Consider the following 46,732-nt stretch of genomic DNA (forward strand, 5'->3'; position numbering starts at 1 on the left):
ATCCCTATCCCATCATGGTGCGCGAGTTCCAGGCCGTGGTGGGGCGCGAGGCTCGGGAGCAGATCCTCGCGCACGAAGGCCGCTTGCCTTACGCCTGCATTGCCTGTGTGGGCGGCGGCTCCAATGCCATTGGACTGTTTTCCGGGTTCATGGATGATGCGGAGGTCCGGCTCATCGGCGTCGAGCCTGCGGGCCGCGGCCTGGAGTACGGGCAGCATGCGGCGACTCTGTGTTTGGGCGAGCCGGGCACCATGCATGGATTCCATTCCTACATGCTGAAGGACGCAGCGGGGGCGCCTGCGGAGGTGTACTCCATCTCTGCCGGCCTGGATTACCCCAGCGTGGGGCCGGAACACGCCTTCCTCAAGGATTCGGGGCGAGCGCAGTACGTGTATGCCAGCGATCAGGAAGCCGTGGACGCCTTTTTCCTGCTCTCGCGTTTGGAGGGGATCATCCCTGCCCTGGAGTCCTCCCACGCCCTTGCCCATGCCGTGGCCCTGGCGCCGACTCTGCCTGGGGACGCGGCCTTGGTGGTCAATCTGTCGGGGCGCGGCGACAAGGATGTGGAGCAGGTGGAGCGCTTGGTGCGCCAGGGAGAACTCCGCATTCCATCCCTGTGAGCCAATAAAAAACCCCGACGGTCGGAGAGGGCCGGCCGTCGGGGAAGCTTTGGTGCGGGGGTGTTAGTTGTCTTCAGGCCGCAGGATGGTCTTGTCCAGCAGGATGACCACGCCGATGAGGGCGGCCACGAAAAGCAGAAAGGAAAAGAAGCCAAAGCCGCCGCTTTTGGCCTCGTGCCCTGCTTCAGGGGCGTGGGCGTCTTGGGTCGGCGTTGCATGGGCGGCTGCCATGGTCTGGGGCGCTTCGGCGTCGTGTCCGGCGGCGTTTTCCGTGTGTTGGACGGGAGCTGTAGGCATGGTTTCTTTCTGATGCGGAGCAGCAGCGTGCTCCTGGGTGTCCGCCGCGTGCGCGTCACCACCGCCATGGGGATCCGCAGGCACGGCAGCGAGCAGTGCCGCCTGGTTGGGGTGTTCTCCCAAAAAGCGCACCTGCCCCGAAGTGATGTCATAGATGGCGCCTACCACCGCGGTTTTCCCCTGGGCCGCGCGCTTGGCGATGGCTGGGCTGCGTTTGAAGATATCCTCGATAGTCTGCCACACATTGGCCTCGATGACCGCGTCGATGAGGGCGTTTCCTTCCAGTTCCGGATGGGCATGGCGGGTGGCTTCCAGGGCAGGGATGATGTTGTCTACCAACTGCGGGATGGAGCCGTGCACTTCCGCCCCCGTGGTCACTGCGGTGACCGCGCCACAATGGGTGTGGCCCAGGACGACGAGCACCGGGGTGCCCAGGTGGTCCACGCCGTATTCCATGGAGCCGATCTCATCGGTGTCCGCCACGTTGCCTGCAACCTTGATGGTGAAAATGTCCCCAATGCCCTGATCGAACACGATCTCCACAGGTACTCGGGAATCCGAGCAGGCAAGGACCGTGGCAAAGGGTTTTTGCCCGAGGGTCGAGGTGACCAGGCGGCGGGCGGTATCCAGGTTGGGATGGAGGCTGCGGCCCTCCTGAAAACGGGCATTGCCTTCCTGAAGACGCTGCAGGGCCATGGCCGGGGAACTTCCTTCGCCGTCGGCGGTCGCCCAGAGAGATGCGGGCATGGCGAGCAGCACAATGGCCAGCAGGAGCGCAGAGAAACGGTGCATAGACTCTCCTTGAATGGGTGGGATTTGTGAAAAAGGTGGCATGCCCCTACTCGAGATGGTCCTCTTTTTCAAGAGAGGCCCAGGCAGCGCAGAGCGCTTCTTTGTAGGCTTCGATGGCGTCCCGGTGGTGATGCGCCCAGACTTCTGCCCCGCACTCCGTGCAGGTGATGCGAGCGGTCGCTCAGGGGCCGGAGATGCGGGCGCGGCCATGACATACAGGGCAGGGGAGGAATATGGATTCCATGTGGGCATGGATAGTCCCCTTGGTCCGCATTGCCAAGCTTGCTTGGCGGGGAGCGGTCTTTTATGGAAGGACCGCAAACGGTAAGGGGGTGCGGTATGGCTCGGTGGCCCTGTGGGATTTTGGCAATGGTGCTGATCACCACAAATGGTTGGTGCGCGATGCTCCGGTTCCCGGTGAGCGCCAATGCTACGCTTCCAGCGTCTTCCGTGCCCTCGGCCTCCTCGGTACAGGAAGAACGGTCTGCATTGGTTCCGGAGCGAGTCTCTCCTGCGCCTGCCATGCCCCCGGCATCGCTTGCTGCCCCCACCGAGACTGTTGACTCTGGGCCTGTTCAGCCGCTTGCCCCGCCGGCCCGTTCCCTCCCTCCTGCTTCGCTTGCGCCCGAAAAACCGCTTCCCCTTCAGGAGGCAGCGGCGCCTGGAGTCTCCAACGCCACGCCCCTTGGCGCCGCGCTGCATGAGGAGAAAGCTCCGTCTGCCAATGGCACGGTCTCTGCGGAAAAACCTTCCCGCAAACCGCTTCCGTCTTCGCCCTCGGTGGTTTCGCCCGCGTCACCCCAGGCTCTGTATGACGCCGCCATGGAGGCCTACCTGGCCAGGCGTTACGCTGCGGCGCGAACGACCTGGAAGCACTTGCTTGCCCGGTACGGCGCTTCTTCGCTGGCGCCCAACGCCCGGTACTGGATTGGTGAAACCTGGTACGCCCAAGGCCGGCTCATGCAGGCCATTTGGGCGTGGGAAGAGGTGCTGCGCCTGCATCCACGCCACGCCAAGGCGTCGGATGCGCTGTTCAAGATCGCCCTTTCCTGGCATCGTATGGGCAAGACGCAGGCGGCCCGGGCTTTGTGGCGGCGGGTGATGGCGGAATACCCGGGGACGTCGGCTGCGCAGCTCGCCCGGCAGCGGCTGGCGGGGTCGTGATGGATGAGATTACGGCGTCTTTGGCCCTGCGTCACACCCGCGGGCTTGGAGCGCGCACGTGGAAGCGGCTCGTGACCGCGTACGGGACGGCCCAGGCTGCGGCCGAGGATTGGCGGCATTGGGCGGAGCGCCGGTTGGCCTCCGCAGCGGTGGCGCAGTCCTTTGGTGCGGCCGCTTGGCGCGAGGCGGTTCAGGCGGAGATGCAGGCCGCACGGCGTCTTTCGGCCCGCATCGTCCCGTGGAGCGACGCAGCCTATCCTCCGCTTTTGCGTGCGATCGCCGATCCGCCCATCCTGCTGTACGTCCAAGGGCGCCCCGAATTGCTTTCGGGGCCATGTGTCGCCGTGGTGGGCTCCCGGCGTCCCTCGCGCTATGGGACCGACGTGGCCCACGCCATTTCTCGGGACCTGGCGCGCGCCGGGGTGTGCGTGGTGTCGGGACTGGCAGTGGGCATCGACCGGGCGGCGCACCAGGGGGCGTTGCCTGAGGTCGGCAGCTCGTGCGCCGTGCTCGGCACCGGCATGGATTTGGTGTACCCTGCGGGGCATCGGGAGTTGTGGCAGCGTCTGGCTCAAGACGGGGTGCTGGTCACGGAGTTCGCCCCAGGCACGCGACCGGAGGGCCGGAATTTTCCGTACCGCAATCGTATCATCAGCGGCATGAGCCTTGGCGTGGTGGTGATCGAGGCGGCGCTGAGAAGCGGCACTGCGGTTACAGCGGCGTTGGCCCTTACCCAGGGGCGTGAGGTGTTCGTCGTTCCTGGGCCGGTGACGGCGGACACGTTTCACGGCTCCCACCAACTGCTTCGCGACGGCGCCACCTTGGTGCAAAGCGGGGCGGACGTGCTCCGTGAGTTGACAGAACCGCTGCGCCGGTACGCCGGGGATCCTCCTGTCCGTACTCCAGAGCCTGAAGCAGTTCCTCTTTCTCCTGCGCCGCCTTCTGCGCCTCCGCCCCCCGCGTTTCCTTCCGAAGATGCCCGCGCGGTGTGGCAATGCCTGCATCCTGAAGAGGCCCGGCATGTGGATGCCGTGGCCCAAACCTTGGGTTGGGATGCGGGGCGGGTGAGCGCGGCGCTCCTTCTTTTGGAGATGGAAGGCCTTGTGCGCCAAACTCCGGGCATGTACTATACGGCATTGCGGGGTTGATGGAGGAACTATGCGTAAAATTGCTCTCGATGCCGCCGAAGAGGGCATGGTCTTGGCAAAGCCCGTAACCCGGGACAATGGCATGGTGCTTGTGGCTGCGGGGACGGCCGTGACCGCGGCGCTCCTTGATCGGCTGCGGCGCATGGGCATTGACCGGATCGTGGTGGAAGGCGACGAGCCTGGAGCCGCGCCGCTGGACGCCGCCGTCCGCTTGGCGCGCCTCGATCACCTCTTTCGGGGATTTCAGGACAATGTGTTCATGATGAAGATCAAGGCCATGGTCGCCCGCCGCATCGCCCGCAAGGCTCAGGCCGCTGCCGCGCAAGGAGGAGAAGATGCCGGAAACGGATCTGCGCACGGAGTATAAAGGCCGCATCCTGGCGGTGAAAGACCTGCCTTCGCTTCCCTCGGTGCTGGAAGAGGTGAACGCCTTGGTGGAGAATCCGCACTCGTCCACCGAGCAGATCAGCAAAGTCATTGCCAAGGACCAGGTGCTTTCGGCCAAGGTCCTCAAGATGGTCAACTCGCCGATATATGGCTTTCCGGGGCGCATCGGCTCCATCCAGCATGCCCTGGTGCTTTTGGGCTTCAATGTCATTCGCGGTATCATCATCAGCACCACTGTCTTCGACGCCATGAATACCGCCATGGTAGGGCTTTGGGAGCATAGCCAAGGCTGCGCCCTCGCCAGCTCCACCATTGCCCGCGCTCTTGGGTGCAAGGATCCGGAAGAATACGCTGTTGCAGGACTCTTGCACGATATCGGCAAGGTAGTGGTTGCCGTGCAAATGCCCGAGGCCAAGGCGGAGATCGATGCTGCAGTGAAAGATCACGACATGCGCTACATCGATGCCGAAAAACATATTTTGGGATTTTCCCATGACCGGGTCAATCTCTGGCTCTGCAATCATTGGAGCTTGCCGCCGAGCCTCAAGGAGGGACTTGCGTACCACCACAAGCCCATGAGCGCCTCTTTGTATCCCAAGACTGCACAAATCGTTCACTTGGCAGACTTTTTCACCCGGCTCTACGAAGTGGGAAGCGGCGGCGACGATCAAGTGAGCGCCGTAGATCCTCAGGTGCTGCGGGCTTTGGGCGTTACTGCGGCCTTGTGGGAAAGTATCCTTGATGACGTGGAGGCGGCCTTTGCCGATCTCTAGCTCATGACGCGGTCACGGCACTTTTTTCTTTTGAGTGCAGAAGAGGCCTTGGTTCAGCTCGTCCTCGGCGCATGGTCGGAAGACCAAGTGCGTTGGACGGTCTTTGCGCGCGGCCGTGCGGCCTTGGAGGAATTGTTGACCGCGCCCCCCGACTTGGTGCTCGTCGATGAACATTTGCCGGATATGTCCGGACTGGAGTTGGTGCAGCTCATCAAAAATGAAAACGTATATCGCCAGATTCCGGTGGTGGTGGCCTTTCGTGGGGTCGAGAGCCTTGTGGGGCGGGATATTGCGGCCTTGGAGGCGGACGATTTTCTCGTGCAGCCTTTGGGGGCGGAGGAGACCCGCGCCCGGATCCTTCTGGCCTATAGTCGCGCCGCCCGGGAGTTGGATGCCAACCCCCTGACCAAGTTGCCGGGCAATACCTCTATCATCCACCGCATTCAGGACCTTATCGACCGCCGGGAAGACTTCGCCCTGGCGTACGTGGATCTCGATTATTTCAAGGCATTCAACGACAAGTATGGCTTTGCCCGGGGGGATGAAGTGCTGCTCATGGCTGCCCGAGTGCTGGTGAATTCGGTGCGTGGGTTGGTGCGAGGGCCGCATTTCGTGGGGCACGTGGGGGGAGACGACTTCGTCTTCATCGTGCCCGAGGCCGATGTGGAAGGGGTGTGTCAGCGGATCATCGCTCATTTCGACGCCATTGTGCCGTCGTTCTATGATCCCGACGACCGGGAGCGGGGCGCCATCTTGTCGGTGGACCGCCAGGGGAGGCCGCAGGAGTTTCCCATCATGGCCGTGAGTATTGCCGTGGTCTTCAACCGCGCAGGGCGCCTCAAGCACTTTGGCGAGGCATCGGCGAGGGCCATGGAACTCAAAAAAATGGCCAAGAAAGATCCCAAGAGCAGCTATGTCCTGGATCAGCGCTCCTGAACCGGTGCAGCGGTTCTTCCAATCCCTCGCCGCCCGGGGGCTGCGGCAGGCGACTTTGGATGCGTATGCCACGGATCTTCAGGATTTCGAGACCTTCCTCGGCCGCGTTGGAGGTTCGCTGGCACAGCCGCACACGCTGACCCGAGAGCAGGTGCTCGCGTACGTGGCGGACCTGCACCGCCGCAAACTCGCCAAGACCACCGTGGCCCGTCGGCTTTCCGCCCTGCGCGCGGTGTTTCGTTTCTGGCTGCGGCACGGAATGGTGCTGCAGGACCCTGCCCGAGGGGTCCGCAACCCCAAGCAGCCCCGGCGTCGGCCCCGCGCCCTCAATGTGGACGAAACCATCGCCGTTTTGGATGCCGTGGCATCGGACGCCTCCCCGCAGGCGCTGCGGGACGCGGCGCTCCTGGAGCTCTTGTACGGCTCCGGACTGCGGGTCAGCGAGGCAGTGGGTCTTGAGGCCCCACAGGTGGATCTGGCCCAGGGCATGGTGCGGGTGACCGGCAAGGGCGGCAAAGAACGCTTGGTGCCCTTATCGGATGCCTCCCGTCGCCGGCTTGCTGCCCTTTTGGCCGGGCGGCGTCGGGGACCGGTGTTCGTCCACGAAGACGGCACGCCGCTCACCCGTGCGCAAGCCTATCGCATTGTGCGGGCCGCCGCAGAGCGCGCCGGCGTTCTGAAACCCGTCAGCCCGCACAGCCTACGTCACGCCTTCGCCACGCATCTGTTGGCTTCTGGCGCCGACGTGCGCGGGGTGCAAGAACTCTTGGGGCACGCCCGCATCAGCACCACCCAGCGCTATACCCACGTGGAGCTGGGCCACGCCCTGCAGGTCTACGACCGCTGCCATCCCCGGGCGCAAAAGGCGCACGAGTCCGGGGGCGCAGGACATGAGCCGTCCCAAAGCGATCCCGAAGATTACGACTCGTCGGTGTAGGCGGTGAAATGGGCCAGAGGGATGGTGATGTCCTGGAGGAGCACCCACAGGGCGATCATCTGGCGCAAAGAATGGTCTGCTTGGGCAAGGGTCTTGGGATCTGCGCCGTTGTCCGAGAGTTCGCCGATGGCGAGCAGCATGTCCCGCACGAGGGTACAGTCGGCCGCCATCTCCCGCACGAAGTCTTCGTAGGTGTCTGGTTGCTCGTCCGCGAGCTGATCGAGCATGCTCAGGGCGCGGGACAGGTGAAAGAGCGAGATGTCGGCAAATTCAGCCATAGGCATCCTTGTTGGGGCGATGGGAAGCAACCGGGGATTATACTAATTCCAATTTTCGTGAATCCGCATCATTGGTTTAGAGCCCGAGTTGGGCCAGGAGGTCGTCCACGGCGCTCTGATTGGTTCCTGCTTGCGGTCCTTTGAGTTCCGAGGCCTTGGCCTTGGACGCCTGCCGGATTTCTTCTACGGGCTTGTCCGGGTTTTCCTCCAGGGCCTTCATGGACAGACCGGCATCCACATACAGGTCAAAGACGATACGCTGCACTTCATCCAGGGCATGGACGATGCGCTTGATGCGTTGGCCGGTGAGGTCCTGAAAGCTCAGCGCGGTCATGATCTCCATGAGATCGGTGTCGAGCCCTTGGAGATAGGATTCGATCTCTGCTGCTCCTTGAATGCTGGCAGCTTTTTCACGAACGCGGGCAACGGCATCCATGTGTTTTTCCACGATGCTCATGATTTGTTCGGTGGCTTTTTCCGTGGTGTCTACAATGGCATCAAGCTGTTGAGATGTCTCGGAGAAAATATTTTGCGCATCCTCTCCGTTGATTTTCCCTGCAGATGTCGCTGAGTGGATTTCTTTATAGATGGATCCCAGCCCGGAATGAAGATCTTGAGTAATGGTTTTATAGAATTCACTCTCCGTGAGGGCCTTGGTGAGGGCGCGGTGGATTTCTTCGCTCAAGGTCTGGGCGATGACGTTGCGGATGGTTTCTTCCGCCCGATCGGCAATGTGTTCGACGATGGAATCGGCAATGGATGCGCTCATGCTCCCTCCGTGGTTGTCTGGCGTTGGGCCCGCAAGCTTTGGCGTTGTTCTTGAAAGACGAATTGGATGATTTTTTCCCGTTCGGATTCACGGATGTCGGTGAACTCCACGGCCCATAAGGCGGTGTCATCCAGCTGATCACGGCGGACGATGGTCCCCAAGGTGCCGGCCAGCTGCAAGGGAAAGGCGTTCAAGACCACAACGATTTCCACCTGCATCCCTATGGCAAAGGCGTGAGGCGAGCTCATACGTAATCCTGCGCCGCTGATGTCGTGCACGAGCACAGGGATGGGAAAGTCGTCCGCCAGTGAACGCTCGTTGAGTAGGTTGAGGATGGCGGTGAGTTTTTCGTCCATGGCCCGCAGGGTATGGACGATGGCCTCGGGCAGGCCCGGATCCAGACGTGCGGGCAGGCCCACGGCGCAGGCGGCGCATCCGGAAAAGAGCGGCTTGGTCTGCCCAGGCGGCAGGATGCGCGCGTGTCCTTTGCGGGCGGTTTCGATGCGGGCGTAGGTACGGTTGGGATGGCTCATGGGGTCACCAGGTCGTCAGGGTCGATGAGGACCTGCATGGCGTGCACCGGGCACACCAGGGTGCATTGGTTGCATGCGGTGCATTTGTCGCGGTCGAACTCTACGCGGCGGGTCTCCAGGTCGAGATGCAGGGCCTTGGACGGGCACATGGCTGTACACATGCCGCAATGCATGCAGGATTCTTCATTGCGGGTGATCTGGTTGGCCACCGGTGTCACCCGAATGCCATGCTCTTGGAGATAGGAAATGCCTTGCGTATAGTTTTCCCGTGTCCCCGCGAGCTCCAGGATCATGTGTCCCTCCTGGCGTGGATTGATGGACGCCTGGAGGATATTGAAGGTCAGGTCGAAGCGTTTGGCCAGATGGTACATCATGGGGCGGCCCGAGGTCTCTGGGGAAAAACGGAGGCTCACGATGCGGCTGACTTCATGGGTGGTCATAATACACCTCTATTTCCCGGAGAGGACGTCTTGGGCGCGCTTGGCTTCCGGGGTGTTGGGATACTTCTTGACGAGATCTTGCAGTACGAGCTTGCCCGCTTGCGTCTTTTTGAGCTTGAGAAAGGCCATGCCTTGCTTGAGCATGGCGGCGCGCAGCTTGGTGGAGTTGGGATATTTTTCGATGACTTCCTGGTAGGCGAGTACGGCCTTGGCGAACTCACCCATTTGGAAGTAGCTTTCCCCCTGCCAGAAGAGGGCGTTGGGGACGAGGGGATCCTTGGGGTTGGTTTGGACGAAATTCGCCCAGAGCTGCTGGGCCTTGGCGTAGTCCCGAGCGTAGAAGGCGTCGAGCCCCTGTTGGTAGAGCGCCGCGCCTGCCCCTTCGGCGGACGTTGCGGGCGCAGAGGTGGTGGACGGCGGCGTTTGGGTCGGGGGCAGCGGGGCAGGCCGCCCTTCTTGGGCGGTGGATTCTTGCGGTGTGGCCTGCGTCGGGGCGCCGATGCGCGTCCCCGTGAGTTCTATCCCCATCTGGCTGGCCAGGGTTTGCACCTGCTTTTCCAACTGGGCGATGCGGGCGTCGAGTTCCGCCGGAGAAAGCCCTGGGGCCATGCTGCCTTGACGTTGGAGGGAGTCCATCTGGCCGGAAAGGGTCGCCACCTGGCGGCGTAGGGATTCCACTTCCGCCCAAGTATTGGCCTGTGCTGGGGCGACGTTGGCCTCCATATGCTGGACGCGCGTTTCCAATTTTTGCCGTGCTTGCTGTTCGGCGTAGAGCTCCGAACGCAGGCGTGAGTAATCCGCAGTCCCCACACAGGCGGAAGTGGCGAGCAAGAGCAATCCCGGCCAAAAGTAGAGGCGCGTGTTCATAGGCGGTTTCCTTCGGTTAGGGTTTGCGGGCGCGTTTTCGTCCCGAGAGGATATAGCCAATGCCCCCGAAGACCGGCAAGATGATCTGGGCCACGAGCCAGGCCATTTTTTCCGTACTGGAAGGAAAGTCGTGGCGGTAGATGTGGGCGATGGCCCAGAGGTTGGGAAGGATGGGGACAAGGAGCAGGGGAATGGCGTAGATGAGTTTATCTGCTGGAATTTCCGCGATCCACATGATGCCTCCGAGTGGTGCAAATCCATATACCTATTGCGACACCGATGAGGGCCGTCAGGGCACGCGCATACCCCAGGTTCGCAAAAGTCGTTTCGTGGAAGGGCAGGAGCCCTGCCTGGATACTTCCCCAGGTGGTGAGGAAAATCCCTGCGGCCAGGCCAGAGCGGCTTCTGAGGCGCTCGCGCAGAGCACACAGTAGGGCAAAAAGGGCGATGGCCGCCAGTGCGAAGTAGACCGGCGTCGGGTGCAGGGGGGTGAAGAGCGGCCCTGCGGCCTCAGGATGGGTGAGGCGGATGCCCCAAGGCAAGGCGGTTGCTGGTCCGAAACCGCAGCCGGCAAAGAGACAGCCCATGCGGCCTATGGCCTCGCCCAGGGCCGCGGCTGGGGCCAGGGCGTCGAGCCAGGGCCAGAGGTCTGGATGCCGGTGTCCGATGGCGGCAAGGAGGCACGCCCCGCTCATCAGGGCCCCTCCGGCGTAGAGGAGTCCTCCGCGCCACAAAAACAGGATCTCTTCGGGATGTTCCCAAAAAAAGGCCGGGTGCAGTAGGACGTACCCCATACGGCCACCCACGGTTGCGCCAAAGATCGCAGCCAAAAGGAGCAAGGGGATGCGGCCTGCATCAAGGCCGCGCAGACGAGCTTCATGCGCGGCCCAGCCTGCAGCCCCAAGGAAGCCCGCCGCCAGAAAGACACCGTAGGCGTACAGGGTATACGGGCCTATGTGGAAGAGGACTGGGTACATGGGCTTTGCCATTGGGCGATAAGCAACAGGCCCACGCCCACACAAATGGCGCTATCGGCCACGTTGAAGGCGGGCCAGTGCCAGTCGCCCACGTAAACGTCGAGAAAATCCACCACCGCGCCGAAACGGAGGCGATCAATGAGGTTGCCTATGGCGCCTCCGAGGATCGCCCCGAGGCCGAGCGGATAGAGCCAGCCACGGTTGTCCTTGCTGCGGGCGAGCACCCCTAAAAACACTATCGCGGCCAACGTGATGAGGACGAAGAGGGGCTGTTGCCAAGAGACGTCCCACCGGTTGAGGAATCCAAAGGCCGCGCCCCGGTTTTGGCTGTGCACGATCTGGAAAAAGCCGGGAACAAGGCGCGGGCCGACACCCCAAAGGGGAATCGATGCCTGGACCCACGCCTTGGTGAGCTGATCGAGCAGGGTCACGCCCGTGGCAACCCCGAGGATCCATGGCAGCCGGTGGGGAAGTCTCATGCCGAGATGCCTCGAAGCACGGCGGTGCACCGCGGACAGGTATCCGGAGAGCCCGCGTCCTGCCCGACCGCTTCGTGGAAGATCCAGCAGCGGGCGCACTTGCGCCCGTGCGCTGGCGCCACATGAATCCAGGCACCCTCGAGATCCTCGCAGGCCACCGCATCCTGTGGGGCTGGGGAGGTGTGGAGGCTCAGCTGGCTCACGATGCACAGTTCCTGGAGATTGACACCGCCCTTCGCCATCTGGTCCGCCAGCTGGGCCGAGACGAAGACCTCCACACGGGATTCCAGGGAATGTCCGATCTCCTTGGCTTGGCGTTTGGCCTCCAGGGCCTTGGCGACTCCGGCGCGCAGCGCCATGAGGGTTTCCCAGAGTTTCTGCTCCTCGGCCGAGAGCTTGGGGTCCATGAGGAAGTCTTGGCGCAAGGCAAAGATGGTGGGCACATTGGGGCGCTGGGCCTGCGGCAGATGGAGCAGGACTTCCTCCGCCGTGAAGCTTAAAATCGGCGCCATGTCCGTCACCATGGTCATGAGAATGGACCAGAGCGCGGTTTGGGCCGAGCGGCGTTTGGGGCTGTCTTTGGCCTCAGCGTAGAGACGGTCCTTGAGGATGTCGAGGTAGAAGGAGCTTAAGTCCGTGACGCACAGGTTGTGCAACTGGTGGTAGATGCGGTGGAATTCGAAATCCGCGTAGGCCGCTTGCATGGCCGCGTGGCGTTTTTGCGCCAAATGCAGGGCGTAGCGGTCCACAGGTTCCATGGCGCTGGTGGGCACCGTGTGTGTCTGGGGGTCGAAGTCGTGGAGTACGCCAAGGATGAAGCGGCACGTATTGCGGATCTTGCGGTAGGCGTCCACCAGGCGTGAGAGGATTTCGTCGGAGATGCGCATGTCTTCCTGGTAGTTTTCGGACGCCACCCACAGCCGCAGGATCTCGGCGCCGAACTTCTGGATGATCTCTTGCGGCGCCACCACATTGCCAATGGATTTGGACATCTTGCGTCCCTGGCCGTCCACCACGAAGCCGTGGGTGAGCACGGCCCGGTAGGGCGCGGTGTCGCGGGTGCCCATGCTGGCGAGGAGCGAGGAGTGGAACCAGCCGCGGTGCTGGTCCGTGCCTTCCAGATAGAGGTCGGCGGGGAAACCGCATTCGGGCCGGCCTTCGAGCACCGCAGCGAAGCTGGTCCCGGAATCGAACCAGACGTCGAGGATATCGTCTTCTTTGACCCAACGACTGCCCTGGCAATGGGGACAGGTGAGTCCTTGGGGCGCCAGTTCCTCCACCGGGGTCTCAAACCACAGGTCCGCGCCGGTGGGATGCTGGGCGAAGCGCTCGGCGATGCCCTCGGCCCAGAGCGGATCCATGTAGGCTTCGCCACAGTCCTGGCACAAGAGCGCGATGATGGGCACGCCCCAAAGGCGCTGGCGGGAAATACACCAATCCGGCCGCGAGGCGATCATGTTGTGGATGCGCTCCCTGCCCCAGGCGGGGATCCAGCGCACGGCGGAGTCGATGGCCCGCAGCGCCTTGCCGCGCAAGTCTGCGTGTTCCATGCTGATGAACCACTGGGTGGTGGCGCGGAAGATGACGGGCTTTTTGCAGCGCCAGCAGTGGGGATACGAGTGGGTGATACGCTCCTCGGCCAGGAGATGGCCGCGCTCCCGCAGCACTTCGATCACCTGGGGATTGGCCGCAAAGACGTGGGTGCCTCCAAAGAGCTCGACGCTGGGCAAAAAGCGCGCTTCGTCGTCCAAGGGAGAGAGGATGTCGAGGCCGTAGCGCAGGCCGGTCTCGTAGTCCTCGCGGCCGTGCCCCGGGGCGGTGTGCACGCAGCCGGTGCCGGTATCCAGGGTGACGTAGTCGGCAAGCACGACGGGCGAGGGCCGGTCGTAGAAGGGGTGGCGGGCGACGAGACCTTCCAGGGCCGCGCCGTCGATTTCCGCGAGGATGCGCGGGGCCTCCCAGCCAAAGCGGCAGGCGCAGTCTTCCAGTAAATCCTTGGCGAGGACGTAGACGCTGGCGCCTGCGTGCACTGCGGCGTAGGTTGCCTCCGGGTGGACCGCCACCGCCAGATTGTCGGGGATGGTCCAGGGAGTGGTGGTCCAGATGACGATAAAGGCCGGAAGTCCTGCCGCCGCAGGGATACGGCGCGCCAATTCCGGCAGCGGAAAGCGGACGTAGATGGACGGCGAGGTGTGGTCCCCGTACTCCACCTCCGCCTCGGCCAGGGCGGTTTGGCAGGAGCCGCACCAATAGATGGGCTTTTTGGCGCGGACCACGGAGCCGCGGGCGGCGAAGCGGGCCAACTCACGGGCAGTGGCGGCTTCATAGTCCGGGGTCATGGTGAGGTAGGGCTTGTCCCACAGGCCGAAGACCCCAAGGCGGCGGAATTCCTCTCGTTGGATATCCAGGTAGCGGAGCGCGTACGCCCGGCAGCGGCGGCGGATTTCCATGGCCGGCAGGGAGGATTTCTCCGCCCCCAGTTCCTGCTCCACCTTGAGTTCGATGGGCAGGCCATGACAGTCCCATCCCGGGACGTACTGGGCCTGAAACCCGTTCATGTTGCGGTGTTTGACGATGATGTCCTTGAGGATTTTATTCATGGCCGTGCCCAGGTGGATGTGGCCGTTGGCATAGGGCGGGCCGTCGTGAAGGACGTAGGTGGGTCGGCCGTCGCTGGCCGCGACCATGGCCGCGTAGGCATTGGTCTCCTGCCAGCGGGCGAGGATCTTGGGCTCGTTGTGCACCAGGTTGGCCTTCATGGGGAAGGTGGTGGTGGGAAGATTGAGGGTCGATTTGTAGTCGTTCATGGGGGGGCTCCCAAAGAGCATAGATGTGGAAAGAAGCAAGAAATTTGCGGAAAGGACGGGGTGAAGTCAAGGCCGCAAGCTCCGAACATCTAACATGCGAGGATGGTTTTCTTTTCTGCCAGCTTTACTTTTTTTCCTCTCGTAATTAAGTATGCCTTCTTACCTATCTGTGTGAGGAGGCCAGCCATGGAAGCACAAGACCTGGAATACTTCCGCCGGCTTTTGACCGGGATGCTTGACGACATCCAGCGGCAAGGCGAGGCGACTCTTGAGGATATGTCGGAAAATGCAGAATACTATGCCGATCCTGCGGACCGGGCGTCTCTGGAGTCGGATCGGACGTTCATGCTGCGCTTGCGTGATCGGGATCGGAAGCTCGTCAAGAAGATCCGCGAAGCCCTGTCGCGCATTGAGGATGGGACGTTTGGTATTTGTGAGATGTGCGGCGAGGAGATCGCCATCGCCCGGCTCAAGGCCCGGCCGGTGACCACGCTGTGCATCGAATGCAAGAGTCGTCAGGAAGAAGAAGAGCGCCTGCGCGGCGATTAGCGGGCGAATGCCGTTTTATATCTCTTCGCGATGATCTCTCGCACAGGGATTCCCTGTGCGAGAGCTTTTTTCAGGAGCGCAGCCCGCATACCCGACCACGGTGATCCGGTGGGTGTGGGCCAGACGCAGGGCTGCTTCCAGCTCGAAGAAGAGGCTTCCGCCTGCTTCCACAGCCAGACAGCTTGCCTGGGCCGCCGCCATGGTTTCGATGGTCCGAGGGCCCACCGCCGGCAGATCCAGGGCCCGGTCCTGGCCGGGTTTGGCCCGTTTGACCACCACCGCCCCTGGGCCGCCGAGGTCTCCGGCGCGGGCGATGGCCTGGTCCGTGCCTTCGATGGCCTCCACCGCCAAGACCACTCCGTGGCGGACGACCACACATTGGCCTACGTCCCATTTCCCTACGGCCCCGGCGATTTCCCAGCCGAGGGCGATGTCCGTCCATTGCTGCTCCGTGGGCGAGGTGCGGGTGAGCACCCCTTGGGGCGTGATGAGGTGGGGCAGGAAGGTATCCGCCCCCACCACCTGCCAGCCTTCGGCTTCCAGGGTTTGGCGCACAGCCCGCAGGATGGCGTCGTCGCCGCGGGTGCGCAGGGAGAGGAGGAGGCGGGCGGCGCGAAGGTCCGGGACCAGGGAGAGGGCGCGCGGCTTGTGGATGGGGCCGGCAAAGACGATGTGGCTGACGCGCTGCTTACGAAAGAAATCGATGATCCCCCCCAGTTGTCCCAGCCGCAGCCAGACAAAGGCGTCACATGCCTGGGGGAGATCGGGTTCGGTGTCCGGGGCAAACCCCACGCCGACGACGCGCCAGCCGTGGTTGCGGGCCGCTGCGGCAATGGCGTGGGGAAAGCGGCTGCCGCCTGCCACCAGGCCGAGGGTTGATGGCATCCGCTGGTCCTCGATTTTTTAGAGCCGTTCGGGCGTGATGGTGCCGCGGGTGCTTTCCCGCACAAAGCGCAGGAGTTCCATGACCGGGGCGATGTGCCCGAACTCGGTTTCCACCTGCTGGAGGGCCTCGTTGCGTTCCTTGTGGGAGCGCCACAGGATGCGGTAGGCGGCCTTGAGGCCGCTGATCTCCTCGGCGGTGAACCCATGGCGCCGGAGTCCGATGAGGTTGAGGCCGTGCAGGCTGGCCCGTTCGCCCACAGCGAGCGTGTAGGGCGGTACGTCTTGGGCCACGCCGGTCTTGCCGCCCACAAAGGCAAAGTCTCCAATGCGCACGAATTGATGGGCCGCAGAGAGCCCGCCCATGACCGCGTGGTTGCCGACGACGACATGGCCGGCCAAGGTGGCGGCATTGGAGAAGACATTGTTGTCGCCCACCTGGCAATCATGGGCGATGTGGGCGTAGGCCATGATGAGATTGCCGGAGCCGATGCGCGTCACTCCGCCGCCGCCTTCGGTGCCGCGGTGGATGGTGGAGAACTCGCGGATGCGGTTGTTGTCGCCGATGATGAGATGGCTTTCTTCTCCGTGAAATTTGAGGTCCTGAGGTTCGCCGCCCACGCAGGCCATGGAGTGGACGTGGTTGTTGGCGCCCATGGTAGTGAAGCGTTTGATTTGGGCCGCGGCATCGATGGTGCAGCCATCGCCGATGGTAACGTGCTCTTCGACGATGGCGTAGGGCCCGACGGTGACGTTTTCGCCTAAAGCGGCGTCTGGGTGCACGATGGCGGTGGGGTGGATGGCAACAGGCATGGTCTTCCCTTGGGGCTAGTCGTCTTCGCGGGGGGCGATGGTGGCGGTGAGGATGGCCTCGGCCACGACCCGCTCGTCCACGTGGGCCTCGGCCTCGAATTTCCAGAGTCCCAATTTGTGTTTGATGTGGCGCACATGCAGGTGGAGCTGGTCGCCGGGAAACACCGGACGCCGGAAGCGTACTTTTTCCATGCCGCTGAAGAGGAAGAGTTTGTTGGAGGTGTCTTCTTCAGGCAGGCTCTTGATGACCAGGATACCGCCTGCCTGGGCCATGGCTTCGAGGATGAGCACCCCAGGCATGACTGGATAGGCGGGAAAGTGGCCTTGGAAAAAGGGCTCGTTGATGGACACGCTTTTGATGGCGTGGATGCGCGCCATGGGTTCCATATCGAGCACCCGGTCGACCAGAAGGAAGGGATAACGATGCGGGAGGAGATCAAGGATGTGGCGGCTGACGATTTCGCCGTGATCGGGTTTGGTCTTCATACGGGATCCTGTTGGGTGTCTTGAGCATCAAGGGCTTGGCGCAGGGCCTCCACTTCTTTTTCCAGGCGGGAGAGCCGGCGCCGCCACTGTGGAAGTTTCGGGGCGATTTGGGATACGCGCAGAAAAGTGGTGTGGGGCATGGCAGGAATGCCGCTCATGTCGGTACCTGGGGGCACGTCTTGCCCCACCCCCGACTTGGCGCCGATGCGGCAGCCGTCACCCAGGTGGATGTGCCCGGCCACGCCCACTTGGCCGGCCAGGATGACGCCGTTGCCGAGGGTGGTGGAGCCGGCGATACCCACTTGCGCCACCAGCATGCACTGTTTGCCCACCTGGACGTTATGTCCCAGCTGCACCAAGTTGTCGATCTTGGTGCCCGCACCGATGCGGGTCTCGCCCAGGGCAGCGCGGTCGATGGTGGTGTTGGCGCCGATCTCCACGTCGTCCTCCACCACTACGCGGCCGATCTGCGGGAACTTGACCACACCCGCAGTCGAGGGAGCAAAGCCGAAGCCATCGCTGCCGAGCACCGCCCCGGCGTGGATGATGACCCGATCTCCCAGAATGGTCCCTGCCATGAGGCTCACGTGTGGGGCGAGGCGGCAGTCCGCGCCCACCTGGCAGTCCTCCCCGACATATACCCCAGGGAAGAGTACGCTGCGCGGCCCGATGGTCGAGCGCGGCCCGACCACGACAAAGGGATAGAGGGTTGCTGTCGGGTCCACCTGGGCCGTGGGATCCACCTGCGCCAAGGGGCTGACGCCGTTTGCCCACCCCTGGGGCCGGGCAAAGAAGTTCACGGCCCGGGCGAAGTCGAGATAAGGTTCAGGGCTGATCACGAAAGAGCGCCCTGCGGTCACCATTTCCGGCCGGGCCACCACGGCCCCGGCGCGGGTCGTGGCCAGCTGCGCGGCGTACTTGGGGTTGGCGAGAAAGGAGAGGTCCTCTGGACCGGCTTCGGCCAGAGTGGCCACGGAGAGAATCTCTTTGTCATCGCCGACGAATTCGCGGCCCAGGGCTTGGGCGAGCTGGGAGAGTCGCATGGTCGTCCCCAGGTTTTTAGGGCATGGCCTTGTTCATTTCGGCAATGATGGCCTCGGTGAGGTCCGCTTCAGGGGCCACGTAGGTCACCCCGCTTCCTTGTTTATCCAGAATAGCCGTGTAGCCATGACGCTTGCCGTAATCCTGGATGACCTGCACCAGTTTTTCCAGGATGGGTTTGGAGAGCTTCTGCTCTGCCTGCTGGAGCTGGACTTGGTAGCCCTGGCCCATATCCTGAAAATCGCGTACTTTTCGTTTGAACTGGGTTTCTTTGTCCAACTTGGCCTCTTGACTGAGCATCATGGCCTGTTTTTGGAGCTCTTCTTTCATGGAATCCAGTTCTTTTTTCTTGGCGTCCAGTTTTTCTTTCATCCCCTGGAACTTGCCTTTGAGTTCATTCATGGCGCGTTTGCCGGCTTCGCATTTGGCAATGACCGCAGGAACATTCACAAAGCCGATTTTTCCTTCCGCAAACGCGGATGAGGCGAGAAAGCAAAGAGCTATCATCATGACGAGAATGCGGTACATAGAATACTCCTTCAAGGTTGGTGATGTTGCTTAGAAAAATTGGCCCACGGCGAATTCGAAGCGGCCTTTACGCTTTTCCCCTTCGATTTCATCCAAGGGATAGCCGTACTCCAGGCGCAGCGGTCCCAAGGGAGAGTACCAGCGAATGCCTGCGCCGACGCTCTTATAGAGGTCGAAGTCCAAGGACTCGTCTTTGTCCCACACCTGACCGGCGTCGAAGAACACGACACCCATGATCCCCATCTCCTTGTGGATGGGAAAGATGTACTCGAGGTTGGTGAAAAAGCTTTTGTAGCCGCCTTTTTCCGTGCCTTCTTCATAGCCGCCTTGGGCGTCGATGCTCGTATATCGAGGCGAGATGGCACGGGTCTCATAGCCGCGCACGGAGTTCATGCCGCCCAGGAAGAAACGCTCGAAATGGGGGACGGTGTCCGAGGTGTTCTCGTGGAGGATTCCCCCTTGGGCATGGGCATGGAACACCGTGCTCCAAAAGAGTGGGAAGTACCAATTGGTGTCCGCGATGTATTTGACGAAATCGTCGTCGCCGCCCAGGATTCCGCCGGAATATTCCACGGAAAGAGTGTTGACGCTTCCCTTGGTCGGATTGATGCGGCGGTCCGTGGTATCGCGGGTGACGCGGACGTAAAGGGCGCTGGCCCAGTTGTGACCTTCGATGTCCTTGATCTCCTGATCGGCATCGTCGTCCACGTCTTCGATGGTGTAGCGCTCCAGGCGGTAGTTCCAGGCAAGTTGAGTGTATTCGCCTAGAGGATACCCGAAGAGGAGTTTGCCTCCCATGCTTTGGCGATCATAATCCGTTTGCTCGTCCATGGTGTTATAGAGCGAAAGACCGACGCCCAAGTCTGAGTCCTCGTAATGCGGGTTCCAGAAGGTTGCGGTATAGTCCGCGCTCTTGGAGCTGATGGTCCCCTTGAAGCCCAACTGGTAGCCCATTCCGAAGAGGTTGCGTTCCAGGATTTGGCCGGAAAAGAATACCTTGGAGTAGGTGGAATAGCCAGCACCTGCGGCAAGCATGCCGGTGGACTTCTCTTTGACCTTCACGCGCAGATCCAAGGTGTCCGGGCGGGCCGTGGGTTCGGGGATGATTTCCACGGTCTCGAAGAAATCGAGCTTGGTCAGCCGGGCATTGGAGCGCCGCAGCAGGGCCCCGTTGAAGAGATCGCCGTCGGCAAGCCGCATCTCGCGACGGATGACGTTGTCGCGGGTGCGTGTGTTGCCCTGGATGATGACCCGGCCGATGGACATCTTGGGCCCTTTGCGCAGCACGTAGGTCACGGCCACGGTCTTGGCGTCTTCGTTGCGTTGGATGTCCACGTCCGCCTCGGCAAAGGCATAGCCGAAGGTGGAGTAGTGGTCGGAAAGGGCGTTGAGATCCTTGCGGATGACGGAGCGGTCGAGGAACTCCTTGTCCTTGGCCAGGTCGTCGAGGGTGGTGATTTGGGCGAGGTCGGTGGCATTGGTGAGGATGTCTCCGCCGAAGACCACGTGGTCCACCCGATAGCGATCGCCTTCCTCGATCTGGTAGGTGACGACGATGCCGTCGTCGGTGAATTCCACCTTGGGCTGGCCTGCCCGGGCGTTGAGGAATCCGCGGTTGGCATAGTACGCCTCGATGGCCGCGGCGTCCCGGTCGAGCATCTCTTCGCGCAGGACGCCGCTGCCGGTGATCCAGGAAAAGATGCCCCTCTCGGAAAGGGCCAATTGGTCTTTGATCTCCGAGGGGGAAAGTTGCTTGGCCCCTTGGATGACGATCTTTTCTACATAGAGTTTCTTGCCCTCGTGCACGGCGACCGTGAGCCGCGCTCGATGCGAGTCCGCGGTCTGGATGCGGTAGTCCACGGTGGCGGTGTAGTAGCCTTTTTTGCGGTAGAGCTCGCGGATCTTATTCATGTCCTCGGCCAGGACCTTGAGGTTGGCCACGGATCCGGTCTTGGTGCTCATGGCGGCCAGGATGTCGTCGGGGTCGATCTCTTCGGCCCCTTCCACGTCGATGGCTTGAATGAGGGGCTTCTCCTGCACCGTCACCACGATGCGTTTGCCGTCGCCGTCGTCTTCGGCGTCGATGCGCACATCGTCAAAGTATCCCAATTCGTAGAGGCGCTTGACCTCCTGGGCCAAGGCCTTGGGATCGAAGGGGTCGCCTTTTTGCACCTTGAGCCGCAAGAGCACCACGTCTTTGTCCAGCACCGTCGTGCCCCGCACCTCGATGCCGGTGATGCGGCCTGCGGCGGAGAGTCCATCCATGATGGCGCGGGCCAGGTCTTCCACCGCCGGCAGAAGCTGGATGATCCCTCCGGTTTTGGAGGCAAAGACCGGGCGCGGCGGCTTGGCGCCGGTGGCATCCACCACCCGGGCATCGAGGCTGATGGCGTCGCCCACCTGGGAGAAGGCGCCGTAGACCGCATACTTGGCCCCGGCCCGGCGGGCGAGCTCGGCAACCACCCCGAGATCGAGAAATTGGATCTCATGGCGCGCCAGGAGCGCGTCCACCTGATCTTGGGATACGACGCTCAGCCCCTGGGCCTTGAAGCGGTCGGCCAAAAGGCGGGGGATGTCTTCTTCCAGAGAAGCGAGGCTCGCGTCGCCGTGCACGGCAAAAGGCAGTACCATGATGGAGTCTGCGGCAAAGACGTGCGCGGGCAATGCCAAGATACACCAGAGCACAAGAACGACCAGATTACGCGGCATAGAGTTCTCCAGCTCGCAACTCCCACCGTGTGCGCATGCTGGCGGCGAGTTGGGCGTTATGGGTGACCACGATGAGGGTCATCCCGTGTTGGGCGTTGAGACGGAGCATCAACTCGTGGATGCTTTCCCCGGTGCGGGCGTCCAGATTGCCGGTGGGCTCGTCGGCCAGCAGGATCTGCGGCCGCTGCAACAAGGCGCGGGCAATGGCCGCCCGCTGGCGTTCTCCACCGGAGAGGGTGGTCACCCGGTGGTGGAGGCGGTGGCCAAGGCCCACGTCTTCCAGACACTCCCTGGCCCGGGCCATGGCCTGGGCTGAGGAAGCTCCCGCAATGAGTGCGGGCATAGCCACATTTTCGAGCGTTGTGAACTCCGGAAGCAGGTGATGGAATTGAAACACAAAACCCATGCACGCCCCACGCATGCGGGCCCGCTCCATTTCGTCGAGCTGGCTGATGTCGCGGCCTTGGAAAAGGATCCGGCCACTTGAGGGGGTGTCGAGCCCGGCGACGAGGTGCAGCAGTGTGCTCTTGCCGGAGCCCGATGCCCCCACGATGGCCACGGACGCCCCGGCTTCGATGTCCAGGCAGACCTCCCGCAGCACGGTGATGGTCTCCTCGCCTTGAACAAAGCGCTTGGTGACGTGCGCAAGGCGGATGAGCGGCTCACTCATGGCGCAGGGCCTCCGTGGGATTGAGGCGGGCGGCCTGTCGCGAGGGGTGCAGCGTGGCCAGAAAGCAGAGCAGCATGGCGCACACCCCAATGGCGGTGAGATCCAGGGGTTGGAGCTCCACCGGGAGATGATCCAGATAGTAGACGTCGGCAGGGAGCTTGATGAATTGGTACCGGGACAGCAGGCCGCATACGCCGAGGCCCAAGGCAAAGCCCAAGGCGGTTCCCATGCTGCCGATGATGAGCCCTTGGATGACGAAGATGCGGCGAATCTGTCTTCGGCTCGCGCCCATGGCCATGAGTACGGCGATATCTTTGGTTTTTTCCATGACCATCATCACCAAGGTGGTGACGATGGAAAAGGAGCCGACGAGCACGATCATGACGAGGATCACCGCCATGGCCGTCTTTTCCAGCTTGAGGGCGGCGAAAAGGCTTTGGTTCATTTCGATCCAATGGCGGACGTACAATGGCGCGCCGCCCAGGGATTGCGCCACGCGGGGGGCGAGGGACTCCACGGTGTTGATGTCCGCCACCTTGAGTTCCAGCCCGGTGATGGCGTCGCTCTCCAGGCCCAGGAGGGCCTGGGCTTGTGGGATGGCCACGAATACCAGTGAGGAATCATACTCGTAGAGGCCCGAGGCGAAGATCCCGGCCACGGTGAAGGAGACGATCTTGGGGGTGAAACCGGCCACGGAGCGCTTGCCGCTGGGGGCGAGCACCTGCACCGTGCTGCCGAGCCCCACGCCGAGCCGGGCGGCCAGCTCCTTGCCCAGGACGATGCCCGGGTGCGGGGCGCGCTGGGAGAGCCCGGCAAGGCTGCCGGTCATCATGTCCCGCTCCACGGAGAGTACGGTGCCTGCGGTGGCGGGATCGATGCCGCGGACCACCACCCCTTTGACGCCGCCGGAGGGACTGGAAATCATGGCCTCGGCGTAGAGAAAGGGCGTTGCCCCTAAAACGCCGGGCACGCGCGTCGCCTTGTGGACCAAGGGGAGGTAGTGCTCCATGAGACCGTCCGCAGAGAGCACCAGCATGTGGGCGTTGAGCCCGAGGATTTTCTGTCGCAGGTTGGTGCCAAAGCCGTTCATCACCCCGAGCACCACGATGAGAGCGGCGACGCCCAGAGCGACCCCTGCCACGGACACCAAAGAGATGATCGAGATGAACGCCTGCTGGCGCTTGGCCACGAGGTAGCGCACGGCCACGAAGGTTTCGAAACCGAGGCGCGAAAAGAAGGCGGACACACGGCCTCCGGATCAGGATGCTTCGGGGCGCAGCAGCGGAAACAGGATGACCTCGCGGATGGACGGGGAATCCGTGAGCAGCATCACCAGCCGGTCGATGCCAATGCCCTGGCCTGCGGCCGGAGGCATGCCGTATTCCAGGGCGCGGATGTAGTCTTCATCCATGACGTGGGCCTCGTCGTCGCCCTGGGCGCGTTCGCGCACCTGTTCTTCGAAGCGTTCCCGCTGGTCCACGGGGTCGTTGAGTTCGGAGAAGGCATTGGCCATTTCCTGGCCGCAGATGAAGAGCTCGAAGCGGTCCGTGATGTCGGGATTGGCGTCGTTCTTGCGCGACAGCGGCGAGATGTCCGTGGGATAGCCGTAGATGAAATGGGGCTGGATGAGCTTGGGCTCCACGAGGTTGTCGAAGATCTTGGCCTGGAGTTTCCCGAGTTTTTCCTCTTTGCCCACAGTCTCTCCCAGGCGCAGGACGAATTCCCGGCAGCGCTGGGCGTCGAGAAAGATTTCCGGCGCCACCCCACCGATGCGCTCCAAGGACTCGTAAAACGAGAGCCGCTGCCAGCCATGCGCCAGATCGACGTCGTGGCCTTGGTAGCTCACGGTGCTCGACCCCGTGACTGTCTGGGCCAGAGAGGAAAACAGCTCCTCTGTGAGGTCCATGAGATCCTCGTAGGTGGCGTAGGCCCAGTAGAATTCGATCATGGTGAATTCGGGGTTGTGCTTGGTATCGATGCCTTCGTTGCGGAAATTGCGGTTGATCTCGTACACTCGCTCGAAGCCGCCCACCAGGAGCCGCTTGAGGTAGAGCTCCGGGGCGATGCGCAGATACAGGTCCATGTCCAGGGCGTTGTGGTGGGTGATGAACGGCTTGGCCGCCGCACCGCCGGGGATGGGCTGCATCATGGGCGTTTCCACTTCGAGAAAGCCCCGCTGGTTGAGAAAGTCGCGGATGAATTGGATGATGGCCGTGCGCTTGCGGAAGATCTCCCGGGAGCGCTCGTTGACCATGAGGTCCACGTAGCGCTGGCGGTAGCGCAGCTCCACGTCCTTGAGGCCGTGAAACTTCTCCGGCAGCGGCCGCATGGATTTGGTGACGAGCCGCACCCAGACCGCTTTGACGGTGAGTTCGTCTGTCTTGGTGCGAAAGAGGGTGCCGTGAATGCCGACGATGTCGCCCACCTCGAATTTTTTGAAGATGCCGTATGCCTCGACCCCGAGGTCGTCACGTTGGGCGTAGATCTGGATGCGACCGCTGACGTCCTGGATATGAAAAAACGTGGCCTTGCCAAAGGAACGCAAGGCCATGATGCGGCCTGCCACAGTAACGGGAACAGGCGTGGCCTCCAAGGCAGCGGCGTCTTCTTCGCCGTGGGCGGCGAGGATGTCCGCAACCAGGTGGGTGCGCCGGAAGTCGTTGGGATATAAGGCGACGCCGGCGTCGCGCAAAAACTTTGCCTTTTCTTTGCGGTGGCGCAGGATTTGGGCTTCGGTGGCTGTGGAAGATTCGGTATTCAAGGAAGTGCTCCGGAAAAAAACGACGTGGGCCGTATGGCGTAAGGGCCTTGGGCTACGGAAAAAGCCTGGATGCGTCAAGAAATGTCCCGCGGCGTGGCATGGGCGCCCCCTTGCCCCGACAGCAGCATGGACCTATGGACAGCACGTCACAGTGGGGGCGTTTTCGCCCTCCGGCAGAGATGGAGGAGCCATGTTCATCAAGAAAAAAGTGGAAGTGGCGGAGGCGGACGCCACCATGACCTTTCGGCCCGGCCAGTTTCGGCGGGAGCCGTTTTCTTTGGAGCGCAAAAACATCGTGCTGGTGGGGCTTCGCGCCAGTGGCAAGACCACTGTGGGCCGTTTGCTTGCCGAGCGTCTTGCCTGTCCGCTTGTGGACACCGATGACCTGGTGGAGGCGGAAATCGGGATGTCCATCGCCGAGTTCGTGGCCGCCCACGGGTGGCCGGCGTTCCGCGCGGCGGAAGAGGCTGCGGTGGAGCGCGCCTGCGCTCTGCCGGGCAAAGTGGTGGCCACGGGGGGCGGGGCCGTGCTTTCGGAAAAAAATCGTGCCTTGTGGGGCCGGCAGGCGGTGGTGCTGTACCTGGCGGCGGACATCCCGCTGCTTGTTGCGCGGCTCGGCCACGGGCCGGATGCGCGCCGCCCCGCCTTGAGTGACCTCCCCCTGGAGGAGGAACTCGTGGTCTGCTTGCGGGAACGCGAACCCCTGTACATGGCGGTGATGGATCACATGCTCCAAGCCTGCCGCAGTCCGGAACAATTGGTGGAGGACGCCCTGGTGGCCTTGGGCCTGGCGGAGTGGGACGGAGAGGAACGGGAACGACTTTTGGAGCGGTGGTAAATGGAGAACAACGGACGATCTGCCCTGCACGGGACGACCATCGTGGCAGTGCGCGACGCCCATGGGGTGGCCATGGCCGGTGACGGCCAGATCACCTTGGGCGGTTCCATGGCGGTGAAGCACGGGGCCCGGAAGGTGCGGCGGCTGTTTCACGACCGGGTACTGTGTGGGTTTGCCGGGTCCACGGCGGACGCCCTCACCTTGGTGGAAAAATTTGAAGGCAAACTCGAAGAGTTCGGGGGGAATCTTGCGCGTGCCAGCGTGGAACTGGCCAAGCTGTGGCGCAGCGACCGCTATTTACGCCGCCTGGAGGCCATGCTCCTGGTGGCGGACGTGGATACACTCTTGGTGCTCAGCGGTCAGGGTGATGTCATCGAGCCAGACGACGGTGTGGCGGCCATTGGCTCGGGCGGTGGATTTGCCCTGGCCGCGGCCCGGGCCTTACGCCGTCATGCGGACCTGCCTGCAGCGGAGGTGGTGCGCGCGGCCATGGCCGTGGCTGCAGAGATCTGTGTCTACACCAACGATCATGTGGTGGTGGAAACGTTGCGCCGAGGAGATACATGAACCAGAGCCCACTGACTCCCCGTGAAATCGTCGCGGAACTCGACAAATACATCGTTGGTCAGGCCGACGCCAAGCGCATGGTGGCCATTGCCTTGCGCAACCGCTGGCGCCGTCGGCAATTGGACCCGGAACTGGCCGAGGAAATCGCGCCCAAAAACATCCTCATGATCGGCCCCACGGGCGTGGGCAAGACCGAGATCGCCCGGCGCTTGGCCAAACTTGCAGGCTCCCCGTTTCTCAAGGTGGAGGCCACCAAGTTTACGGAAGTGGGCTACGTGGGTCGGGACGTGGAATCCATTATCCGCGACCTTATGGAGATCGGCGTGGCCTTGGTGCGCGAGGAAGAAGAAGCCGTGGTGCGCAGCCGCGCCGAGGCGGCGGCCGAGGAGCGGCTCCTGGACGCCTTGCTGCCCTCCCGGCCGCTGGAGAGCGCGGGCGTGGATTACATCGGCCCGGACTCCCAGGTGGCTTCTTCCACACGGGAAAAGCTGCGGGAATTGTGGCGGGCCGGAAAATTGGACGACCGCCTGGTGGAGTTGGAAGTGGAAGCCGCCACCAACGTGCAGGTGATGTCTATCCCCGGCATGGAAGGCATGGAAATGCACATGCAGGACATGCTCTCCAAGATGTTTCCCAAGCGCAAGAAGGCGAAGAAGATGCGGGTGCGCCAGGCGTATGAGATGCTGGTGCACGCCGAATGCGACCGCCTTATCGATATGGACAAGGTCCATGAGCTTGCCCGGGAACGGGTGCAGGAATCGGGCATCGTCTTCCTTGACGAGATCGACAAGATCTGCGGCGGCGGGGAAGCGAGAAGCCGCAGCGATGTGTCTCGGGAAGGCGTGCAGCGCGATCTTCTGCCCATCGTCGAAGGGTGCACCGTATCCACCAAATACGGCATGGTGCGCACCGACCACATCCTTTTCATTGCGGCAGGGGCGTTCCATCTCTCCAAGCCATCGGACCTGGTGCCCGAGCTCCAGGGGCGTTTCCCGTTGCGGGTGGAGCTCTCGCCGCTGACCAAGGACGATTTCTACCGCATACTCTCGGAGCCCCAAAACGCCCTGACCAAACAATACTGTGCTCTTTTGGCCACCGAAGGGGTGCACCTGGAGTTTACCGACGACGCACTCCATGCCATGGCGGAGTTTGCGCAGCGCATCAATGAAGAGACGGAAAACATTGGTGCGCGTCGTTTGTATACCATCATGGAGACCATCGTGGCGCAGGTGTCTTTTGAAGCACCGGAGCGTACAGGAGAGCACGTTGTCGTTGATCGATCCTATGTGGAAGAGCGCCTGAGCACCATCTGCCAGCAGCGTGATCTCTCACGCTATATTCTTTAAAAAGGAGCCAAGGACGTGGATGCAGCGACGAAGGCATCGATTTTGGTGGAAGCACTGCCGTATATTCGGCATTTTTCTGGGAAGACCGTTGTCATCAAATACGGCGGCCATGCCATGAAAGACGCCGCGTTGCGGCAAAGTTTCGCAGAGTCTGTAGTGTTGCTGCGCTATATTGGCGTGCATCCCGTGATCGTGCACGGGGGCGGGCCGCAGATCGGCCAAATGCTTTCCCGGTTGGGGATTGCGAGTGAGTTCCGCCAAGGCCTCCGGGTCACGGACGCCGCCACCATGGACGTGGTGGAGATGGTGCTCGTGGGCAAGGTCAACAAAGAGATCGTCAATCTCATCAATTTGGCTGGTGGCCGGGCGGTGGGCCTCTCAGGCAAGGATGGTCGTCTCATTCGCGCGCAAAAGTTGGAGATGGCCGTGGAGCGCGCCGACGCCCCGCCGGAGATCATCGATCTCGGCAAGGTGGGGGAAGTGGTGGGCGTGGAGGCGAGCCTGCTGCGTTCTCTCTTGGATGGCGGGTTTATCCCGGTGGTGGCGCCGGTGGGCGTCGATGACGCAGGCGAGACGTACAACATCAATGCCGACGCCGTGGCTGCGGCGGTAGCGGTGGCCATGGGGGCCAAAAAACTCATCCTGCTCACCGATGTCCCTGGGGTGTTGGACCGCAGCGGAGAGCTCGTCTCTTCCATGACGCGGCGTAACGCCCTGACTGCCCTGGCCGACGGCACGGCCTCCGGCGGCATGATCCCCAAGCTCAAGTGTTGTTTGGAGGCCCTGGAGTTCGGGGTGGAAAAGGCACACATCGTGGATGGCCGGGTGGCCAATGTGGTGCTTCTCGAGATGTTCACTCAGGCAGGAGTAGGGACGGAAATTACTGCGGACTAGGTTTTCTGTTTGGCTTTTTCCTTGAAGCTATGCGGTGGCCGTGCTAAGAAGTTGTCATGGGTGCGTGCCGGATATGCTTCTTCCTTGTGCTCCTCCTCGGTCTCGGTGTTTTGGTCCGGGCCGAGGAGTTGCGTTTTGCGCCCTTGCCCATGGAGTCGCAGGATGTGGTAGAGGCGCAGTTTCGTCCCATGGTGGAAGACGTATCTCGCGCGCTCGGCGTCCCTGTCACGATGGTCTTTGTGGCCGATTACGCCCAACTGCTGGATCAGTTCCGCCTTGGGCGTATTGATCTCGCGTACTTGGGGCCGCTGCCGTATGTTCGTTTACGCGCCGTCTTTCCCGAAGCCGATCCTCTGGTCATCTTTCGAGAGCCTTCGGGAGAGGCACAGTATCAATGTGTCGTGGTGAGCATGATGGACGAGCTGCCGCGTCTGGAGGGCCTACGCGATCGCCGCATAGCCCTGACCCAGCCCTTATCCACCTGCGGCTTTCTGGTGACGGAAGGATTGCTGCGCCGCCATGGGACGAGCCTTGCCCAAAACCACTTTTTCTATGCCGGCACCCATTCCGGTGCCCTCGTAGCCGTGGTGCGGGGGCAAGCCCATTTGGCTGGAGCCAAAAGGAGTATTGCCGAGAAATTTTTGAAACTGGGACTGGAGGTTCGGGCGGAATCCGAACCCTTGCCGGGCTTTGTCTTGGTGGCCAATGGAGTGACGGTGTCGTCGCAGCGGCGGGAGGAGATCCGGCGCTTTCTGGTGGAGATGGACGCCCTGGCGCGGGAAGGCCGGCTTGCGTGGGGAGAGAAAGTCGGATTTGGGGCTGTGCCTGCCAGGGACAGCGATTTCGATGCCGTGCGGCGCCTTAGGGAAGAAGCCAAGAGCATTCCCTGGGAGGGATGGTAATGCCCCGGAGGCTTCTTCGCTTTTTGGACCGCCATGCCGCCTGGGTGGTTACGGTGCTCGTGGCTGGCGCTCTGCTGGCGGGGCTTATGGATTCGTGGCAGACCAAGCGGGTCGCCCGTCTCGAGGACGAACGGCGGGTGCTCCAGATGGCCTACGCCGCCTCAGTGGCCACTTTCCGGCATGCGGCAGAAGAGGCCTTTTTCGGCGCCTTGTCGCAACCACAAATCCTCGACCTCCTCCTCCAGGCCAACCTCATGGAGGGTCGGGCTCGGGATCTGCTCCGGGGCAGGCTCTACCGGATCATGGCTCCGTACTACGACCAACTCCGGCATCGCTTTGCCAGCCAAATCCAGTTCCACCTGGCCTCGGGCGAGGTGTTTCTCCGGATGTATCTTCCGGAATATTCGGGAGAAGCCCCGCAGACGCCGCGCCCGCTCGTAAGCGCACTCGTCAAGGAACGCCGCATGCTGGAGGCCTTCGAAGTCGGCCACTCCTTGGCGGGGCAGCGCTATATCTTCCCCTTGTGGCGGGGAGACGCCTTCGTGGGAGCGGCAGAGGTGGTGGTGTCCCTCCCCGCACTCTTGGAAAGCATGCGCCGTTTGATGGGGCCGGGCCGGGAAGTGGGGATCGTGGTGCGGCGGGAGCATGTCGCTGCCCAGGTGGTGCCCCAAGAACGCACGCTTTTTTCTGCTTCACCGCTCTCGTCGGACTATCTTCTTCCTCCCCAAGGCTGGAATGTTGTTGGCTCGGTATGGTGGGATGTGGTGCAGTCCCAAAGTGAGGATTCTGCCCTGCGCAAGGCCATGGAGAATGGCCAGGCGGCAGTGGTGGAGAGCCGCTTGCGCGGGCTTGCCTATGCGCTGGCCGCCGTCCCTTTGCAGGACTCCCGCGGCGGGGTCTCGGCGTATCTGGTGGGGGTCGTGCAAGACGACATGCTCATGGGCTTGTCCCGGGAATTTGCCGTACTCGTGGCGGCGGGAGCAGGCGGAGTGACCGTGGTGCTCGTTTTGGTGTGGCGTCTGCACCAAAGCCGGGTGGCGTTGGGCCGGGAACGCCAGACTTTGGTGGAGGCCAACCGGCAACTCCAGCAGAGTGAGGCCCGCACACGCTTTCTTTCCGCTGCGGTGGAACAGAGCCCTGTGGCTATCGTGGTGACGGATGCTTTGGGCACGGTGCTCTTTGTGAATACCGCCTGCACGCAAGCGACCGGGTATGCTGCGGCCGACCTCGTGGGCCATGAAGTTTTTCGTCTGCATTCCGGCTATAGTGCCGAGGCGATTTCGGCTATGCGTGCGGCCCTGGCCCAGGGCCAGCCTTGGAGCGGTGAGCTTTCGTACCGCTTTGGAGACGGGAGGGTGTTTTGGGCCCAGGTGATGGTCAGCCCTGTGCGCGACGATGCTGGACGCATTACCCACTTCATCTTCGTGCAGGAAGATATTTCCCTGCGCAAACAGATGGAGGCGAACCTGTGGCAGTCTTTGGAGCTCCAGCACGCCTTGCTGGAGAGCTTGCCGGTGGGGATTTTGGTGGTGGATGCGGCAACGCACACGGTAGAGCGTGTCAATAGTGAGGCCGAGCGGCTTTTGGGGATGCCGGCGCGTGCCATCGTGGGGCGTGTGTGTTGTGAGAGCGTCTGTCCGGGGGCACAGGACCGGTGTCCTACTGCAGGTGAAGGGAGCTTCGAGCAGCGCTTGGGTCGTCCCGATGGTACTGCCGTGGACCTTCTCCACTCCGTGCGGCGGATTTTGGTGCACGGCGAAGCGAAGTTTCTGGAATGTCTGGTGGACATCTCGCAGCGTACGGCCGCAGAACGTGCTCTGGCCGAGGCCAATGACAAGTTGCGCCTGGCCATGGAGCAGGCCCGCTCCCTGGCTGAGGCCGCTGAGGCCGCCAGTCACGCCAAGGGACGTTTTCTCGCGGCCATGAGCCACGAGATCCGCACCCCCATGCATGCGGTCTTGGGTATGCTCCATTTGGCCCTGCAAACGGCGCTTGCTCCTAAACAGCGGGATTATTTGGAAAAGGCCCAGGGTGCGGCCCAGGCTCTCCTGGGACTGCTCAATGATATCCTGGATTTCTCCAAGATCGAGGCGGGCAAGCTCACCTTGGAACGCACCAGCGTGGCCGTCTTCGACGTGCTCGAAAACGTGGCTACCGTGGTGGGCGAGCGGTTGCGCGGCAAGGACGTGGAACTCGTCGTGGTCGTGGAGCCTTCGGTGCCGTGGACCCTTGTGACCGATGGGTTGCGGCTCTCTCAGATTCTCGTCAATCTGGCGGGTAATGCCGCCAAGTTCACCGAGCAGGGGGAAATCGAGATCCGCATGCGCGCCGAGCCGCGCGGCGACGACGGCTGGTGGCTGCGCGTGATGGTGCGCGACACAGGCGTGGGGATGCGTCCGGAAGAGTTGGCTCGGGTGCTGGAGCCTTTCGCCCAGGCGGATGCGTCCACGGCCCGGCGCTATGGGGGTACGGGGTTGGGCTTGGCCATCACCGCGGAACTGGTGCGGCTCATGGGCGGCGCCATCCACCTGGAGAGCCAGCAGGGCGAAGGGACGCGTGCGTATGTGAGTCTCCAATGCGATCGGGATGTGGCGGATGCAGCCATCCCCGTGCCGTCGGAGCTGGCCGGCGGTGTCGTCGTGGTGTTGGGTGGCCGACCCGCGAGCCGGACCGCTTGGTCCTTGGCGGTGGAGTTTCTCGGCTTGCGGTCCGTGGCGGCGGAGTCGGTGGATGCGGCGCAGAAGGCGCTTTCCGAGCCAGCCGTTGCGGCGTTGGTGGCCGCCGAGGTTTCCGCCTCCGAGGCCCGGGCTGCAGCCGCGCTTTTGCGGCCCGGAGGGCGACTCGTGGCGGTGATCTCCCCGGGCGAGGACGCCCCTGCTTGGGGGGTGAGCGTGGACGCTGTGCTGGATCGGCCGGTGCTTCCCCCGCGTCTCTTGTCCGCCCTGTTGGGAGAGGCCGCCGCGCCGCGTCTGCAGACGGCAGGCGTCTGGCAGGCGCAGGGCACGGTGCTGGTGGCGGAGGATAATCCGCTCAACCAACAGATCATTCAAAGTATTCTGGAGGGGGCGGGGCTTTCGGTGCATGTGGTGGATAGCGGCGCCGCAGCGCTGGAGGCCGTGCACAAGCAGTCCTTTGACGTGGTGCTCATGGATGTGGAAATGCCGGACATGGATGGCTTGGAAGCCACCCGCCGCATTCACGCCCATGCCCCCCACCTGCCGGTGGTGGCCATGACCGCCTACGCCCTGGCGGAAGAGCGGCAGCGTATGGAGGCGGCCGGCATGGTGGATCATGTGTCCAAACCGGTGGATATCGCCCATCTCTTCGAAGTCCTTGGGCGTTTCGTGCCGGTGCAGCGGCAGGAGCGCCCGGAGGCGGCCACGCCGGCCCAACCCTCGGGGCTTGCCTTTTTGCGTTCCCGTCCTGGATGGAAGGTGGACGAGGCCGTGGAGCGCATGGGTGGCGACACCGAGGCGTATGCGTGTCTGCTCCGGGACATGGTCGAGGCGTACCACGACATGGATACGGAGGTCCGAGCGCTCGCGGAGCAGGGGGGATTCGATGCCGCCCGCGCTAAGGTCCATGCCCTGCGGGGGATTGCCGGAAACGCCGGGGCTGCGGCCCTGTATGCCGTTGCCGGCGAGGTGGAAGAGGGCTTGCGTTCTGGGAACTGGAATGCCGATGTGGACGCCGCGTTGCGCCAGGCCCTGGGCGCCTTTGTCCATGAAGTGCGCTGTGCTCTGGGGGAAAAGGAGGAAACCGCTGCGTCCTCCGTTGCTGCGGCGTGTGGGGTGAGTGATCCGGCGCAGGCTTTGGAGCAATTGGCGGTGGCCGTGGAGGCGCGTCGGCCCAGGCCTGCCCGTCAGCTCTGGGAGCAGCTTCGGGGCTGTTTCGCTCCTGATGCCGAGGCGGCAGTGAGGGAGATGGACCAATGCCTTGGAGAATACGCCTTTGACAGAGCGCGGGAATTGGTGGACCAGTTGCGGGAAATGGTGATGCAACACGAGGAGAGCGGGCATGGAGCAGCAGACCATTCTGGCCGTGGATGATACTCGCGCCAATTTGGATGTGCTGGTGGCGATGCTGGGGGACTACTATGACGTTGCTGTGGCCACCGACGGTCCGACGGCCCTGGACATGGCCGCGCGCTTTCGTCCGGATCTCATCCTTCTCGACATCATGATGCCGGGGATGGACGGCTATGCGGTGCTTTCCCGCCTCAAGGAGGATCCGCGCACTGCGGATATCCCGGTGCTTTTGGTCTCCGCCTTGAGCGATGCGCACGACAAGGCCCATGGGCTTGCCCTGGGCGCGGTGGACTACGTGAGCAAGCCCTTCGAGATGGAAGAGCTCTTGGCCCGGGTGCGGACGCATCTGCTTTTGGTGCAGACCCAGCGCAGGCTTCGGGAGCACAACGAAAACCTCGAGCGTTTGGTGCGCGAGCGCACCAAGGAGCTCTTGCGCATCCAGCAGGCGACCATCGAGAGCATGGCCGCCCTGGCGGAGTACCGGGATCCGGAGACGGGCGAACACATCCAGCGGGTACAAGCCTACGTGGAGCATATCGCCACTGCCGCCCGGCGCCTTCCCCAGTTCGCGGAGGTTATCGATGAGGACTTTATCGAGTCCCTCGTCCTTTCCAGCCCTCTCCACGATATCGGCAAGGTAGGCATCCCGGACGCCATCCTGCTCAAGGCAGGCCCGCTGTCCGCCGAGGAGTTCGAGGCCATGAAGCGGCATACCCTGTTGGGCCGGGAGGTCATCTGCCGCGTGGAAAAGAAGCTCGGCTCCATCCCCTTTTTGCAGGTGGCCAAGGACGTGGCCTGCTATCACCATGAAAAATGGGATGGAACCGGCTATCCCGAAGGACTGCGTGGTGAGGCCATCCCGCTTTCGGCGCGCATCATGGCCTTGGCCGACGTGTATGACGCCCTCATCTGCCGCCGGGTGTACAAGCCGCCTTTTCCCCATTCCCAGGCCGTGGCTATCATCGCCCAAGGCCGCGGCGTCCATTTCGATCCCCTGCTCACGGACGTTTTCACTGCCGAGCACGAGGCCATGCGGGACATCGCCTTGCGCTACGCGGAGTCCGAGGAGCAGCGAGAGGCTTTGCTGCTCTAAACACTTTCGGACGATTTCCGTGGTGCTCTCGCCGTGCCCATGGGGCGTGGCGGGGTATTGCTATTTTTGGCGTTGGCGGTAGCGCTGCACGGCCCTTGCGTGTTCGGCGAAGGTGCGGCTGAAGGTATGGCTCCCATCGCCGGTGGCCACGAAGTAGAGATAGTCGTGGGCTTCCGGGGTGGCGGCGGCCTTGAGCGCCGCCAGGCCGGGGGAGCAGATGGGGCCGGGCGGGAGCCCGGGATGGGCGTAGGTGTTGTAGGGGTTGGCGGTGTCTTTCAGGTGCGCGAACGTGAGTTCGCCGGAGAAGTCGGGTCCCAGGCCATAGAGCACCGTGGGGTCGGCCTGCAGCAGCATACCCCGGGCCAGACGGTTGGCGTATACGCCGGCCACCCGTGGCCGTTCTTCGGGCACGGCGGTTTCCTTTTCCACGATGGAGGCGAGGATCACCACCTGGTGCAGGGCCTTGGGGTCCTGGGCCACGGGCAGATCCCGGGTGGCGGCGCGGAAACGCTGGATCATGGCCTTGACCAAAGGGCGTGGATCGCCGTCCTCGGGGCGTTCGAAGAAGTAGGTGTCGGGAAACAGGTAGCCTTCCAGGTTGGGGGCGGGGATGCCTTGGGCCTGGGTGAATCGAGGGTCCGTACAGAGGGCGAGGAAGGCGTCGGCGGACGTGAGTCCGGTCTCGGCCACGCGGGCTGCGGTCTGCGTCAGGGTGAGGCCTTCGGGAAAGGTGACGCGGTAGCGCACCGGCGGGCCAAAGCGCAGGGTCCAGAGGATCTCCTGAGGGCTCATGGCGGCGCTGAGGGAAAACTCACCAGCGCGCAGGTTGCTTCCCCCGATGCGGGCAATGGCGGCGAGAAGGCGGGGGGTACGCACCAGTCCGGCTTCCGCCAGGCGGGCGATGACCGCTTCGGTGCCTTCGCCCCGCCTGACCGAAAAAACGATCGGCGATGCCGCGGGATCCCGAGGCGTGGTGAGGTAGCGGTGCAGCCCCCAGGCCCCGGCGCCGGCCAGGGCGCACAGGAGGGCTCCGCCGGCGAGAATCAGGCTGATGCGTCGGAGCATTGGCGAAGGAAACTTTCCACGATGCCCACCGCGGCCATGGCGTCGCGCATCTCCTGGCGCCGGGAGGCCGGAACTCCGGCCTCGGCCAGGCGCTGCAACGCCTCGGCCGTGGTGTAGGCTTCGTTGACAAGGGTGATGGGAAGCGGCGTGCGTCGGGCCAAGCGTTCGTGGAAGTTGCGCACCTGGCGGCAGGTCTCGCTGTCTTCTCCGCTTTCCAGGGCGGGATAGCCCAGGGCAATGGCCTGAACTTGCTCTCGCGCGATGACGGCGAGGAGCTCCTCCCACAGGGCCTGGCGCGTGGTGCGATGGATGACGGCAAGCGGCCGGGCGAGACCGGTCTGGGTGGAGCCCACGGCGAGCCCCACGCGCTTGGTGCCGAAATCGATGCCCAGGACCCGCATGACTACTTCATGGCTACCGTACACACCCCGCCACGGCTGGATGCCGCGCGGATCCGGCGCAGGATGTCTTTGGCCCACCCCGGGCCATCCAGGCTTTGGGCAAGAAACTCCACGGTGTGGAGCACGGACCGGCTGACGCCCATCTCCCCAAGGCAGCGGGCGATGCCGATGCGGCAGGAGGGACAGCCCACCACGATGGGGCGGTCTGCAGGGTAGTCCGCCAGGTCTTGGGCCAATTGGTCGCTCTTGCGGGCTCGCAAGCGGTTGTAGATGGCCGGGGAACTCATGGCCCCCAGGCCTGACTCGGCGCAGCAATACGGGCTGATGTGCACCTTTGCCCCGGTGAGTCGGGTGAGGGCCGCGGCGTAGAGGTCTGCGGCCTTGAGCGCCGGAGCGCCGGTCCACTCTTGGTGGCAGGCGGCGTGGTAGAGGAGCGGGCCGGGACTGGGTGCGGTCCAGGCGGCCTGGCGCACGATCCATTGGGTCACGTCCATGTGCTCCATTTCCGTGGAGCCTGCCCCGCGCAGGCGGTAGCCGTGGATGCCTTCCCGGCAGGTGCCGCAGGCCGTAAGGACAGCATTGACGGCAAAACCGAGCGATTGCGCTTGAGCCAGGGTCTTCTCCAGGATTTTTTGGTTGGTCTGTCCCACCCGCTCAAAGGCTTCGCGGCATCCGGAAGCCAGCAGCGGATAGCCGCAGCACAAATGCTCGGGTGGGAGCACCACCGTGACTGCGGCCTCCAAGAGCAGGCGCACGGCCGCAAGGCCGATGCTGCGGTAAAAAAGGCTCGCCCCGCAGCCGGGGAAATAGAGGACTGCCTTGGAGCTCCCCTCCTTGGGGGTGAAGATGTGGTGGCGGGCAAGGTTCAGTGTCTGGACGAGGTTACGAAACTCCAGCTGCGGTGTGGCAGTGCGCAGCATGGGGTGGGTGAGGCGGCTACGCCAGGAAGCCGGCAGCAGACGCACGGCCTTGTCCTGCACCGCGGCGCCGATGCCCGCCAGCTTGGCCACTTTGGGCAAGGTCTTTTGCGGATCCTGGGCGAGAAGATGGAGCACGCGGTTTTTGAACGGGTGTCCGCCCATGCCTTTGTCTTCCAGATAGGTGCGCAGGTGCAACGTGACGTCTTGGGTGCGGATCTTCACCGGGCAGATGGCGAAACATTTTCCACAGGCCGTGCAATGTTCCAGGACGCGGCGCAGCTCCCGCAACAGCCTGGCCTCGGGCTCCCCATGATGGAGCTGCGAGTAGTAGATCGCCTCCACGAGGGCGCCCAGGGTGATGTTCTTGTTGCGCGGATGGAAGAGCAGCCCTTTTTGCGGGAGATACATAGGGCAGACCTGCTTGCATTTGCCACAGCGGGTACAGGTCTGGATGTTGGTGAGCAGTGCGGTGAGTTTTTCTTTCCCAGGAAGCGCAGTCTTGGTGATGTCCTGGATGAGGCGGTTGAAGGAAAAGGTGTAGGGCACCACCACCAAATCCCGTTGGGTGAGCTTGCCGGGGTTGAAGATGTTGTTGGGGTCCACCTTGCGTTTGTAGGCGCGCAAGGCAGCGATTTTTTCTTCCGCGAGAAAAGCAATCTTGGTGATGCCGATGCCGTGTTCGCCGGAAACCTGTCCTCCGAGCTCTGTGGCTTTGTGGAAGATCTTTTCCACCGCCTCTTCGGCGCGGGCGAGCATGCGCGGGTTGTTGGAGTTCACCGGCAGGTTGACGTGGCAATTGCCGTCGCCGGCATGCATGTGGTTGGCCACGATGATGCGGGTGGCTTGCATCTCTTCGAAAATTTTGCCGATCTCCTCAGTGCGTTTGGGATATTTCCCTTTGAGGTGCTGGAAGAAGTAGAAGGTCTGCAGTTCGAATTGCTGCTCTGGGAGGTCGGCCTTGGAGGTCTTGCCGCGGAGGATGCCCGCCGCCACGTCCATTTCCATGCGGATGAATTCGTCATCGCCGTCCACGCCGGGCAGGGCTTGGACGGCCCGCAGGGCGTCCCGGTAGGCCAGGGCCAGGTAGTGGAGGTTGAGCTCCTCCAGGAAGTCGGCGAACTCCGGGATGGCGGTCAGGGGGATGACGATGTCTTCGTTGATCTTGAAGCCGCTGGTGCGCTTGGCGATGGCCGAGAGCTGGTGGCGGTCGTGCCAGAAGACTTCCGCTTCCTGGGCGTCCCGGGCCACGAACACGTCCACGCCCGGATAGTTTCGGGCGATGGCCACCACGTTCTCCGCGGCTTCGTCCAGGGCGAACTCGTCGTCGCTGTCGAGCTGAATGATGAGCACCGAGATGGGAATCCCGTCGAACTTTTTGGATTTTTTGGCGTAGTCGATGGCCTGGACATACTTGATGCCAAACTCCTCCAGGGCCGAGAGCTTGACCGCGTCGCCCTGACGGCGGATGGCATCCCGCAAGGCCACGATCTGGGTGATGACCAGCATGGCGTTGTGCATGGAATCTCCGTAGAATTCCAGGCACAGCACGCGGGAGTACGCCGGCTTGGGGTGGAGGATGAAGGTGATCTCCGTGATGATGCCGTCTACCCCTTCTTTTTGCACCCCGGGAAGCCCGCCGAGAAATTTGTTGGTCACGTCTTTGCCCAGACCCGGGCCGCGGATGTCCTCGCCCTTGAGGGCGATGGTCTCTTTGAGGGCCCCGTATTCATCGAAGACCTCGAAGATCGCGGTCTCGTCGGGCAGGATTTTATGCCAGGGATGGTCCTTGCGCCGCACGTGGATGGCCTCGCCCGAGGGCAGCACCATGCGGTAGGCGAGGATGTTGTCCAGGGTGGTGCCGTACTCGAAGGCAAAGGGGCCGCCGGCGTTTTCCGCTACATTGCCGCCTACGGAAGAGGCTGCCTTGGATGCAGGATCCACGGTGAGGAGCAGCCCTCGCTTGGCCGCGGCCTGAATGGCGGTGAGGGTGATGACCCCGGACTGCACGGTGATGGTGCGCGCCTTGGGGTTGATGTCGAGGATGGACTTGAGGCGGCTTAAGGAGACGATGACCGTGCGCGGCTTGGCCGGTACCGCACCGCCGGTGAGCCCCGAGCCGCCGCCGCGAGGCACGATGGGGAAGCTCATTTCGTTGGCCAGGCGGACGATGGCCTGTACCTGCTGGGTCGTCTCGGGGAACACCACGGCGGCAGGCAGCTCCATGCGCAGGTCCGTGGCGTCGGTGGAGCACTCCATGAGGTTGTTGGGGGCGGTCACCACTTGGTGTGCTTCGAGAAAGCCGCGCAGCCGCGCCACCAACTTGGCCTTGAAGGCCTGATCCAGTTCGAATCCCTTCCAAAATCGCGTAAGACAGCCTTTGAGCTCGCGGTAGTATTCGGTGGTGAGGGCCGCACGCTCGCTGTCGAGCCGGGAGAAAACGCTTTTTTTGACCAGCTTGGGGTCGATGAAAGGGTTGTAGCGGATGATGAAGAGTTCTTCCGCCAGATCCAAGGCCAGTTGTTGCAAGTACTCCGGCCAGGTTTGGAATTCTTCCAAAGGCAGGCCCAGCACGCGTTTGACCAAGCGTTCCGGGGCAAGGGAAATATGGGGTCCTTTTTGGGGCATATGCGTCTCGATAATGGATTGATCGGGTTGGAAAGCCGTCTTTCCTAGGGCTGCGGAGCCCTCTTGGCAAGGGAGGGATGCTTGGGCGGAAAAATCAAATAATTTCCACTAGAAATCCATGGCGCTTCGAAACCGCCGTTTTTTTCAATTGGTCGTCCAACCTGTGGTGAGCTCCACGGCCCATGCAAAGATTCCGCCGTGGGCCAAGGTGTGGGCAAGGGGGGATAGAGGGGCAAGCAGGCGAAAGGCCGGGGCGAAGACGCGGTCTGGCACCAAGGTGGCGAGCAGATCAATGGGTTGCGGCTCAGGCCGGAACTCTAGGGCGGGGGCGTCGGGCACGCCGGCCAGCGAGGCGGCCATGGTGACGGCCAGGTCTTCGCCGCCCACGGCATCCACCAGGTGTTGGGCTTTGGCCGCTTCCCCGGTCCACACCTGCCCTTGAGCGAGGCGGCTGATGGTTACGGCATCGAACCCTCGGGCCTGGGCCACCAGGTCTTGGAAGCGGCGGTAGGTGGCCTGAAGGCTCGCCTCCAGGGCTGCAGTGGTGCGGGCAGACAGGGGGCGCAGGGGGTTGGTTTGGTCTGCCAGTTCGGTGGTGCCCACGCCGTCACTGGTCACACCCAGGTATTGGGCGGCCCGGGCGAGATTGGGCACGGTGGCGAAGACGCCAATGGAGCCGGTGAGGGTCATGGGCTCAGCGAGGATGCGGGTGGCGGCGGTGGCGATCCAGTAGGCGCCGGAGGCCCCCATGGAGCCGAAGGAGACCACCACCGGGATGCCGGAGTCGCGGATGCGGGCGAGGGCCGCGCGGATGTCTTCGGAAGCCGCGGCGCTGCCGCCGGGGCTGTCGAGACGCACCACTAGAGCGCGGGTGCGCGGATCATTCGCCGCTGTGGCCAGTCGGTCCATGAGTTCGTCTGCGGCCACGGCATCGCTGCCGTCAGCCTCGGGCAGGATGGGGCCTTGGGCGCGCACCACGGCCACGGCGTCTTTGTGGGGGGCGTGGTTCGGGATGGTGGCGGCGTATTCTTCCATGGTCACGATGGAGAGGTCGGAGGGGTCTTCCTGCCCCAAGTGTTTGGCCATGGCGGTGGTGAACGCCTGGTATGGCTCCACCGCGTCCACCAGGCCGTGGCGCTGGGCCAGGAGCGCGGCGTCGCCGTTGCTTTCGAGGACCAACCGGTCGAGGTTTTGGGCATAGTGGTGGAGGGCGTCAGCGGAAACGTTGCGGGAAGCGGCGATGTCCTTGCAGAAGGCCCGCCATAGGGAGTCGAGCCAGGCGCGGGTCGCGGTACGCGTCTCTTCGGACATGGTGTCGCGCACCAAAGGTTCGGCTGCAGATTTGTAGACGCCGGCCTGGATCACGGTGACGTCGATGCGGAGGGTATCGAGCAGCTTTTTCACGTGCAGGGGGTAGAAGCCGAAGCCGGTGAGCAGCACGCCCCCCAGCGGATGGAGGCTCACCCGATCACAAGCCGCGGCCACAAAATAGGCGGGCTGGGTATAGAGGTCGCTGTACGTCCATACGGGTTTGCCGCTTTGGCGCAGGATGCGGATTTCCTGGGCGATGGTGTGCAGTTTGGCCAGGTCCGCCTCCATGCCGCGCAGGCTCAGCTCAACCAGAATGATGCGCGGGTCCTTGGCTGCTGCGCGCAGCACGCGCACCACGTCGGTAACGCGGATGGCCGTGGGCTGGGCGATATGTGGGGCAAGGCGGGCGAGGAGCTGCTCTGTGCCCGTGGGCTGTGGCGTCTCTTCCACCAGGGGGCCGGCGAGTTCGATGCGCAGGACGCTTGGGTTGGGGATCTGCGGGGTGCGGTCGGCAAAGACGGCCATGAGTGCCCCGACGACGAGGAGCATGAACAGAGCATTGAGGAGGATGCGGCGGGCGGTATCGATGGTCCACCACAGGCGGCGGAAGAACTGGGCGATGGTGGAGGGCATGCTGTCTTCTCCCTTAGTTTTGGGTCAGCCAGAGGCGGCCGTACACCGCCTGGCCGAGGCTGATGCAGGCGTCACCCGGCGGGAGCATGCGGTGGGTAAGCACCGTCAGCCCGTGCCGGGCAAGGGCAGGAGGCAGGAGCCTGGTGATGGTGGCGTTGTGGAATACGCCGCCGCTCAGCGCCACCGTGGTGCAGCCCGTGTGGGCCGCGGCCCGCGCCAGGGCAGTGGTGAATCCCTCCACGAGCCCGAGGTGGAAGCGGCGGGCGATGGTGCCCTCCGGGACTCCCTGCCGCCAGTCTTCATAGACTTGCGCAAAGAGGGTGTGGCTGTCCAGCACCCAGGGCGGGGATGCAGGGCAGGGGAAGGCGTAGGGCGTGGTCACGGTGGTGTCTTGGATGTGTTCCAGCCGGATGGCGGCCTGGCCTTCGTACTCCTGCACCAAACACAGCCCCAAAAGTCCGGCCACGGCGTCGAAGAGGCGTCCGCAGCTGGAGGTCTTGGGGCAGCGCACCTGGCGCGAGAGCATCTGGAGCACCATGCGGTGCCCGGCCGCGTGGTGGGAAAGCCAGGGCCAGGGGATGTCTTCCCTGGTCAGCCCCAGGCAGTGGGCAAAGGCCAAGGCCATGCGCCAGGGTTCCCGGCTCGCGGCGTCGCCTCCGGGAAGGGGGACACAAGCCAAGTGCCCCAGACGGGTGGAGCGTAGGGGGTGGGTCTCTACCAGGAGGATTTCTCCTCCCCAGATGCTGCCGTCATCGCCGAGGCCCGTGCCGTCCAGGGCGAGGCCCAGCACCGGACCCTGGGCCTGGTTTTCCGCGAGTACGGCATGGATGTGGGCCACGTGGTGTTGGAGGGCCAGGCATGGGGTGATGCCGCAGCGCTGGGCGTAGCGGGTGGAGAGAAAATCGGGATGCAGGTCATGCACCACGGCCTGGGGTGTGACCTGGAGGATGCGCGGCAGGTGCGCGGCGATCTCTTCGAAGAAGGTGAGGGTTTCCAGGTTCTCCAGGTCGCCGATATGCTGCGACACGTAGGCCCCTGTGCCCTTGGTCACGGTGAGGGTGTTTTTGAAAAGTGGCCCCACACCCAGGGTGCACGGGCCGTCGTGGGCCAGGGGGATGGGCGCTGGCGTATAGCCCCGGGCGCGGCGCAGGAAGTGGATTTCCTCGGTGCCGCTCGCTTTGGGGATGGGGCGCACGACAGAGTCGTCGCAGCGGATGAGGATGTCGCGGTCGTGGAGCAGAAAGGCGTCCGCAATGGGGGCCAGGCGCCGCAAGGCTTCGCGGTTTCCCAGGGAGATTGGCTCTGCGCTGTGGTTGCCGGAGGTCATGACCAGGACTGCGGGGCGTTTTTGCATCTCCGACACCTGGGCAAGGAGCAGGACGTGCAATGGAGTGTAGGCGGTCATCACCCCCAATTCCTTCGTGTCCGGAGAAAGCCCTAAAGCGAGGTCAGCGTCCGGCCGGGCCGGGAGGATGACGATGGGCCGCTCTGCGCCGGTGAGGAGGGCCTCGGCCGCGGGAGAAATCTGGGCGATGGTGCGGGCCGCTTCGAGATCCTGCACCATGACGGCCAGGGGCTTGGACTTGCGGCGTTTGCGCTGGCGCAGCAGCTCCACTGCCTTGGCGTTGCGGGCATCTACGGCCAGGTGGAAGCCGCCGAGGCCCTTGATGGCCAGAATGTTGCCGTGGGCGAGCTTCTGGGCCGCTACCTCGATGGCCTTGGTCCCCACACCGAGGAGGTCGCCGTGAGCGTTCTGGAGCCACAGCCGCGGCCCGCACACCGGGCAGGCATTGGGCTGGGCGTGGAAGCGGCGGTCCTTTGGGTTGGTGTATTCGGCCTGGCAGCAGGGGCAGAGGGGAAAGCAGGCCATGGAGGTGGTGGCCCGGTCGTAGGGAATGGAGTGGGTGATGGTGTAGCGCGGCCCACAATTGGTGCAGTTGGTGAACGGATAGCCGAAGCGGCGGTCTGTGGGATCCTGGACTTCGCGCAGGCAATCGGCGCACAGGGCCACGTCCGGGCTGATGCGCACGCTATGGCCGCTTCCTTTCTGGCTTTCGAGGATACGGAAGGCCGACTCTTCGGGCAGAGGTGCAATTTCGGTGCGCGTGCAGGTCTCCACCCGGGCAAGGGGGGGGAGGTTGGCTTCGAAAAGGGCGGCAAAGTGCGCGAGCTGCGGGGCGGATCCTTGAATTTCCAGGCATACGCCCTGGCTGGTATTGGCCACGGTCCCTGTGACCGCGGCCTCAGTGGCGCACCGATAGAGAAACGGGCGGAATCCCACTCCTTGGACCCCGCCGGTGATGATCCATCGCTGCCGGGACGTCATGGGGTTTCGGTCAACGCCTTGGTGACGATCCGGATATGGGCTTTTTCCTGGTTCGCCAGGCCCAGGTAGGCGTGTTCTTCCTCGCTGCCTGCCGGGGCGCGGTGCGCCAGGGTGCGGTAGAGGTCGTAGGCGTGGTATTCGATTTCACAGGCGATTTCCAAAAGTTGCAACCGTCGTTCCACCCCTTGGGCCTCGAGGCGCGCGAGCCACGCGGCCATGGGTTTGCCGCCTTCCATCACGTTGCCGTCCAGCCGTTCAAACACGGCGTCGAAAGGCTCGTGGTGGGGGGCCGGATGGTGGCGGACCCAAAAACCGTACACGGCCCGGGCATGGCGGCGTTCCATGGCCCCCAGTTCCTTGGCCATGGGTGTCCACTGCGGGTCTTCGGCCAGGTCCAGGTAGAAGAGGTGGGCGCCTTTTTCCAGGTTCATGGCCCGGTAGAGGATTTGGTGCAGGGGCAGATCGCGCGGGAAGGTTTCCAGGTGCGGGATGTGGCGGATGTCCACGCCTTCCCAGGCGAGGATGCCACCCACGAGATTGCCGATGAGGCCGCGCCGCTGTGGTTGGGCTTCGGCAAGGAGCGCCGCGGCTACGGAGGATCGGCTGCCGGAGCGGCAATAGAAGACGACGTCGCGGTCCTGCGGGATCTCCCCAAGCCGGTCTTCCAGTTCCGGCAGAGGCAGCAGCCGAGCCCCGGGGATGTGGCCGGAGGCGTATTCCGCAGGTTGGCGGACGTCCACGAGGAGGTAGTCGCCCTCGCGGCGGCTGCGCTGCATGTCTTCGACTTCGTCAGGGTACAGGTGCTGGATAGGGCTCATGATCCACTCCACAGCGGGTATGTTTGTGGACTAGGCAAAGGCAGGGGAAAAATCCAGCATTTTTATAGACAAGCGAGGGCGCGCGTGTCATAGAGAAACATAGTCGGAAAAATTAAAACCGGCGAGGAGGAAGTATGCGATTTTCCATTGGAACGAAGCTTCTTTTTGGGTTTGGCAGCACCATTGTGGCTACAGTGCTGGTGACGTGTGTCGTGGTAGGGGTGCAGCTTCGAAATTCGTCGTTGGAGAACTTCCACACGGCAACGGCCAAGGAGCTCGCCCAGCTGGACCGGGCCATGACCATCTTCGTGGACAAGGCATTGCGCATGACCGTGACCTTGGCCACCCTTCCTGTGGTGCGCCAGATCGATGCCTCGCTCCACAGTTATGTTGCGGAAACCACCAAAATTTCTCCCAAGGATTTCGTGCCAAGCCCCCTGGAGCAGCAACTTCGGGAGCTCTTTGCGGCCGTGGCCACGGCCCACCCCGAATATGTGGAGGTGTTTTTAGGTACCACGTGGGGTGGTTTCGTGACCTCAGGGGATTCGCCCATGCCTCCAGGCTACGACCCGCGCAAGCGGCCGTGGTACCAGACCGCCATGGAGACCCCGGACAGGCCTTCGACCTCCCAAGCGTACATGTCCACCACTGGGGAACCGGTGGTGAGCAACATGTTCCCTATCCGCAATGCGCAGGGGGAGATTGTCGGGTGTATGGGCATTGATGTGGGTTTGGGGGTGCTGACGGCTTTGGTGGAAAAATCGCCCCTTGGCCGCACAGGGTATGTGGTACTGATGCAAAAGGATGGGGTGATCCTCGCCCATCCTCGGCATAAGGAATATAATTTCAAAAAAGTGGATGAGGTTGGCCCGGCCTGGGCCGCCCTGGGACGCATGGAGTCAGGTAGCGCCGAGGTAGACCTCGATGGCGACGTCTATGTGGCTTATGTGCACACCATCCCGGGCTTGGGCTGGAAGCTCGTCGGCGTGATGACTCGGACCGAGGCCCTAAGCGCCTTCTGGGCAGTGCTGCGGAGCGTGGCGCTGGCCGCAGTGGTGCTCATTGCCGTTTTCTTGGTACTGGCCGCGGTGCTGGCCCGCTCCATGGCCGTCCCTATCCGGCGGGCAACGGTCATGCTCCAGGACGTGGCTGAAGGCGAGGGGGACCTGACGCGGCAGCTTGCGGTGTCTTCGGCGGATGAAATCGGCGATATGGCCCGCTGGTTCAATACATTTCTCCAAAAGTTGCGGCACTTGCTCCATCAGGTGGTGGGTACGGGGCGCGAGGTGGACAGCGCTTCGGACCGCCTCCTTGCCATTGCGGATCAGTTGGGGGCCAGTGTGGAGGCCACGGCAAGCAAGACGGCGGCGGTGGCCAGCGCTGTCCAGGCCATCACCGAGCGCTTTGCCGCAGTGGCTGCAGCCATGGAAGAGGCCACGCAGAACACCAACATGGTGGCCACTGCTGCTGAAGAAATGAGCGCCACCATCGGCGAGATCGCCACCAACGCCGAACGAGCCCGTGGGGTGAGCGTCAAGGCCGTTGGCGAGGCCAGTGCAGCCACCTCTGCCATGAGTGCCCTGGGAGATGCGGCGCAGGAAATCGGCAAGGTGACGGCCTTGATCACGGAGATCTCCGAGCAGACCAATTTGCTCGCCCTCAACGCCACCATCGAGGCAGCCCGAGCCGGTGAAGCAGGCAAGGGCTTTGCCGTGGTGGCTACGGAAATCAAGGAGCTCGCCCGTCAGACCGCAGGTGCCACGGAAGAGATCAAGCAGCGTATCAGCGGCATCCAAGGCACGGCCCAGAGCACAGCAAGCCAAATCCATGGTATCTCCGAAGTCATCGAGGAGATCAGTAGCATCATCGCCACCATTGCCACGGCCATCGAGGAGCAGAGCGTGGCTACCCGGGAGATTGCCGACAATGTGGTCCAGGCCTCGCAAGGACTCACCGAGGTCAACACCAATGTGGCGCAGTCTTCTGCCGATCTGCGGGACGCCGCCGCGCGGGTTCAGGAAGTGAGCGCCGCTGCCAACGCTACCCGCGCCGGGGCCGCTGAGGTGCGGGAAAACGCGGAAGGCCTTCGGGCGCTGGCTGGACGTTTACGTGAGCTTCTGGGACGGTTCCGGTTGGAGTAAGCGCCAAATAGGACTGGCGAAATGGAGGGGCGGGCTCTGCCCCCCCCCTACAACCCATCATTGTTTGCTACACGGCTCGTCGATCACAGTCGGATCAGACGCAGCACATCATCGCGAGCGAATTCGCTCCCCTCGCCATCCGTACTCTCCGCCAGCATCACGTCGATGCGCTCTATGAGGG

Annotated in this window: 41 protein-coding genes (1 of these 41 running past the window's edge); 16 read left to right on the forward strand and 25 right to left on the reverse strand. The window is 63.2% G+C overall.

Going from position 1 to position 46,732, the window contains the following annotated elements:
- A protein-coding gene (gene trpB, locus BR00_RS10615) for a tryptophan synthase subunit beta (RefSeq protein ID WP_496477571.1) crosses the window boundary here: on the forward strand, positions 1–620 show its 3' portion. 580 nt of this gene lie to the left of the window's left edge; the window shows 620 of its 1,200 coding nt (coding positions 581–1,200); its start codon lies off the left edge, out of view; it ends in the stop codon at positions 618–620.
- A 63-nt stretch (positions 621–683) separates the two neighbouring features.
- Here the strand turns inward: trpB and BR00_RS10620 are convergent, their stop codons facing one another.
- Positions 684–1,709 (reverse strand): carbonic anhydrase, encoded by a 1,026-nt coding sequence (locus BR00_RS10620; protein ID WP_496477572.1) that lies wholly within the window; start codon positions 1,707–1,709, stop codon positions 684–686.
- A gap of 522 nt (positions 1,710–2,231) precedes the next feature.
- On the opposite strand from BR00_RS10620, the gene ybgF (BR00_RS10625) reads away from it, so the two are divergent.
- The 6 genes from ybgF (BR00_RS10625) to BR00_RS10650 are packed head-to-tail and all read left to right on the forward strand — an operon-like array spanning position 2,232 to position 7,054.
- Positions 2,232–2,873 (forward strand): tol-pal system protein YbgF, encoded by a 642-nt coding sequence (gene ybgF / locus BR00_RS10625; protein WP_496477612.1) that lies wholly within the window; start codon positions 2,232–2,234, stop codon positions 2,871–2,873.
- Complete coding sequence (dprA, locus tag BR00_RS10630; RefSeq protein WP_496477573.1) at positions 2,873–4,021, forward strand: DNA-processing protein DprA; 1,149 nt, start codon at positions 2,873–2,875, stop codon at positions 4,019–4,021. Before ybgF (BR00_RS10625) ends, dprA begins: the two co-directional genes overlap by 1 nt.
- A 10-nt stretch (positions 4,022–4,031) precedes the next feature.
- On the forward strand, positions 4,032–4,388 hold the full coding sequence (locus BR00_RS10635) for a hypothetical protein (RefSeq protein ID WP_496477574.1): 357 nt from the start codon (positions 4,032–4,034) through the stop codon (positions 4,386–4,388).
- Positions 4,357–5,181, forward strand: coding sequence for an HDOD domain-containing protein (locus BR00_RS10640; RefSeq protein ID WP_496477575.1), 825 nt, complete (start codon positions 4,357–4,359; stop codon positions 5,179–5,181). Before BR00_RS10635 ends, BR00_RS10640 begins: the two co-directional genes overlap by 32 nt.
- Before the next feature lie 48 nt (positions 5,182–5,229).
- Positions 5,230–6,117 (forward strand): GGDEF domain-containing protein, encoded by an 888-nt coding sequence (locus BR00_RS10645; RefSeq protein ID WP_496477576.1) that lies wholly within the window; start codon positions 5,230–5,232, stop codon positions 6,115–6,117.
- Positions 6,095–7,054 (forward strand): tyrosine recombinase, encoded by a 960-nt coding sequence (locus tag BR00_RS10650; protein WP_496477577.1) that lies wholly within the window; start codon positions 6,095–6,097, stop codon positions 7,052–7,054. Before BR00_RS10645 ends, BR00_RS10650 begins: the two co-directional genes overlap by 23 nt.
- Here BR00_RS10650 and BR00_RS10655 read toward each other — a convergent pair.
- From BR00_RS10655 to ileS, 9 genes are all read right to left on the reverse strand, one after another.
- Positions 7,036–7,332 (reverse strand): hypothetical protein, encoded by a 297-nt coding sequence (locus BR00_RS10655; protein WP_496477578.1) that lies wholly within the window; start codon positions 7,330–7,332, stop codon positions 7,036–7,038. The two genes, BR00_RS10650 and BR00_RS10655, sit on opposite strands and share 19 nt — an antisense overlap.
- A gap of 76 nt (positions 7,333–7,408) precedes the next feature.
- Complete coding sequence (locus BR00_RS10660) at positions 7,409–8,101, reverse strand: protein phosphatase CheZ (RefSeq protein ID WP_496477579.1); 693 nt, start codon at positions 8,099–8,101, stop codon at positions 7,409–7,411.
- Positions 8,098–8,634 (reverse strand): PilZ domain-containing protein, encoded by a 537-nt coding sequence (locus BR00_RS10665; RefSeq protein ID WP_496477580.1) that lies wholly within the window; start codon positions 8,632–8,634, stop codon positions 8,098–8,100. The genes BR00_RS10660 and BR00_RS10665 overlap by 4 nt, the downstream gene beginning before the upstream one ends.
- Positions 8,631–9,074, reverse strand: coding sequence for an NIL domain-containing protein (locus tag BR00_RS10670; protein WP_496477581.1), 444 nt, complete (start codon positions 9,072–9,074; stop codon positions 8,631–8,633). Before BR00_RS10670 ends, BR00_RS10665 begins: the two co-directional genes overlap by 4 nt.
- A gap of 9 nt (positions 9,075–9,083) precedes the next feature.
- A complete protein-coding gene (ybgF, locus tag BR00_RS10675) occupies positions 9,084–9,941 on the reverse strand; it encodes a tol-pal system protein YbgF (RefSeq protein ID WP_496477582.1) in 858 nt (285 codons plus the stop codon).
- A 16-nt stretch (positions 9,942–9,957) separates the two neighbouring features.
- On the reverse strand, positions 9,958–10,176 hold the full coding sequence (locus BR00_RS10680) for a PLD nuclease N-terminal domain-containing protein (RefSeq protein ID WP_496477583.1): 219 nt from the start codon (positions 10,174–10,176) through the stop codon (positions 9,958–9,960).
- The gene (locus BR00_RS10685) at positions 10,148–10,918 is read right to left on the reverse strand and encodes a prolipoprotein diacylglyceryl transferase (RefSeq protein ID WP_496477584.1); all 771 of its coding nucleotides are present in this window, start codon (positions 10,916–10,918) and stop codon (positions 10,148–10,150) included. The genes BR00_RS10680 and BR00_RS10685 overlap by 29 nt, the downstream gene beginning before the upstream one ends.
- Entirely contained in the window at positions 10,894–11,397 is a 504-nt protein-coding gene (lspA, locus tag BR00_RS10690) for a signal peptidase II (RefSeq protein WP_496477585.1), read from the reverse strand. The genes BR00_RS10685 and lspA overlap by 25 nt, the downstream gene beginning before the upstream one ends.
- The gene (ileS, locus tag BR00_RS10695) at positions 11,394–14,204 is read right to left on the reverse strand and encodes an isoleucine--tRNA ligase (RefSeq protein WP_496477586.1); all 2,811 of its coding nucleotides are present in this window, start codon (positions 14,202–14,204) and stop codon (positions 11,394–11,396) included. Before ileS ends, lspA begins: the two co-directional genes overlap by 4 nt.
- 186 nt (positions 14,205–14,390) lie before the next feature.
- Here ileS and dksA point away from each other — a divergent pair, with 186 nt between their 5' ends.
- Positions 14,391–14,753, forward strand: a complete 363-nt coding sequence (dksA, locus tag BR00_RS10700) for an RNA polymerase-binding protein DksA (protein WP_496477587.1) — start codon at positions 14,391–14,393, stop codon at positions 14,751–14,753.
- A gap of 15 nt (positions 14,754–14,768) precedes the next feature.
- Here the strand turns inward: dksA and BR00_RS10705 are convergent, their stop codons facing one another.
- From BR00_RS10705 to lysS, 9 genes are read right to left on the reverse strand one after another with little or no spacing between them, the layout of a single operon-like run.
- Entirely contained in the window at positions 14,769–15,638 is an 870-nt protein-coding gene (locus BR00_RS10705; protein WP_496477588.1) for an LpxI family protein, read from the reverse strand.
- Positions 15,639–15,656: 18 nt separating this feature from the next.
- Positions 15,657–16,448, reverse strand: coding sequence for an acyl-ACP--UDP-N-acetylglucosamine O-acyltransferase (gene lpxA, locus BR00_RS10710; protein ID WP_496477589.1), 792 nt, complete (start codon positions 16,446–16,448; stop codon positions 15,657–15,659).
- A gap of 15 nt (positions 16,449–16,463) precedes the next feature.
- Positions 16,464–16,934: a 3-hydroxyacyl-ACP dehydratase FabZ gene (gene fabZ / locus BR00_RS10715; protein ID WP_496477590.1), complete on the reverse strand. Its 471-nt coding sequence runs from the start codon at positions 16,932–16,934 to the stop codon at positions 16,464–16,466.
- On the reverse strand, positions 16,931–17,977 hold the full coding sequence (lpxD, locus tag BR00_RS10720; RefSeq protein WP_496477591.1) for a UDP-3-O-(3-hydroxymyristoyl)glucosamine N-acyltransferase: 1,047 nt from the start codon (positions 17,975–17,977) through the stop codon (positions 16,931–16,933). Before lpxD ends, fabZ begins: the two co-directional genes overlap by 4 nt.
- A 16-nt stretch (positions 17,978–17,993) precedes the next feature.
- Positions 17,994–18,503, reverse strand: coding sequence for an OmpH/Skp family outer membrane protein (locus BR00_RS10725; protein WP_496477592.1), 510 nt, complete (start codon positions 18,501–18,503; stop codon positions 17,994–17,996).
- Positions 18,504–18,533: 30 nt separating this feature from the next.
- The gene (gene bamA / locus BR00_RS10730; RefSeq protein WP_496477593.1) at positions 18,534–21,212 is read right to left on the reverse strand and encodes an outer membrane protein assembly factor BamA; all 2,679 of its coding nucleotides are present in this window, start codon (positions 21,210–21,212) and stop codon (positions 18,534–18,536) included.
- Positions 21,202–21,882 (reverse strand): ABC transporter ATP-binding protein, encoded by a 681-nt coding sequence (locus tag BR00_RS10735; protein ID WP_496477594.1) that lies wholly within the window; start codon positions 21,880–21,882, stop codon positions 21,202–21,204. Before BR00_RS10735 ends, bamA begins: the two co-directional genes overlap by 11 nt.
- Entirely contained in the window at positions 21,875–23,128 is a 1,254-nt protein-coding gene (locus BR00_RS10740; protein ID WP_496477595.1) for a lipoprotein-releasing ABC transporter permease subunit, read from the reverse strand. Before BR00_RS10740 ends, BR00_RS10735 begins: the two co-directional genes overlap by 8 nt.
- A gap of 12 nt (positions 23,129–23,140) precedes the next feature.
- Positions 23,141–24,643, reverse strand: a complete 1,503-nt coding sequence (lysS, locus tag BR00_RS10745) for a lysine--tRNA ligase (protein ID WP_496477596.1) — start codon at positions 24,641–24,643, stop codon at positions 23,141–23,143.
- Between the two features lie 190 nt (positions 24,644–24,833).
- On the opposite strand from lysS, the gene BR00_RS10750 reads away from it, so the two are divergent.
- From BR00_RS10750 to BR00_RS10780, 7 genes are read left to right on the forward strand one after another with little or no spacing between them, the layout of a single operon-like run.
- The gene (locus BR00_RS10750; protein ID WP_496477597.1) at positions 24,834–25,481 is read left to right on the forward strand and encodes a shikimate kinase; all 648 of its coding nucleotides are present in this window, start codon (positions 24,834–24,836) and stop codon (positions 25,479–25,481) included.
- The gene (gene hslV, locus BR00_RS10755) at positions 25,482–26,048 is read left to right on the forward strand and encodes an ATP-dependent protease subunit HslV (RefSeq protein WP_496477598.1); all 567 of its coding nucleotides are present in this window, start codon (positions 25,482–25,484) and stop codon (positions 26,046–26,048) included. It begins immediately after the preceding gene.
- Positions 26,045–27,394 (forward strand): ATP-dependent protease ATPase subunit HslU, encoded by a 1,350-nt coding sequence (gene hslU / locus BR00_RS10760; RefSeq protein ID WP_496477599.1) that lies wholly within the window; start codon positions 26,045–26,047, stop codon positions 27,392–27,394. Before hslV ends, hslU begins: the two co-directional genes overlap by 4 nt.
- Positions 27,395–27,409: 15 nt before the next feature.
- Complete coding sequence (argB, locus tag BR00_RS10765) at positions 27,410–28,288, forward strand: acetylglutamate kinase (protein WP_496477600.1); 879 nt, start codon at positions 27,410–27,412, stop codon at positions 28,286–28,288.
- Between the two features lie 56 nt (positions 28,289–28,344).
- A complete protein-coding gene (locus BR00_RS10770; RefSeq protein ID WP_496477601.1) occupies positions 28,345–29,190 on the forward strand; it encodes a PhnD/SsuA/transferrin family substrate-binding protein in 846 nt (281 codons plus the stop codon).
- Complete coding sequence (locus BR00_RS10775) at positions 29,190–33,239, forward strand: response regulator (protein ID WP_496477602.1); 4,050 nt, start codon at positions 29,190–29,192, stop codon at positions 33,237–33,239. Before BR00_RS10770 ends, BR00_RS10775 begins: the two co-directional genes overlap by 1 nt.
- Complete coding sequence (locus BR00_RS10780) at positions 33,208–34,311, forward strand: response regulator (protein WP_496477603.1); 1,104 nt, start codon at positions 33,208–33,210, stop codon at positions 34,309–34,311. The genes BR00_RS10775 and BR00_RS10780 overlap by 32 nt, the downstream gene beginning before the upstream one ends.
- Before the next feature lie 60 nt (positions 34,312–34,371).
- Here the strand turns inward: BR00_RS10780 and mltG are convergent, their stop codons facing one another.
- The 6 genes from mltG to BR00_RS10810 form a co-directional block, all read right to left on the reverse strand.
- On the reverse strand, positions 34,372–35,376 hold the full coding sequence (mltG, locus tag BR00_RS10785) for an endolytic transglycosylase MltG (protein ID WP_496477604.1): 1,005 nt from the start codon (positions 35,374–35,376) through the stop codon (positions 34,372–34,374).
- Positions 35,355–35,777 (reverse strand): Holliday junction resolvase RuvX, encoded by a 423-nt coding sequence (gene ruvX / locus BR00_RS10790; protein WP_496477605.1) that lies wholly within the window; start codon positions 35,775–35,777, stop codon positions 35,355–35,357. Before ruvX ends, mltG begins: the two co-directional genes overlap by 22 nt.
- Before the next feature lie 2 nt (positions 35,778–35,779).
- A complete protein-coding gene (locus BR00_RS10795; RefSeq protein ID WP_496477606.1) occupies positions 35,780–39,322 on the reverse strand; it encodes an FAD-binding and (Fe-S)-binding domain-containing protein in 3,543 nt (1,180 codons plus the stop codon).
- Between the two features lie 144 nt (positions 39,323–39,466).
- Positions 39,467–41,266, reverse strand: a complete 1,800-nt coding sequence (sppA, locus tag BR00_RS10800; protein ID WP_496477607.1) for a signal peptide peptidase SppA — start codon at positions 41,264–41,266, stop codon at positions 39,467–39,469.
- 13 nt (positions 41,267–41,279) lie between these two features.
- The gene (gene hypF / locus BR00_RS10805; RefSeq protein ID WP_496477608.1) at positions 41,280–43,592 is read right to left on the reverse strand and encodes a carbamoyltransferase HypF; all 2,313 of its coding nucleotides are present in this window, start codon (positions 43,590–43,592) and stop codon (positions 41,280–41,282) included.
- On the reverse strand, positions 43,589–44,410 hold the full coding sequence (locus BR00_RS10810) for a rhodanese-like domain-containing protein (RefSeq protein WP_496477609.1): 822 nt from the start codon (positions 44,408–44,410) through the stop codon (positions 43,589–43,591). Before BR00_RS10810 ends, hypF begins: the two co-directional genes overlap by 4 nt.
- A gap of 134 nt (positions 44,411–44,544) precedes the next feature.
- Here BR00_RS10810 and BR00_RS10815 point away from each other — a divergent pair, with 134 nt between their 5' ends.
- Positions 44,545–46,551: a methyl-accepting chemotaxis protein gene (locus BR00_RS10815; RefSeq protein WP_496477610.1), complete on the forward strand. Its 2,007-nt coding sequence runs from the start codon at positions 44,545–44,547 to the stop codon at positions 46,549–46,551.
- Positions 46,552–46,732: the final 181 nt, after the last annotated feature.

The organism is Thermodesulfomicrobium thermophilum DSM 16697 (genome assembly GCF_059568695.1).

What these genes read in the sequence shown, in the direction of transcription:
- hslV (WP_496477598.1), top strand. Translation starts at nt 25,482, where the DNA reads ATGGAGAACAACGGACGATCTGCCCTGCACGGGACGACCATCGTGGCA.
- BR00_RS10620 (WP_496477572.1), bottom strand. Translation starts at nt 1,709, where the DNA reads ATGCACCGTTTCTCTGCGCTCCTGCTGGCCATTGTGCTGCTCGCCATG.
- BR00_RS10665 (WP_496477580.1), bottom strand. Translation starts at nt 8,634, where the DNA reads ATGAGCCATCCCAACCGTACCTACGCCCGCATCGAAACCGCCCGCAAA.
- BR00_RS10655 (WP_496477578.1), bottom strand. Translation starts at nt 7,332, where the DNA reads ATGGCTGAATTTGCCGACATCTCGCTCTTTCACCTGTCCCGCGCCCTG.
- BR00_RS10815 (WP_496477610.1), top strand. Translation starts at nt 44,545, where the DNA reads ATGCGATTTTCCATTGGAACGAAGCTTCTTTTTGGGTTTGGCAGCACC.
- BR00_RS10640 (WP_496477575.1), top strand. Translation starts at nt 4,357, where the DNA reads ATGCCGGAAACGGATCTGCGCACGGAGTATAAAGGCCGCATCCTGGCG.
- hslU (WP_496477599.1), top strand. Translation starts at nt 26,045, where the DNA reads ATGAACCAGAGCCCACTGACTCCCCGTGAAATCGTCGCGGAACTCGAC.
- sppA (WP_496477607.1), bottom strand. Translation starts at nt 41,266, where the DNA reads ATGCCCTCCACCATCGCCCAGTTCTTCCGCCGCCTGTGGTGGACCATC.
- fabZ (WP_496477590.1), bottom strand. Translation starts at nt 16,934, where the DNA reads ATGAAGACCAAACCCGATCACGGCGAAATCGTCAGCCGCCACATCCTT.
- BR00_RS10775 (WP_496477602.1), top strand. Translation starts at nt 29,190, where the DNA reads ATGCCCCGGAGGCTTCTTCGCTTTTTGGACCGCCATGCCGCCTGGGTG.
- dksA (WP_496477587.1), top strand. Translation starts at nt 14,391, where the DNA reads ATGGAAGCACAAGACCTGGAATACTTCCGCCGGCTTTTGACCGGGATG.
- BR00_RS10705 (WP_496477588.1), bottom strand. Translation starts at nt 15,638, where the DNA reads ATGCCATCAACCCTCGGCCTGGTGGCAGGCGGCAGCCGCTTTCCCCAC.
- ileS (WP_496477586.1), bottom strand. Translation starts at nt 14,204, where the DNA reads ATGAACGACTACAAATCGACCCTCAATCTTCCCACCACCACCTTCCCC.
- ybgF (WP_496477582.1), bottom strand. Translation starts at nt 9,941, where the DNA reads ATGAACACGCGCCTCTACTTTTGGCCGGGATTGCTCTTGCTCGCCACT.
- lpxD (WP_496477591.1), bottom strand. Translation starts at nt 17,977, where the DNA reads ATGCGACTCTCCCAGCTCGCCCAAGCCCTGGGCCGCGAATTCGTCGGC.
- BR00_RS10780 (WP_496477603.1), top strand. Translation starts at nt 33,208, where the DNA reads ATGGAGCAGCAGACCATTCTGGCCGTGGATGATACTCGCGCCAATTTG.
- ybgF (WP_496477612.1), top strand. Translation starts at nt 2,232, where the DNA reads ATGCCCCCGGCATCGCTTGCTGCCCCCACCGAGACTGTTGACTCTGGG.
- ruvX (WP_496477605.1), bottom strand. Translation starts at nt 35,777, where the DNA reads ATGCGGGTCCTGGGCATCGATTTCGGCACCAAGCGCGTGGGGCTCGCC.
- bamA (WP_496477593.1), bottom strand. Translation starts at nt 21,212, where the DNA reads ATGCCGCGTAATCTGGTCGTTCTTGTGCTCTGGTGTATCTTGGCATTG.
- BR00_RS10680 (WP_496477583.1), bottom strand. Translation starts at nt 10,176, where the DNA reads ATGTGGATCGCGGAAATTCCAGCAGATAAACTCATCTACGCCATTCCC.
- BR00_RS10735 (WP_496477594.1), bottom strand. Translation starts at nt 21,882, where the DNA reads ATGAGTGAGCCGCTCATCCGCCTTGCGCACGTCACCAAGCGCTTTGTT.
- BR00_RS10770 (WP_496477601.1), top strand. Translation starts at nt 28,345, where the DNA reads ATGGGTGCGTGCCGGATATGCTTCTTCCTTGTGCTCCTCCTCGGTCTC.
- BR00_RS10670 (WP_496477581.1), bottom strand. Translation starts at nt 9,074, where the DNA reads ATGACCACCCATGAAGTCAGCCGCATCGTGAGCCTCCGTTTTTCCCCA.
- lspA (WP_496477585.1), bottom strand. Translation starts at nt 11,397, where the DNA reads ATGAGACTTCCCCACCGGCTGCCATGGATCCTCGGGGTTGCCACGGGC.
- hypF (WP_496477608.1), bottom strand. Translation starts at nt 43,592, where the DNA reads ATGACGTCCCGGCAGCGATGGATCATCACCGGCGGGGTCCAAGGAGTG.
- BR00_RS10685 (WP_496477584.1), bottom strand. Translation starts at nt 10,918, where the DNA reads ATGTACCCAGTCCTCTTCCACATAGGCCCGTATACCCTGTACGCCTAC.
- BR00_RS10750 (WP_496477597.1), top strand. Translation starts at nt 24,834, where the DNA reads ATGTTCATCAAGAAAAAAGTGGAAGTGGCGGAGGCGGACGCCACCATG.
- BR00_RS10660 (WP_496477579.1), bottom strand. Translation starts at nt 8,101, where the DNA reads ATGAGCGCATCCATTGCCGATTCCATCGTCGAACACATTGCCGATCGG.
- BR00_RS10635 (WP_496477574.1), top strand. Translation starts at nt 4,032, where the DNA reads ATGCGTAAAATTGCTCTCGATGCCGCCGAAGAGGGCATGGTCTTGGCA.
- mltG (WP_496477604.1), bottom strand. Translation starts at nt 35,376, where the DNA reads ATGCTCCGACGCATCAGCCTGATTCTCGCCGGCGGAGCCCTCCTGTGC.
- lpxA (WP_496477589.1), bottom strand. Translation starts at nt 16,448, where the DNA reads ATGCCTGTTGCCATCCACCCCACCGCCATCGTGCACCCAGACGCCGCT.
- BR00_RS10795 (WP_496477606.1), bottom strand. Translation starts at nt 39,322, where the DNA reads ATGCCCCAAAAAGGACCCCATATTTCCCTTGCCCCGGAACGCTTGGTC.
- dprA (WP_496477573.1), top strand. Translation starts at nt 2,873, where the DNA reads ATGGATGAGATTACGGCGTCTTTGGCCCTGCGTCACACCCGCGGGCTT.
- BR00_RS10650 (WP_496477577.1), top strand. Translation starts at nt 6,095, where the DNA reads ATGTCCTGGATCAGCGCTCCTGAACCGGTGCAGCGGTTCTTCCAATCC.
- BR00_RS10810 (WP_496477609.1), bottom strand. Translation starts at nt 44,410, where the DNA reads ATGAGCCCTATCCAGCACCTGTACCCTGACGAAGTCGAAGACATGCAG.
- BR00_RS10725 (WP_496477592.1), bottom strand. Translation starts at nt 18,503, where the DNA reads ATGTACCGCATTCTCGTCATGATGATAGCTCTTTGCTTTCTCGCCTCA.